Genomic DNA, 45,392 nt, shown 5'->3' on the forward strand with positions numbered 1-45,392 from the left:
GTTCCTCGACGAACTGGGCGTGCAGGAAAGCGGCCTGGACCAGCTCGTGAAGGTCGGGTACGAGACGCTGGGCCTGATGACCTTCATCACCAGCGGCGAGAAGGAAGTCCGCGCCTGGACCATCCGCCGCGGCGAGACGGCCCCCGAAGCGGCCGGCGAGATCCACAGCGACCTGCAACGCGGCTTCATCCGCGCCGAGGTCATCGAATGGGAAAAGATGGTCGAGGCTGGAGGCTGGACCGCCGCCAAGAGCAAGGGCTGGGTCCGCACCGAAGGCAAGGACTACGTCATGAAAGACGGCGACATCATGAACGTCCTGCACAACATGTAAAACCGACTCCGGTTGAATGGGTTGCAGAACCGTTCAATCAGAGCAGAGGAAGGTGGGGCACTCCGGTTCAGTCCGGGTGCCCCACCTTCCTCTGCTGGTTGTTCCTGCTCCCTGCTTCCCGCTTACTTGCCGACGCAGAAGTTGCGGAACACGGCGTCCACGATGTCTTCCTGCACGTCGCGGCCGGTCAGTTCGGCCAGGGCGCGCAGGGCCTCCTCGAGTTCGTAGCTGGCGAGGTCGTCGGGGGCGTGCGCGGCGGCCTGGATGTGGTTCAGGGCGCGGCGGGCGGCGTCGGCCTGCCGTTCGGTGGTCAGCCACGCCTCGCCGCGTGCGGCGTCGCCGAGCAGGGCGGCGCGGATGGATTCACGCAGGGCACCCAGGCCGTCGCCGGTGACGGCGCTGACGTTCAGGGCGCCGGGGTCGGTCCAGGCGGGGGGGAGGTCGGCCTTGGTGCGCACCCGGATGACGCGCGGGCCGCTGCCGAGGTCGAGGGTGGTGGGCAGGGGTTCGCGGGGGGCGCTGCCGTCCTCCAGGGCGAGGATCAGATCGGCGGCCCCGGCGAGGTTCAGGGCCTGCCGGACGCCGGCCGCCTCGATGGCGTCGGCGGTGTCGCGGATGCCGGCGGTATCGACGAGCGTGACGGGCACCCCGGCGAGTTCCAGGCCCGCCTCAAGGTAGTCGCGGGTGGTGCCGGCGACGGGCGTGACGATGCTGCGCTCGAAGCCCACCAGGGCGTTCAGGAGGCTGCTCTTGCCGGCGTTGGGGCGACCGATCAGGGCGAGTCGGGCGCCGCGCGTGGCGACCTGTCCGGCGCGGGCAGTGAGCAGCAGGTCGTTCAGGTCGTGCTCAGCGGCCGCCAGCGGCTGGGCGCGGTCCTCGTCGGGCACGCCTTCCTCGGGGTAGTCCAGCATGGCCTGGAGGGCCGCGAGGGTGCGGGTGACGTTCGCCGCGACCCGCTTGACCCGATCCGCCAGGGCGCCGGTCAGGCCCAGGGTGGCCTGCCGGCGGGCGGCATCGGTCTGCGCCTCGATCAGGTTCAGGACCGCCTCGGCCTGCGTGAGGTCCAGGCGGCCGCTGAGGTAGGCGCGCAGCGTGAACTCGCCGGGGCGGGCGGCGCGCGCGCCGAGTTCCAGGGTGCGGGCCAGCACGCGGGCCAGCACGGCGGGGCTGCCGTGCGTCTGGAATTCCGCGACGTCCTCGCCGGTGTAGCTGCGCGGCCCCTTGAAGATCAGGCACAGGCCCTCGTCGAGAATCTCGCCGGCCTCGCCGGTCAGGTGCCCGAACAGGAAACGGCCGCCGGGCGTGCGGGACGGGGCGCGCCGGCCCCGGAACAGGTCGTCCGCGACGCGCAGGGCGTCCGGGCCGCTGACGCGCACGATGCCCACGCCGGCGCTGCCGGGGGCGGTGGCGATGGCGGCGATGGTGTCCTGAAGTCCGGAGCGCGTCACGAGCGCAGGCTAGCACCCGGCCGGGCGCACGGGCGGGTGCGGGCCCGGTCTCATAGTCGCCCCTCATGCTGCGGCCCTAGGATGCGTGTCATGCGTTCAACCTCTGCTGCTGCCGCCCGCTCCGGGCGTCTCCCCCGCGCTGCGGGCACCCTGACCCTGCTGGGGGCGCTGCTGGCGCCGGTCGCCTCCGCGCAGACCGCCCCCCCCCAGACCGCTCCGGCCCAGACTGCTCCGGCCCAGACAAACCCCGCGCAAACCACGCCCGCCCAGGCCGCCCCCGCCAAGGGGAGCGTGTCGGCCGCGACCGACCGCGCCGTGAGCGCCCTGGCCATCGAGGTCAGCGGCGTCGCCAAGGGACGGATCGTGGGCTGCCCGGCCGCGCTGAAACTCAGCGCGAACGCCGTGTGCGTGTACTCGCAGTCGGCCGCCGGGACGCTGCGGCCGCTGGTCAAGGGGCGGCTGGGTGCGCGGGCGTCCGGCGACTGGAAGTCCAGCGGGAAGTCCAGCGTGCTGCTGGCCGCCCCGGCCGGCGGGAAAGCCAGCGCGTTCGTGCTGCTGAACCCCATGAGCGACACGGAAACACTGGTGGTCGTGGACACCCTGAAGGCCGCCCCGGCCCCGGCGGCCAGCGCCGCCCCGAAGGCCACCCCGCCGGCCGGCGTCGTGCGCGGCCAGCCGTACGTGCTGGGCAGCGATCTGGTGGGCGTCGTGAAGGTCACGTCGCTGGGCGGCGGCAAGTACCGCCTGAGCACCGACGACGACGGCCTGCTGACCGTCACGGTCGGCGCGAAGTCCGCGCAGGCGGCGGGCGGCGCGGTGGAACTGCCGCTGGCGCCCGCCACGGACGGCCGGAACCTGATCTTCCCGCTGGCGGGGCTGCGCGCGCTGGGCTGCACCGTCACCCCGGCCGGCAGCAACCTGACGGTCGCGTGCGGGCCGGACAGCGTGGGCCTGAAACCCATCGTGTTCTGATACGGACTCCTTCTGGGCACACTGCGCCCAGCGTGCAGCTGAACAGCGCGGGGCGTGGAGCGCCAGAAGGACGTTGAAGGGATCGGTCCGGCAGGAGCGGGGCAGGCGGGGCACACCCGGGCGGCCCCGCTCCTGCCTGCGTTCACGGCCGCTTCATGTCCGGCCTTTGCGGGCGCGGAGCGCAACCCGCCGGGGCGCAAAAGCGTAATGATGTGCGGCAGGCTCCGGATTCGCGTTCATCACCGGACTGTAGACCGGCCCGCTGACCGAACGGTTCGGCGCGGGCGGTTCCCGACTTTCCCAGGAGGAATTCATGAGCATCCTTGACCGACTGTCCCGACTGCTGCGCGCCAACGTGAACGACCTGATCAGCCGCGCCGAGAATCCCAGCCTGATCATCGAGCAGGCGCTGCGTGACATGCGCGCCGCGTACGCCGAGGCCCGCAGCGAGGTCGCGGACGCCATGAGCCAGAACGCCAAGCTGGACCGCGAGGCCACCAGCAACCGCCGCATGGCCGCCGAGTACGAGAAGAAGGCCGAGGAGGCGCTGCGCGGCGGCAGCGAGGACCTCGCGCGTGAGGCGCTGCGGCGCGCTCAGAACGCCAAGGATCTCGCGGCGGGCTTCGAGGAGCAGCTGGCGGTGCAGAGCAGCACGGTCGAGCAGCTCAAGACGCAGCTGCGCGCCCTGGAAGCCAGAATCGACGAGATGGAAGGCAAGAAGAGCCTGCTGGCGGCCCGTCAGAAGACCGCGCAGGCCAACGAAACCCTGGACCGCGTGTCGGGGTTCGGCAAGGCCGGCGGCGCCATGGACGCCTTCGAGGAGATGGAGGAACGCGTCTCGGGCATGGAGGACCGCAACCGCGCCATGGGGGAGCTGCGCAAGGAGAACGACTTCGACGCGCAGCTCAAGGACCTGGGCCGCACCCAGGCCATCGACGACGCCATGGCCGCCCTGAAGGCCAAGGTGTCCGGCGACAAGAGCTGAACTTTGCCCGTGATACGGGTTCCGTCTGTTTCGCCGACAATCCGGAACGTCACCGGACTGCCGGCTCCACGTCCGGAACCCGTGTTGCTCCCACTCTGCGGGGCAGCTCTACGAGTTGCATCCGCTCGGACCAAGCGGGCTTTGCAGCCCATTCAATCGGAGTCCGTATGAGGGGGGCCGGTCCAGGGCGCTGACCCTGTGCCGGCCCCTCCCTGGCATAGGCTGTTCCTGCGCGGGGAACGCCGGGTGGGGTGGGGGTCGGCCCCCGTCCGGAGGGAGATGTCATGTTTCCTGACAGAATGAACCGGATGAAGCGCTTTACCCTGAAGGCCATGCGCGGCCCCCTCCTTCCTGCCCTGTCTCCGGCGTTCCGGCGGCCCCGGTCGGCGTGGCCGGCGGCGCTGCTGGTCCCGGCGCTGCTGGGGGCCTGCGCGCCGGCCGCCACGCAGCCGGTCACGGTGCAGGCCAGCACGCCCGTGAGCGGCGTGTCGTTCTACCCGCAGCAGAGCGGTCTGGCGTGGTCGTACCAGCTCGAGGGCGAGGACGCCGCCGCGCCCGTGTACACCCTGCGGTCGCTGGGGCCGACGGTGTTCGCGGGGCAGCCGGTCGTGTCGTTCCAGCTGACGGGTCGCGGCGCCGACCAGACGTGGTTCCGGACGGTCGGCGCGGACGGCGTGCGCCTGCTGGGGCTGCGCAAGCCGGGCGTGAACGTGCGCCTGGACCCGCCCTGGCAGGAGTACCCGGCCGAGGCTGCGTGGCGCGTGGGGCTGGCGTGGCAGGGTCAGAGCGAGATCACCCTCAGCGGGGACGATGGGCGCGTGCAGAAACGCGGGCAACTGAACTACAGTTACGTGGTTCAGGAGCGGCGCACCGTGCAGACGCCGGGCGGCCGCTTCGACGTGTGGGTGGTGACCCGGCAGATCAGCGACACCGTGGGGGGGCTGTTCCCCGCCACGCAGCAGCTGTGGTTCTCGCCGTTCGTCGGCGAGGTCCGTTCGCCCGAGGCCCTGCTGCTCACGGGCCGTAACTTCACCACCCGTTCAGGAGGTCAGTAAATGAGTGCCGATTCCATCCTTCCGTCCGGCACGCCGCTGCTGGATCAGGTCAGCAGTCCCGACGACCTCAAGCGCCTGTCGCGTGACCAGCTGCCCGCGCTGGCGCAGGAACTGCGGGACGAGATCACGCGGGTGTGCTCGGTCGGCGGGCTGCACCTCGCGTCGTCGCTGGGCGCGACCGACCTGATCGTGGCGCTGCACTACGTCCTGAACTCGCCGCGCGACCGGATCCTGTTCGACGTGGGGCATCAGGCGTACGCGCACAAGATGCTCACCGGCCGCCGCGATCAGATGGCGACCGTGAAGAAGGAGGGGGGCCTGTCGGGCTTCACGAAGGTCAGCGAGTCCCCCCACGACGCGATCACCGTCGGGCACGCCAGCACCAGCCTCGCCAACGCGCTGGGCATGGCGATGGCCCGCGACGCGCTGGGCCAGGACTACAAGGTCGCCGCCGTGATCGGGGATGGCAGCCTGACGGGCGGGATGGCGCTGGCCGCGCTGAACACCATCGGGGACATGAACCGCCGGATGCTGATCGTCCTGAACGACAACGAGATGAGCATCAGCGAGAACGTCGGCGCGATGAACAAGTTCATGCGGGGCCTGCAGGTGCAGAAGTGGTTCCAGGAGGGCGAGGGCGCGGGCAAGAAGGCCATGGAGGCCGTCAGCAAGCCCCTGGCGAGCTTCATGAGCCGCGCCAAGAGTTCCACGCGGCACTTCTTCGACCCGGCCAGCGTGAACCCCTTCGCGGCGATGGGCGTGCGCTACGTGGGCCCGGTGGACGGGCACAACGTGCAGGAACTCGTGTGGCTGATGGAACGACTGGCCGATCTGGACGGGCCGACCATCCTGCACGTCGTCACGAAGAAGGGCAAGGGCCTCAGCTACGCGGAAGCCGACCCGATCTACTGGCACGGGCCGGGCAAGTTCGACCCCAGCACCGGCGAGTTCAGCGCCAGCAAGGCGTACTCGTGGAGCAACGCCTTCGGGGACGCCATGACCGAACTGGCCGCGCAGGACCCGCGCACGTTCGTGATCACGCCCGCCATGCGCGAGGGCAGCGGACTCGTCGGGTACTCGAAGGCGCACCCGAACCGCTACCTGGACGTGGGCATCGCCGAGGAGGTCGCGGTGACCGCCGCCGCCGGGATGGCCCTGCAGGGCCTGCGCCCGGTCGTGGCGATCTACTCGTCGTTCCTGCAGCGCGCGTACGATCAGGTGCTGCATGACGTGGCCATAGAGAATCTGAACGTCACGTTCGCCATCGACCGCGCCGGGATCGTGGGCGCGGACGGCGCTACCCACAACGGCGTGTTCGACCTGAGCTTCCTGCGCTCCATTCCCGGCGTGCACATCGGCCTGCCGAAGGACGCAGCGGAACTGCGAGGGATGCTGAAGTACGCGCAGACACACGACGGCCCCTTCGCGATCCGCTACCCGCGCGGCAACACCACGCCCGTCCCCGAAGGCACCTGGCCTGAACTGGAGTGGGGCACCTGGGAGCGCGTGCAGGACGGCACGGACGTGGTGATCCTGGCGGGCGGCAAGGGCCTGGAGTACGCGCAGAAGGCCGCCACCGGCCTGCCCGGCGTGGGCGTCGTGAACGCCCGCTTCGTCAAACCCCTGGATGAAGCGATGCTGCGTGACGTGGCCCGCAACGCCCGCGCGATCATCACCGTCGAGGACAACACCGTCGTGGGCGGCTTCGGCAGCGCCGTCCTCGAATTCCTGAACGCCGAGGGGATCAAGACCCCCGTGCGCGTCCTGGGCATCCCCGACGAATTCCAGGAGCACGCGACCGTCGAGAGCGTCCACGCCCGCAGCGGCATCGACGCGCAGGCCATCCGCACCGTGCTGGCCGAACTCGGCGTGGACGTCCCGCTCGGGGTATAGCAGGTTGATAGCCAAAAGTTGATGGTTGATAGAAGGGACAACCCTCTATCAACCATCAACTTTCAACCATCTACTCCCTGACCTCGCCGTTGCCTTCCACGACCCATTTGGTGGTGGTCAGTTCGCGGAGGCCCATGGGGCCGCGGGCGTGGAGTTTCTGGGTGCTGATGGCGACCTCGGCGCCCAGGCCGAGTTGGCCGCCGTCGTTGAAGCGGGGGCTGGCGTTCACGATGACGGCGGCGCTGTCCACGTCCTCGATGAACCGCCCCGCCTGCGCGTCGTCGCGGGTGAGGATCACGTCGGTGTGGTTCCCGCGCGCGGCGATGAAGTCCAGCGCGTCGTCGAAGGAGGCGACGGTCCTGACGCTGGCGGTCAGGGCCAGGAATTCCGTGCCGTAGTCGGCGTCCGTGGCGGGGTCGGTGGTGATGCCGGCGGCGCTCAGGGCCGCGTGGGCGGCCGGGTCGGTGCGCAGGGTCACGCCGTGCGCCTGGAGGTCGCGGGCGATGTCCGGCAGGGCGTCCAGGGCCTCCTCGTGAATCAGGAGGGTGTCGAGGGCGTTGCAGGCACTGGGTTTCTGCACCTTCGCGTTCCGCACGATCTCCAGGGCACGCGCCCGGTCGCCGGGGTCGCGGGTGAAGCTGGGGTCGAGGTACACGTGCACCACGCCGATGCCGCCCACGATGACAGGCACGGTGGCGTTCTCCACACAGTAGCGGTGCAGTCCGGCCCCGCCGCGCGGGATGATCGCGTCCACCAGATCATCCAGTTTCAGCAGTTCCAGCATCCGCTCGCGGGCCGGGTCGCGGATGACCTGCACCCCGTGCGCCGGGAGGTTCTGTTCGCGCAGCGCGGCGTGAATGACCTCTTCCAGCGCGGCGTTGCTGCGCACCGTCTCCTTGCCGCCGCGCAGGATCACGGCGTTCCCGCTCATCAGGGCGAGCGCGGCGACGTCCACGGTCACGTTCGGGCGGCTCTCGTAGATGACGCCCAGCACGCCCAGCGGCACGCGCCGGGTGCTCACGCGGATGCCGCTCGGCTGCTCCTGTGCGGGGGTGGTCTCCCCCACCGGGTCGGGCAGGCGCGACACGGCCTCCACGTCCGCCGCGATGCCGTCCAGCATCCGGGCGTCCAGGCGCAGGCGGGCCACCATCGGCTCGGGCAGCCCGGCGTCCAGGGCGGCCTGCACGTCCTGCGCGTTCGCGGCCAGGATGCCGGCAGCGTTGGCGCGCAGTCCGGCGGCGATCGCGTGCAGCGCCGCGACCTTGCGCGCGGTGGGCAGCGACCGCAGCACGCGGGCGGCGGCGCGCGCCTGCACGCCCATCTCGCGGATGGTCAGGCCGTGGGGGCCGGCAGGCGGCACTGCGCCGGTCTGGGGCTCGTGCGGGGGGGTGGACTGCGGCGCGGCGCTCATGCCCCTGAGCGTAGCAGCGCCGCCCGGCCGGCAGGCCACGCTGCCTACGCCGGCCCCGGTTCAGCCGACCGTGCGCCGGGGCGTGAGCTGCAGCAGGGCCTGCGCCAGCGCGTGCGGGTCGTGCCGCGCCTGACCGGGGTGCAGCAGCGGGTGCAGGACGCAGCGGCCCCGCAGGTCGCGGCTGGCGCCGTGCAGGGTCAGCAGGTGCGCGCCCTCGCCGGCGTAGCGGTCGATCACGTCGCGGGGCGGCATGGCGTTGTTCACGAGCACGCAGTCCGGCGTGCGGCCCAGGTGGCGGGTGATGGCCTGCACGTGCCCTTCCAGGGTCAGGTCGTCGGTCTCGCCGGGTTCGGTCATCAGGCTCGCGACGTACACGAGCGGCGCGGCGCTCTCGCGGATGGCGCGGGCGATGCCCGGCACCAGCAGCGCCGGAATGATGCTGGTGTACAGGCTGCCGGGACCCAGGACGATCTGCTCGGCGCGGTGGATGGCGGCCGTCACCTCGGGCAGGGTGGGCAGGTCCGGGGGGTCCAGGGTGACCTGCCGGATGCGGGCCGCGCCGACCTGCGGCGCGAACTGGCTCTCGCCGCGCACGACGCGCCCGTCGCTCAGGTGCGCGACCAGCGTGGCGGGGTGCGTGGTGGCCGGGTAGACCTTCCCGCGGATCCGCAGCACCTCGTGGATGTCCTTCATGGCGGCGCTCAGGCCGCCCTGCTCCTCGCTGAGGGTGGCGAGCATCAGGTTCCCGAAGGTGTGTCCCTCCAGGCCCTCGCCGCGCTGGAAGCGGTGCAGCAGCAGCCGGGCCATGACGGGACTGTCGCTCAGGGCGGCGTAGCAGTCGGTCAGGTCGCCCGGCGCGACCATGTCCAGGGCCTCGCGCAGGCGCCCGGAGCTGCCCCCGTCGTCCGAGACGGTCACGACGGCGGTGGTGTTGCCGGTGTGGGCGCGCAGGCCCGAGAGCAGGTTCGACATGCCGGTCCCGCCGCCCAGCGTCACGACGTGCGGGCCGCGCGCGAGGTTACGGCGTTCGTACAGGACATCCACGGCGGTTTCCGGGGCGGTGCCGGTGCCCTGCAGGACCGAGCGGTTGAGCATCATGATGCTCCAGAGCGCGCCGATCAACGCCAGGATCATGAGGGTGCCCCCGCCGACGTACAGCGGCATGTACTCCGGGCTGACCAGGGCGTTCACCCACAGGATCCAGCGGGTCGCCACGAAGTGCAGCGGGCCGGTCCAGGTGAAGTGCAGCACGCCCACCGCGCCCAGCAGGGTGCAGATCACGAACAGGCTGATCCAGCGTTTCACGCCGATGCCGGGGGCCATCCACATGCGGGCGCGGTGGCCGCTGCGTTTCAGGCCGGGTTTCAGGCGCTGGCGGCGCGACGGCCGGGGGGCCGGTTCGCGCGGCCGGACGTCCAGTTGCGAGAGGGGCGGGTCGCTCATCCGTGCTCGCCGACTTTCATGTCACGGTGGTCCATGAGGTCCACGTTCAGGTCCTTCAGGTCGCCGGCGAGGCGGGCGGTGACGGCCACGCTGCGGTGCTGGCCGCCGGTGCAGCCGATCCCGACGGTGTACCCGTGGCGGCCGCTGGCGCGGGCGCGTTCGGCCGCGACGCGCACGAAGTCGCGCAGTTCGGCGTAGAACGCCTCGGAGTCCGCGCCGCTGAAGGCGTAGGCGGCCACGTCGGCGTCCAGGCCGGTCTTCGGGCGCAGGGCGGGATCGTAGTACGGGTTCGGCAGCGAGCGCACGTCGAGGATCATGTCCACGTCGCGCGGCGGGGCGTGCTTGAACCCGAAGGACATCAGGCGCAGGTGGAAGTCGTGTTCCAGCCGGAACAGTTGCAGCACGCGGCTGCCCAGGTCCTTGGCGCTCAGGTCGGTGGTGTCGATGACGGTGTCGGCGATGGCGCGCAGCGGGGCGAGCAGGTCGCGTTCCCGCGCGAAGTCCAGCATCAGGTTCTCGCCGAGCGGGTGTTCGCGGCGCGTGAAGTTGTAGCGCTTGAGCAGCACGTCCGCGTTCGCCTCCAGGAACAGGACACGCAGGTCCTCGCGGCGGCGGGACAGGCGCACGTAACTGGTTTCCAGGGCGTCCAGGAAGTGGCGGGTGCGGGCGTCGGTGCTGATCGCCACGCGGTCCAGGCCGCGCGCCTCCACGAGGTCGTGCATGGCGCCCCACAGTTCCGGGGGCAGGTTGTCGGTGATGAAGAACCCGGCGTCCTCCAGGGTGCGCAGGACGGTACTTTTTCCACTTCCGGACAGGCCAGAGACCACGACGAACGGCATGCGGTCAGTCTAGCCCGCCCCGCGCCGGCGCAAGTGACGGACCGGTCAGCAGGGCGGTCGGCCGCCGACCGGGGGAACAGTCAACCCCGCCGGGCGTGGGGCCGGGCGGGGCAGATGGGGGCGGTGGCTCAGCGGACGCGGGTGCCGCTGGGCAGGTCCAGGCCGGTGCCGATCAGGTCCAGGTTGCCCTGGTCGTCCTCGGCGGCGAGGATCATGCCCTGCGACTCGATGCCGCGCAGCTTGGCGGGTTTCAGGTTGGCGACCAGGATGACCTTGCGGCCCACGAGCGCCTCGGGTTCGAACCAGCGGCGGATACCGCTGACGACGGTGCGGGTCTCGTCGCCGAGCTTCACCGTGAGTTTCAGGAGCTTGTCGGCCTTGGCGACGGCCTCGGCGGCGACGACCTCCGCGATCCGCAGGTCCACGCGGGCGAAGTCGTCGATGCTGATCAGGGCCTCGGCGGGCGCGGCCTCGGGGGCGGGAGAAGCGGGGGCGGCGGGGGCAACGTCGGCCGGGGTGGGCGCGGGAGCGGGGGCAGTCTGGGTCATGGGTTTCTCTTTCCTGCCGGGCTTCGGCGCGCTCGCGGCGGGCGCGGGCGGTTCTTTCGGTTCGGGTTTCGGGAACAGGATCGGGCCGCCCGCCACGCGCGTCCCGGCGGGCGTCAGGCCCCAGGCGGGCGCCAGGGCGTAGGTCTGGGAGGCCAGGCCCAGCTGGGCGCGCAGTTCGCGGGCCTTGACCGGAATCACGGCCTCCAGGGCGACACTGGCGACGCGCAGGCCCTCGGCGGCGGTGTACAGCACGGTGTCCAGGCGGCGCTGGGTGTCGTCGCTCTTGGCGAGGTTCCACGGCGCGCTCTCGGCGATATAGCGGTTTAGGTCCCGCACGAAGTTCATGGCCGCCTCGATGGCCATGTTGATCTTCAGGTCGTCCACGAGCGCCAGGATCTGGCCGGGCAGGGCCAGCGCGGCCGCCTCGACGCTGCGGTCGCGTTCCGCGAGGTCCTGCGCGGCCGGGATGACCCCGCCCCGGTACTTCTGGATCATGGAGACGGTGCGCGACAGCAGGTTGCCCAGGTCGTTGGCGAGGTCGCTGTTCAGGCGCGAGATCAGGATGCCCTCGCCGTAGGGGCTGTCGGCGCTGAGGGTCGCCTCGCGCAGCAGGGTGTAGCGGATGGCGTCGGTGGGGTACGCCGCGACGAGCGCCTCGGGGTCGATGGCGTTCCCGAGGCTCTTGCCCATCTTGCGGCCGTCCTCGGCGAGGATGTGGCTGTGCACGACCAGCCGGCGGTACATGGGCAGCCCGGCGGCGCGCAGCATGGTCGGCCAGAACACGGCGTGCGGCTTGAGGATGTCCTTGCCGATCACATGCCAGGCGGTGCCGCTGACGCTGGCGTCCTGACCGCTGCTGACGAGCGGCGTGAGGTAGCTGAGCAGCGCGTCGAACCACACGTAGGTGACGTGGTCGGCGTCCCAGGGCAGTTCGATGCCCCAGGGCACGCGGTTTTTCGGGCGGCTGATGCTGAGCGGCCCGACCGGTTCCTTCAGCATTTCCAGCACCTCGTTGCGGTACCCGGCGGGCTGGATCAGGTCGGGATTGGTCTGCAGGTACTCCAGCAGCCAGGGCTGGTACTTCTCCATGTTGAAGAAGTAGTTCGCCTCGCGCCGCAGTTCCGGGGGGTCCTTGTCGCCGGGGAAGCGGCGCACGCCGTCGGGTCCCTCCACGAGTTCCTTCTCGGTGACGTAGCGTTCGGCGCCGACCGAGTACAGGCCCTCGTACTCGGCGAAGTAGATGTCGCCGGCGTCGTACACGCGCTGGAGGATCTCCTGCACGAAGCGTTTGTGGCGCGCGGAGGTGGTGCGCACGAAGTGGTCGTAGCTGATGCCCAGCGTCTTCCACAGGCCCTGGAAGGCCCGGTCGGACAGGTCGTCCACGAGTTCCTGCGGGGTCACGCCAGCCTTGGCGGCGGCCTTGCTGATCTTCTCGCCGTGCTCGTCGGTGCCCATGACGAACGTCACGGGGCGGCCCGCGAGGCGCTGGTAGCGGGCGATGGCGTCGGTCAGGATCTTCTCGTACACGTGCCCGATGTGGGGCGCGCCGTTGGCGTAATCGATGGCGGCCGTGATGAAAAACGGGGTGGGTGCTGCTTGGCTCATGGTCTCCCTTCCTTCCCGGCCGGCTCCCTGATGAGAGGAGGGCCGGGCAACCCTGTCAGAATACGGAATTTTCGTGCCCCGGCGTGCCCCCCGGTCCAGGGTGGCGCGGGCGGGGCGGCGACAGACCCCGGCTGGCCGGGGCGTGGGGGCCGGGCGGCGCTCAGGCCGCGCGGCGCAGCTTCAGGCGGCCCGGCATTCGCGCGCCGGGGGCCGGGCGGCAGGTGCGGACAGTGGGCGCGGCGCAGCGGGGTCGGTGCGACATGCGTTCACTGTAGCGGGTGCGGGCAGGCGGGCGAGTCCGTCATCTGGCCTGCCGCCAGCCCGCGCCGCCCGTACCCACCGGGCGCTGTATCCAGGCGCCGCTGGACCCACGGGGCGCCGCGCTCACAGGGAGCTGTGCTCACACGGCGCCCCTGCCGGACAACCGCTGTAATCACCTTTGCACTTCACAAAATAAAGCTACGTTGGCGGCATGTCCGCGCCCCGCTCCGTACCGCTCACGTCCCCGCCGCCCTCCCCCACCGCCGGGCAGTCCCCGGACCGCCTGACCCAGCTGACGCTGCTGCTGCTCTCCACCCTGACCATCATGAGCGGCGCGACCATCGCCCCGGCCCTGCCCGCCATGCAGGCGCACTTCGCGGACACCCCCAACGCCGCCTTTCTGGTCAAGCTGTCCCTGACCGTCGTGGGACTGGCCATCGCCCTGACCGCCCCCCTGAGCGGCGTGCTGGCCGACCGCTACGGCCGCCGCCCAGTGCTGCTGGTGTCGCTGGTGCTGTACGCGCTGGGCGGCGGGGTGGGGCTGATCGCGGATTCCATCGGGTCGCTGCTGGCCGGGCGGATCGTGCTGGGGCTGGCCGTGGCGGGCACCATGACGGCCGCCGGGGCGCTCGTGAACGACCTGTTCAGCGGCCCGGCCCGCGGGCGGTTCCTGAGTCAGCAGGCGGCGTTCGGCAATTTCGGCGGCGCGGTCCTGATGCCGCTGGGCGGACTGCTGGCCGCCGCGTCGTGGCGCGCGCCGTTCGCGCTGTACCTGATCTCGCTGCTGCTGATTCCCCTGACCCTGCGCCTGCGCGGCGGCCTGCCCGCCCCGGTCACTGGCGGCGCGGACCCGGCCGTCCGCCCCCACTGGGGCCGCATCGGCGTGATCTACGCCCTGTCGGTCGGGTACATGATCGTGTTCTACCTGATGCCCACCCAGGGGCCGTTCCTGCTGGGCACGCTGGGCGCCGCGCCCGCCGTGACCGGCCTGCTGCTGGGCGCGTTCACGCTGGTCGCGGCACTCACCTCGCTGGCCTACTCGCGGTTCACCGGGCGTTTCCAGCCGCAGCGGGTCGCGGCGCTCGGCCTGGGCCTGCTGGGCGCCGGGTGGCTGACCGTCTCCGGCGCGGCCAGCCCGGCCGGGGCGCTGCTGGGCCTGATTCTGGGCGGGCTGGGCGGCGGGCTGGTCTTCCCGAACCTGTACACCTGGCTGGCGGACCTGACGCCCCCCGCGTGGCGCGGCCGGGTGACGGCCGGCATGAGCAGCGCCATCTTCCTGGGGCAGTTCCTGAGCCCGGTGCTGCTGACCAGCCAGCCGGGTCACGAGGGCCTGATCTTCCGGGTGGGCGCGCTGCTGGCCGGGCTGCTGGGCGCGGCCCTGCTGGCGTTCAGTCTGCGGCGCGCACCGCCCGCCAGGACCGGCTGACCCTCAGTTCAGCCGTAACCCGAACGTGACGGCGCCCGGCGTGCGGCCCAGTTCCGTGAAGCCCAGGTGCCGGTAGAAGCCCTGGGCGTTCACGTTGCGCGCCCCGACGCCCAGGTGGACGCCGACCGCGCCGGCCTCTCGCAGCGCGCCCAGCAGCGTGTCCATCAGGGCGCGGCCCCGCCCGCCTCCCTGCACGCGTGGCAGCAGGTCGATGTGCAGGTGCGCCGGGTACGCGGCGAGCAGGTCCGGCGGGGTGCGGCGCGGGTGGTGGATCAGGTGCGCGATCCGTTCGTCCGGCGTGCGGTCGGCGGCGGGAACGGCCTGCGGGTCCGGGTACTGGCGGCGCAGCGGCGGCCACCACGCGCGTTCCAGGGTGGCCTCGAAGGCGGCGGTGTCCGGGGTGCCCAGCACGTACCCGCCCACGCCGTGGGCGTCTTCCAGCACGAACGCGAAGTCCGGCGCGAAGGTCAGGTACGGCGCGGCGTACACCTGCCCCAGGATCAGGGGGTCGCGGTACAGGGCGGTGGCGTCCTGGCCGCTGTCGCCGGTTTCCAGGCAGATGCTCAGCAGCGCGGCGCGGTCGGTTTCACGGGCGGAACGCAGGGTCGGCACGCTGCACAGTGCAGCACACCGGCGCGCCGGGTGGGGGCGGGGGTGGTGCGAACCTGCCGCCCGCCGCTGTGTTCTGTTCAGAGCGGAATGTACACTGGAGCGGATGATTGCCTACCTGTCCGGCGTGGTCCGGGAAATACGTGAACACAGCGCCGTGATCGTCGCGGGCGGCGTGGGGTACGAGGTGCAGTGCCCGTCCAGCACCCTGGGGAAACTCACGGCGGGCGAGACGGCCGAACTGAACACCCGCTTCGTGGTCCGCGAGGACGCGCAGCTGCTGTTCGGCTTCCATGACGCCGACAGCGTCCGGATCTTCGACCTGCTCACCAGCGTCAGCGGGGTCGGGCCGAAACTGGCGCTGGCGCTGCTGTCCGCCATGCCGGTCAGCGCCCTGGCGGCCGGGGTGCTGGGCGGCGACGTGAAACTCCTGAGCAGCGTCAGCGGCGTCGGCAAGAAGACCGCCGAGCGGCTGGTGCTGGAATTGCAGGGCAAGGTGCCCGAGCATCTGGCAGCCCCGGCGGCCGGCGCGGGCGGCGTGAAGGCGGCGCGGGTCACGACGACCGCCGGACGCGACGCCGTGGACGCCCTGCTGGCCCTGGGCTTCCGCGAGGCGCAGGTGCGGGCGACCGTGGCCGAACTGCTGGCCGCCGAACCGGACCTGAACGCCGACCAGCTTATCCGCCGTTCGCTGGGACGCCTGCGCTGAGGCCCGCCCCGGCGCGCAGGTCGTCCAGGCCCGCGTACCCCCCGACGAACAGCGCGACCCGCAACTCGTGAATGAACTGCCGCAACCAGTCCTCGGCGGCGTCCGCGCTGTCCAGGGCGGGTTCCAGCAGCGGGCGGGCCACAGCGACCACCTGCGCGCCCAGGCTCAGGGCGCGGGCGGCGTCCAGTCCCGTCCGGATGCCGCCCGAGGCGATCAGCGGCGTGCCCGGCGCAGCCAGCCGGGCGTCCCGCAGGGCCTGCGCGGTCGGAATGCCCAGGTCGCACAGGTCCGGCGTGCGCACCTGCCCGTGATGCACGAGCTGCTCGACCCGCGCCCAGCTGGTGCCGCCCGCCCCGGCCACGTCCATCGCGGCGAAGCCCGCGCTCGCCACGGCCTGCACGGTGCGGCGGTCCAGGCCGTGCCCGACCTCCTTCAGGATCACCGGGAACGGCAGCGTGGGGACCAGGGCCGCCAGCCGGTCGGTCAGTCCGGCCCAGTTGGTATCGCCGCCCGCCTGCAACGCCTCCTGAAGCGGGTTGACGTGAATGGCCAGCGCGTCCGCCCCGACCTCCTGCACGGCGCGGGTGGCGTGCGTGGCGTCGTACCCGAGCAGGAACTGCGCGCCGCCCAGGTTCCCGACGAGCAGGATGTCCGGCGCCCACTCGCGCACCAGGAAGCTGGCGCGGGCCTGCGGGCGTTCCAGCATCACGCGCTGTGAGCCGAGCATCATCCCGATCTCCAGGCGCTGCGCGGCCGTGGCGAGGTTGCGGTTGATGCGCCCGGCCGCGTCGGCGCCGCCGGTCATCGCGCCGATCAGGACGGGAGCGCTCAGGGCGCGGCCCAGGAAGTCGGCGCGCAGGTCCACGCCCTTCAGGTCGCGTTCCGGCAGCGCGCGGTACGGCCAGGGCACCTCGCGCAGGCCGGTGTCGCGCGCGGCGTACTGGCTGTCCGGGCGCAGGCAGGCCTCGATGTGCCGCAGTTTGCGCTGCTCGATCCCGCCGGCACCGGCCTGCGGGGGGATGGCCTGCGGGGGGATGGAAGGGGCGTCGGTCACGCGGTCCAGGGTAACGGGCGCGGCGGGCGTGGGCGGTGGGATTCCCCCCGAACCGCCGCGCCCGGCCGGGACGCGACCGGCCCCGCGTACCGCACGGTCCCAACGTGCCACGTGACACAATGTTGACAGTTCCGGAAACCCGAGGTACTATTCCTGAGCGCTGAGAGCGGGAACGAAAGAAACCGCGACGCAGACGCACAAAGTTCAACCAGAGTAACGCAGGGTAGAGCAGTCTGGTAGCTCGTCGGGCTCATAACCCGGAGGTCGCAGGTTCAAATCCTGTCCCTGCAACCAAACGCCCCCACTTCGGTGGGGGTCTTTCTTTATATTCCCCCTTCATGTTCCCCTGCCCAACCGGAACGACCGGGCGGCGCGCGGCGTACTGTACGGCGTGAGTCTCGCCTTCCTGATCTTTCTCGTCGCCTGGGTGATCGGCATGATCGGCACCTTCGTGCCCGCCGTACCCGCCACCGTCATCATCTTCCTGGGCTCCGTCGCCGCCACCCTGGTCGACGGGTTCCAGCCGTGGCCGGACCTGCCGTTCCTGCTGACCTTCCTGCTCATCACGGTCGCCATCAGCATGGTCGACAACGTCGCCTCGGCCTGGGGGGCGCGCCGGTACGGCGGCAGCCGTCAGGCCATGTGGGGCGCGCTGATCGGCGGTCTGGTCGGCATCTTCATTCCCTTCGGCCTGCTCGTCGGCCCGCTGGCCGGCGCGCTGCTCGCGGAACTGCTGGTCGTGCGCAAAGCCCCGCTGGACGCCGCGCGGGCCGCGTGGGGCACCCTGATCGGCCTGCTGGCCGGACTGGCCGCCAAACTCGTGCTGCACCTGCTGATCGGCCTGTACGAACTGTGGCGCCTGTGGGACCCCGCCCGCTCCGTCTTCGGCTGAACCGCACCCACCACGCGCAGGGGGGCCGCCCGGCAACTGGGCGGCCCCCCTCGCGCATCGGCTCAACGCTGGAACAGCAGCGGTGCCAGCGCGATGAACCCCACCGCCAGCGCCGGCACGAGCGGCAGCAGCGCCCCCAGCAGCGCCCGGCCGGGCCGCCCGGTCAGCTCACGGAACGCCGGGAAACTCAGGGCACACTGCGCGGCCGTGCCCAGCATCGTCACGGCCAGCAGCAGGAACGCGGCGGGCGTGCGGGCCAGCCCGGCCAGCGCCAGCCGCTGCACCGCCTGATTGTCGCTGCCCGCCAGCGCCCCGGCCGCCGGCATCCAGGCGTCACGCGGCGTCAGGAACGCCACGGCCGTCACCAGCAGGTACAGCGGCGGCAGCAACGCGAAACTCGCGCCGTACACCTCGGCCGCCCGACCCGCCCGCCCGGCACCCAGCCAGCCCAGCAGCCACATCAGCAGGAACGTGAACATCGCCAGGAACGCCCCACCGACCGCGTTCGTCACGTGGACCAGCAGCGGCGACGCGCCGCCCGCCACGCTGGCCGCCAGATTCACCGCCGGACTCACCAGCGCCGCGTACGCCACCCCGGACAGCGCCGCACTCAGGACCGTCACACCCAGGTACCGCCACGCGACCGGATCGGTCGGCGCGAGCCGCCGCGCGAACACGCGCGGACCGGTCAGGAACTCGGTCGGCAGCGGCGCCGGCGGATCAGACGCCGCCGGCGGCCGGGAGGACGAAGAGGAAGCGGATCGGGAACGCGCCATTCCCAGCATGGTAACGGCGCGGGGCGGTCACGGAAACGCTCAGCGGCCCCGCAACCCGGCCACCCACGCCGACACGCCCGGCACGGTCAGCAGCAGCGCACTCAGGCCGAACAGCAGCGCAGCCACGTACGCCCCGCTGAGCCACGGCCCCGGCGCGGACCGCTCCTGCGGGTCTGCTTTCGGGGTCAGCCACAGGTGCAGCACGACCATCACCACCGTCCCGAACAGCGCCGCACCGACCGCCAGCGGCACCTTCAGGGCCGGGTTCGAGAGCAGCTCGGTCGCCTGCTCCGGATCGGTCGGCAGCCGCCCCGCCAGGAACGCACCCAGCCCCAGCGCGATGGTGTTGTTCAGCGCGTGAATGATCACGGCGTTCCACACGCTGCCCGTGTGCTGCGTCACGCGCGCCAGCACGTACGCCAGCGGCAGGATGCCGACCACGCTGACCGGCGCGCCGTGCGCCACCGCGAACACCACCGACGACGTGACCGCCGCCACCCCGAACCCCGCCGCGCGCTCGTGCCCGCGCATCATCAGGCCCCGGAACGCGACCTCCTCGGCCAGCGGAATCAGCAGGCCCGCCGCGACCAGCAGCACCCACAGGTCCACGCCGCTGCTCAGGAACTGCGGGGTGCTGCCCGCCGTGTCCGGAAACAGCGTCACGAACGCCAGCACGAACGCCCGCGACGCCAGGAACGCCAGCACGAAGGCCGCTGCCGCCACCCCCCACGCGGGCGGCGTGCGCCAGCGCACATCCCGGAACAGCGCGTCCATCGGCCCCCGGAACACGGTCAGGCCCACCAGCACCACCACCACGAACGCCCCCAGCAGCGACACGCCCAGCGGCAACCCCAGCGCCATCAGCCCCGCCGACGCCGCGTTCTGCACCAGCAGCAGCGCCAGCGCCGCCCGGTTCCCATCGACCGCCCGCACGCCACGCGGCGCAGGCAAGTCAGGCGGATCGGTGGTCACAGGCAGGGCATCCGGAACGGTCATACCCCCGAGCCTACCGCGCCCACCCCACACGGCGCGTCAACGGAAAGTTGAGGCGCGGGGGGCAGGAACCGCGTGTCCGCGCCCCCCGTCAGGCCGTCAGCACGCGGATCGCCCCGGCCAGCGCCTCGTCGTCGATCTGGTGGTGCAGCACGAAGCGCACGCTGTCCGGCCCCAGCGCGTTGCACAGCACGCCCTGTTCGCTCCAGCGGGCGGCGTGCGCGGCGGCGTCCGGCACGGCGGCGTAGATGATGTTCGTCTGCACGGCCGCCATGTTCACGTCGAAACCCGCGTTCACCAGCGCCTCGGCCAGTTCACGGGTGCGGCGGTGATCCTCGGCCAGCCGGGCCGGCCCCTCGCGCAGGGCCACGAGCGCGGCCGCCGCCAGCACGCCCGCCTGCCGCATCCCGCCGCCCATCATCTTGCGGTAACGGTGCGCCTGCCGCATCTGGGCCGCGCTGCCCACCAGCACGCTGCCCACCGGGGCACCCAGGCCCTTGGACAGGCACACGCTGACCGTGTCGAACAGCCCCGTCACGTCCCGCAGCGACACACCCAACGCCACCGCCGCATTCAGCACCCGCGCGCCGTCCAGGTGCAGCGGCAGGCCCTCCTCGGTCGCCACCGCGCGAATCCCGGCCAGCACGTCCAGCGGAATCACCGTCCCGCCCGCCTTGTTGTGCGTGTTCTCCAGACTGATCAACCCGCTCGGGGACTGGTGAACGCTGCGCCGCACCGCCGCACGCACGTCCTCCGGAGCCGGCACGCCCAGCAGCGCCGGCACGAAGCGCGGCACCACCCCACTGAACGCCGCCATCATGCCCAGCTCCCACTCGTAGATGTGCGAGCCCTCCGCGCAGATGACCTCCTCGCCCCGCCGGGTGTGCAGAGCGATCGCCACCTGATTCGTCATCGTCCCCGACGGCATGAACAACCCCGCCTCGTGCCCGGTCAGGCGCGCCACCTCCGCCTGCAACTCGTTCACGGTCGGGTCCTCGCCGTACACGTCGTCCCCCACCGGCGCCTGCGCCATCGCCTCGCGCATGGCAGACGTGGGGGTCGTGACGGTATCGGAACGCAGATCGGCAATCAGGCGGGAGGCAGTCATGCCCCGGATGCTACGCCGCGCCGCAACGCACCGTGTCCTACAGGTCCGGCCAGAGGTCACGCCGTACTGCGTTCGCGACGGCCTGTACGGGGTCCTCCAGCAGTCGGCGCGCGATGAACTCCGGCAGATTCGTGCGGGAGACGGCGGATTGCCGCAACTCCCAGTTCATGGCCTGGACTGAGATCAACTGGTCCCACAGGTCCGGGGTCATAAACGGGGAGTCCAGCATGACGTGCAGCAACTCCGTGATCCGCTGGTGTTCCTCGCCGTGACCCCTGTTCAAGAATCGGAACCAGTGGATTCCCTGCATGACCAGGGCGCGCAGGTGATCCGCCGTGAAGTTCGGGTGCCGCACGAGTAGGAGGTCGTGCACGGTGCCCACCAGCCGCGCCAGCAGCGTGGGGGGCGTGGTCGGGTCGCTCAGCAGGGTCGGGACCGCGTCCGGCCCTAACGCCCGCAGCTGCTCGATGATCGGCAGGGATGGCGTGGCCGGATTGGCAGCGAGGTTCACCAGCACGTCCCCGGTGGCGACCTCGGCGTACACGCCCAGCAGTTCGGGCGGTAGTGACTCCCCGGTGTGGATGTATGGGTTGAGCGCACCCGGTCCCAGGCGAGCCAGCAGTTCGGGCGGTAGTGACTCCCCGGTGTGGATGTATGGGTTGAGCGCACCCGGTCCCAGGCGAGCCAGCACCTCGCGCGCCACCGAAGGTGGCAGCGTCGGGTTTTCCAATAACGCCCAGGTCACCCAGTCTTCCGGGTCGCTGGCGAGACGCCGGGCCAGAGGCTCGTCCAGCGGCGCTTTCTGGGCCATGTTCCGCCGGGCTTGCCCGTTGTGCGAATTCAGGAGCGTGTCCCGCACATCGGGCGGCAGGTCCGGGCGTTCGGCGAGTTCGCCCTGATCGTACTCATCCAGTCCGGGCAGTAGCTTCCGGAAGAACTCTGCCGCGAGTGGCCGGTCTGGCAGCGCCCACACGGGCAAGGGGCCGTACCCGGCCATCACGAAGAGTTCTGGCGTCGGTCAGGTCCTGTCGTTGCAATAGACCGTAAGAGGCTGCCGGGTGACCCAGCAGCGCGGCGCGGATCTCGGGAAGCAGGTTAGGCGTTCGCGTCAGATCAGACAGGCCGCTCCCACCTCTGCCTTCCCGGAGCTGACCGACCACCCGCCACTGCTCCTCGGGCGGCCAGGACGGATCGAAGGGTTCTTTGTCAGTTCCGTCTTCCCGGTACGCGTGGGCTTCCTGCACCAGCGGGTGCGGATCAGCCCTCAGGTGCTCCAGCAGCTCTGCGGGCAGGTCGGCGCGGCCCATGACGGCGGCGCGGACGGTGGGGTCCGGGTCGGTGGCGTATGCGCCCAGCAGGTTCGGGGGGATGGGTTCGTTCCTGGCGACCGTGCGGCGCAGGTTCACGTCCGCTCCGCTGAAGAACGCCAGCAGCGCCGAGCGCACGTCGTCCCCCACCGACGGGTTCTTGAGGACAGCGAGCCGGATGCGCCACTCGGGGTCGCCCGCGAGATCGGCCAGGGTGCGCCCCGGCGTGCTGGGGTTCGCGGCGACCGCACGGCGGACCTGCGCCCACTCGCTGCGGGCCAGGGTGTCCAGCGTTCGGGGCAGGGTCATGGGGTTGCCAGCCTCAGTTAGATGGGCGGACAGTGGGAGGGTGATGCGCGGACGGTCCTCCATGATCTGGACGACTGAGGGGTCCAGGTCCCCGTACAACGGCGTGACCCAGGCGTCCGGCACGGACAGGTTCCCGGCGACCGCCACACGCAGCTTCGCGTCGGGCGAGGCCACCCAGGCGTTCACCTGTTCCCGCGTCGGGTCGAGGGTGCTGCGGGCGGCAAGGACTTCCTCCGGGTCGCCACTGAAGGTCACCTGATAGGTGCCGCCCAGACTGTCACCCGTCAGGTACGACAGCTGCCCGAACGGCATCACTTCACCGCTGGCGAGGTCCCACAGGTACGTGCCATACCCACCGAGATCTGCACTGTCGATCGCTTCCCGGATCTCCCCTTCCAGTTCCGGCGGCAGGGTCAGTGCCTGCCCGTCCTCGTCAAGCACTTCCAGTTCGAGCTGCGTTTCGTCGCTGTGCCAGTGATAGGCGAACTGCACGCGGCTCACCCCAGCGCGGTGCAGGCGGCGGGTGAATCCTGCCGGGAAGACACTCACGGGCCTTCCTCCTGTTCGCTCAGGCGGGCGGCGCCGCGCGCCATCCAGGGGCGCAGGGGCAGGTCGCCCAGCCAGTCCTGCACGGTGGGGATCTCGCCGCCCATGTCCTCACGGACGTGCTGCTCGCCGATCAGGCGTACGGGGACTTTCTTTCCGGTACTGAGGGTCAGCGTGGGGCCGAACACCTGTTCACACAGGAAGATGCCCAGGCTGGAGTGCAGGACGGCGCGGTGGCGGACGTCCGGCAGGTGGGCCTTGGTCTGGTCGAACCAGTTGTGGATGGGCAGGTACTCGTCGGGCGTCCCGCCGAACTGACGGCTGGAGCTGATCGCGTGGTGGTACGGGTGCGCCATGCCCCAGGGTACGCGGGTAGAGCGGGGGCCGCGTGCTGACCAACCCGCCTACGCCTGCGTCAGTTCTTCCTGCCGGGCGTCGATGATCTTTCTGGTCAGGTGGTCCGGGACGGGCTGGTAGGGGCCGGCGGTCACGCTGAAGGCGGCGCGGTCGCCGGTCAGGGAGCGCAGGGCGGCGCTGTAGTCGTGCAGTTCGGCCTGTGGGACGAGGGCGGTGATGGTGGTGACGGTGCCGGTGGTGTCGATGCCCTGCACGCGGGCGCGGCGGGTCTGGAGGTCGCCGAGGAGGTCGCCGGTGAAGCGGGCGGGCGCGCGGACTTTCAGGTGGCGGGTGGGTTCGAGCAGGCCGGGGCGGGCGTGTTCCAGCGCATTTTTCAGGGCGAGGGCTCCGGCGGCGCGGAAGGCGAGGTCGCTGCTGTCCACGTCGTGGTAACTGCCGTCGAGGACGGTGACGTGCAGGTCCTGGAGGGGGTACCCGGCGAGTGGCCCGCGTTGCAGGGCGTCCTGCACGCCTTTTTCGATGCTGGGGATGTACTTGCCGGGGATGGCGCCGCCCACCACGGCGGAGCGGAAGCTGAAGCCGGGCCCGGGTTCGATGCGGAGGTGGCAGTCGCCGTACTGGCCGTGCCCGCCGCTCTGTTTCTTGTGTTTACCCTGTGCCTGGGCGGGTGCGTGGATGGTTTCGCGGTACGGGACGCGGGGGGTGGTGGCGGTGACGTTCACGCCCAGCGCGGCGAGGCGTTCGGTGGCGATGCCCAGGTGCAGGTCGCCCATGCCGGACAGCAGGCCCTCGCCGGTCTGGGGGTCGCGGGCGTAGCGCAGGGTGGGGTCCTCGTCGGTCAGGCGGGTCAGGGCGGCGCCCAGGCGGTCCTCGTCGGCGCGGCTGACGGGGTGGATGGCGACGGTGTGGGCGGGTTCCGGGAGCCACAGCGGGTCGTACAGGATGGGGTCGGTGGGGTCGGCGAGGGTGTCTCCGGCGTGCAGGTCCGGGAGTTTGGTCAGGACGCCGATGCTCCCGGCGGGCAGTTCGGTCACCTCGGTCAGGTCGCGGCCGTTGGGGAGGTACAGGTGCGCGGCGCGCAGGTCGCCGCCCTGGGTGGTGTTGCGGATGGTGTCGCCGGGGCGCAGCGTGCCGCTCCAGACGCGGATGAACGCCTGTTTGCCCACGAAGGGGTCGAGGCTGACGCGCCACACGCGGGCGCTGAAGGGGGCGTCCGGGGTGGGGTCGCGGGTCTGGCCGTCCACGCCGCTGACCGGGCCGCGTTCGCGGGCGCTGCGCAGGCCCGTGACCATCAGGTCCAGCAGAGCGTCCACGCCCACGCCGCTGTGCGCGCTGACCGGCAGGACGGGGTACAGCGTGCCGGCGTGGACGGCGCGCGTGAAGGCGGCGTGCAGTTCGTCGGTGCTGATGACGCTGCCGTCCAGGAAGCGGTTCATGAGGTCGTCGTCGGTCTCGACGATGGCGTCGGTCAGGGCGGCCTGCGCGTCTTGCAGGGCGGCGCGGTCGCTGGGCGGCAGGTCCTGGGGGGGGCTGACCTCGCCGGTCAGGACGTCGATCACGCCCCGGAAGTCGGCGCCCTCGCCCAGTGGCAGGTAGGCCGGGGCGACCGGGCCGCTGAGGCTGGCGCGCAGGTCGGCGAGGACGGCGTGGTAGTCGGCGCGGTCGCGGTCCATCTGGTTCACGGCGATCAGGCGCGGCATGGCGAAGCGGTCGGCGGTCGCCCAGACGCGTTCGGTACCGACCTCGACGCCGCTGACGGCACTGACGACGATCACGGCGGTGTCGGCGGCGCGGATGCCGCCCCGGATCTCGCGCACGAAGTCCGCGTAGCCGGGCGTGTCGAGCAGCGTGATGTCCGTCCCGTGGTGGGTCAGGCGCAGCACGCCGGTCGTGACGCTGAAGCCGTGGGCTTTCTCGATGTCGGTGTGGTCGCTGCGGGCGGTGCCGTCCTCGACCCGTCCGGCGCGTGAGATGGCCCCGCTGCGCAGCAACAGGGCCTCGGAGAGCGTGGTTTTACCGGCGCCGCTGTGGGCGGCGAGACTGACGATCCGAACGGGCACACGAACCACCGATCCTTTGTGGGGGACTGGGAGGCGGGCGAACGCACACCGGCAACCGTGAACGTGAAAGCTGGGTACTGCCGAGTGTACACCCCGCGCCCCCAGCCGCATGGACCGGCCGCCTGTCCCTGTGCCGCCGCGCTGCCCCTCCCGTATCGTGGGGGGTGATGCCGGACGACGCCTCTCCCCTGCCCCCCCTGCCTGACGCCGCGCCTGGCGGGATTCTGATCACGCCGGACGGGTCGCGCACGGCGCACAGCGTCCGTTTCGGCGAGGCGTACGGGTCGCGGCATGGCGCGGCGGCACAGGCGCGGCACGTCTTTCTGGAGGGCACGGGCACGCACGTTCACCCGGCCCCGCGCGTGCTGGAGGTGGGGTTCGGGCTGGGCGTGAACTTCCGCGCGACGGTGGCGGACGCGGCGGCGCGCGGCGCGGCGCTGGCCTACCACGCCTTCGAGTTCGACCCGGCTCCCCGCGCCCTGCTGCGCGAGGTGGCGCGCGGCGGCCAGGGGGCAGAGCACCCGGTCTGGGAGGCGCTGCTCGCGGCGTGGCCGGAATCGGGCCTGGAGCCGCAGGAGCTGCCGCAGGAACTCCAGGTGCAGGCGGGCTGCGTGAGCGTGACCGTCACCTTCGCGGACGTGCTGACCGCCCCGCTGCCGGACGCCTGGGCGAGCGCACTGTACCTGGACGGATTCTCGCCGTCCCGCAATCCGGAGGTCTGGACGCCGGAGTTCGTGGCGCGGGTGGCGGGCACGCTCGCGCCGGGCGGGGTGCTGGGCACGTACAGCGCCGCCGGGCACGTGCGCCGCGCGCTGGAGGCGGCCGGGCTGCGCGTGGAACGCCGCCCCGGCGCGCCCGGCAAACGCGAGTGCCTGCGCGCCGTGCGGGAGGGCTGATGCACGTCGTCGTGATCGGGGCGGGGATCGCGGGGGCGTCGAGCGCGTACTTCCTGGCCCGCGCAGGCGCACGGGTGACGGTCGTGGACGCCGGGCTGCACCGCGCCAGTGGCGTGCCGAGCGCCCTGATCAACCCGGTGCGCGGGCAGTCGGGCGGCGTGGACGCCCGCGCGCTGGAGGGCATGGCCTTCACCTGGGCGCTGCTGCGCGAGCTGGGCGCGGCAGGCTGGGCCGTGCCGCACGGGCAGACGGGCGTACTGCGACCCATCCCGGACGACCGCGCGCGGGCGCGTTTCGAGCGGAACCTGCCGGCCGCGCTGCGCCACGGGTGGCTGCCGCCCGCCGACGCGCCGGAAGCCCTGGCACCCGGCTGGGCCCATGTCCTGCACCTGCCAGAGGGCGGGTGGGTGGACGGCCCGGCCTTCGCCGGCGCCCTCGTGCGGGCATCCGGGGCGCGGGTCGTGCGGGGGCGGGCGCAGGAGTGGACGGCGCGCACCGTCACGCTGGCGGGCACCGACACCCTGCCCACCGGAACCCTGCACGCCGAGACCCTGCCCGCCGACGCCGTGGTCTTCTGCGGCGGTTCGGTGGGTAGCGCGTGGCGGGGCGAGGCGGGCACGCACCGCATGGGCACCCTGCTGACCCTGGACCGCGCCGTGACCGGCGTGCCCGTCAGTTTCGGCGCGTACCTCGCCCCGGCGGCGGCGGGCGGGGTGCTGGGCGCGACCTTCGAGACGCCCGCGCCGACCTGGGCGCCGGAGGTGTTGCCGCTGGGGTCGCTGGGCTGGCTGCTGGGCAAGGGCGAGGCCCTGACCGGGCTGCGGGGCGCGCGGGTCACGGGCCGCTGGACCGGGTCGCGGCTGTCCGGTCTGCGCGCCGGGGCGCAGGCCGACGGATCGTGGCGACTGAGCGGCCTGAGCAGCAAGGGCTTCCTGCTGGGGCCGCTGCTGGCCCATGAACTGGCCGGTCAGGTGCGGGCCTCGCTGGACGCCCCGGACCCGCGCCCAGCCGGATGAAACGCTTCCAGCGGGGGGCGCGTCACGCGGCGGGTGACGTGCCGCGCCCCCCGCAAGGGTGAACACGAATACAAAGGTGCATTAGACTGTGCAGGTTATGGCGACTTACCGCATCTGTTTGATTGAAGGCGACGGCATCGGCCACGAAGTCATCCCCGCCACCCGCCGCGTGCTGGACGCCGCCGGCTTCAGCGCCGAGTACGTGCACGCCGAGGCCGGGTACGAGTACTTCCTCGATCACGGCACCAGCACCCCGCAGGCCACCTACGACGCCGTGGAGAACACCCACGCCACCCTGTTCGGCGCGGCCACCAGCCCCACCGGCCAGAAACCCGCCGGCTTCTCCGGCGCGATCCGCCACCTGCGCCAGAAGTACGGCCTGTACGCCAACGTGCGACCCACCAAGACCCGCCCGGTGCCCGGCGCGTACGAGAACGTCGACCTCGTGATCGTCCGTGAGAACACCCAGGGTCTGTACGTGGAGCAGGAACGCCGCTACGGCGACACCGCCATCGCCGACACGGTCATCACCCGCGAGGCCAGCGACCGCATCGGCAAGTTTGCCGCCGACCTCGCCATGAAACGCTCCGGGCGCCTGACCGTCGTGCACAAGGCGAACGTGCTGCCCGTCACGCAGGGCCTGTTCCTGAACACCATCCTCGACCACGCCGCGACCGTCGAGGGCCTGAACACGGGCACCATGATCGTGGACAACGCCGCCATGCAGCTCGTCCGTAACCCCCAGCAGTTCGACGTGATGGTCATGACCAACATGTTCGGCGACATCCTGTCCGACCTCGCCGCCGGACTGGTCGGCGGTCTGGGCATCGCCGCCAGCGGCAACGTGGGCGACAAGTTCGGCATCTTCGAGTCCGTGCACGGCAGCGCGCCGGACATCGCCGGGCAGGGCATCAGCAACCCCACCGCGACCATCCTCGCGGCCGTCCTGATGCTCGACCACATCGGCGACCACGAAACGGCCCGCCGCATCGACGCGGCCGTGAACAAGGTCCTCGTCGAGGGGCCCCGCACCCGCGACCTCGGCGGCACCGCCGGCACCGAGGAATTCACGAACGCCGTCATCGCCGCCCTGGCGTAACCGCAGCGCAACGAGAAGGGGGGCCGGACACGCTGAGCGTCCGGCCCCCCTCCTGTGGACGGGTTCCGTCTGTTTCGTGGACAGATCGGAAAGGCACCGATCTGCCCACTCCACGCCCGGAGGGGCGTTTCGGCTCCTACTCGCTCCGCTCGGATTGAATGGCTTACAAAGCCATTCAATCGGAGTCTGTATTACAGCTTGACGATCATCTTGCCGGTGTTCTGGCCCTTCAGGAGGCCCATGAACGCCTCGGGCGTCCGGTCGATGCCTTCCACGACGGTCTCGTCGAATTTCATCTGCCCGCTGGCGATCCACCCGCCGACTTCCTGCGCGAAGGTGTCGAACAGGTCGTAGTGGGGCGTGACCAGGAAGCCGCGCACCGTGAGTTGCTTGCCGATGATCTGCACCATGTTGCGCGGGCCGGGGGTGGGTTCGGTGGAGTTGTACTGGCTGATCATGCCGCAGATGGCAATGCGGCCCATGGAGTGCATGGCGCTGATCGCGGCCTCGAGGTGCTCGCCGCCGACGTTGTCGAAGTACACGTCGATGCCGTCCGGCGCGGCGGCCCTGAGCTGCTCGCCGACCGGGCCGTCCTTGTAGTTGAAGGCGGCGTCGAAGCCGAGGTTGCCGGTCAGGTGCGCGACCTTCTCGGCGCTGCCGGCGCTGCCGATCACGCGCGAGGCACCCTTCAGGCGGGCGATCTGGCCGACGGCGCTGCCGACCGCTCCGGCCGCGCCGGACACGAACACCACGTCGCCGGGCTTGAATTCGGCGGTGCGCAGCAGGCCCGCGTAGGCGGTCAGGCCGGGCATGCCCAGCACGCCCAGGTACGCGCTCAGGGGCACGCCGTCGAGTTCCGGCAGCACCTTCACGCGCCCGGCGTCGATGTTGGCGTGGGTGCGCCAGCCCTGGTCGTGCAGGACGTGCGCGCCGACGGGCACGCGGGCGTCCTCGCTGTGCGTGACGACGCCGACGGCCCCGCCGGTCATGGTTTCACCCAGCGCGAAGGGCGGCACGTAGCTCTTGACGTCGTTCATGCGGCCGCGCATGTACGGGTCGACGGTCAGGAACAGGTTGCGCACCTGGATCTGGCCCTGGCCGGGGGCGGCCAGTTCAATGTTCACAACGTTGAAATCGCTGTGCTGGGGTTCGCCCTGGGGCCGGGCCGCGAGTTGCACTTCACGTGAAGTCGTCATGCGGCCCACTGTGCACCTTCATGAGAACCCAGCACGGTGAGGCAGGTGACGTTAGGGGTGTTCCATGCCAGAGGACACCCCCCCGAAGCAGAATTGTTCTACGCGTCCAGCGCGGCCTCGAAGTCGCCCAGCAGGTCGCCGATGTCCTCGATGCCGATGCTCAGGCGCAGCAGGTTCGGGGTAATGCCCAGGCGGCGGCGTTCGGGTTCCGGCAGCGGGCGGTGCGAGGTGCCCCACGGCCACGACAGCGTGGTGATCACGTCCGCCAGCGACGGCGCGAGCGGAATGCGGCCGGCCAGGGCCTTCACGAAGCGCGGCGCGTCCTCGATATCCGCACTCAGCATGCCGCCGAAGCCCTGCGGGAACAGGTCCATGGCGAGGTGGAACTGCGGGTGGTCACTGAGGCCGGGGTGGTACACGGCCTTCACGCGCGGGTGGTTGACCAGCACGTCCGCGACCGCCTGCGCGTTGCCGCTGTGGGCGCGCATCCGCAGGCCCAGCGTCTTGAGGCCCTGCATGGTCATCCAGGCGTCGAAAGCGCTGATGGTGCCGCCCAGGCGCAGCAGGCGCGTGCGGGCCAGCGCGACCAGTTCCGGCGAGGCGCACAGCACGCCCCCGAACGCCGAGGAGTGCCCGCTGAGGTACTTGCTGACCGAGTGCGTCACGAGGTCCGCGCCGTGCTCGGCGGGGCGGAACACGGCGGGACTGGCGAAGGTGTTGTCCACGCTCAGCAGCGCGCCGCGTTCGTGCGCCAGCCGGGCCAGGGCGGGCACGTCCGGCACGGTCAGCAGCGGGTTGGTGAGGCTCTCCACGTGCACCACGCGGGTGTTCGGCCGGAAGGCGTCCTCGACCTCGTTCAGGTCGCAGGCGTCCACGAACGACACCTCGATGCCCAGACGCGGGAATTCCTCGGCCAGCAGTGCGTACGTCACGCCGTACACGCGGGCGTCCGTGATGACGTGATCCCCGGCCTTCAGCACGCCCAGCAGCGCCGCGCTGATGGCCGCCATGCCGCTCCCGGCCACCAGCGCCGCCCCGGTGTCCTCCAGGGTCGCCAGGGCGCGTTCCAGGGTCGCGGCGTTCGGGGTGCCGTTGCGGTAGTAGAAGCTGGCGGGGTCCTCGCCGCTCATGGCGCGGTCCAGGTCGTCCAGGTCCGCAAAGGCGTACACGGTGCTCTGGTAGATGGGTTCCACCAGCGCGGCCGCGCGGTTGGGGCGGGCCTCCTCACCGGCGCGGGCGGCCAGGGTGGTCAGGTCGTACTTCACGGGCGCCGCAGCGGACTGACCGCCGGGGGCATCAGGGGTGGGTTGGCTCACGTTGCGCATTGTACGGAGCGCGGCGCATCCACGCGCCGCCCGGAGGCAGGCAGGCCGGTGGACGCCCGGTCAGCGAACCTGCCCGGCAGCCCTGCCGGCCCTGCCCGGCCGCAAAGCGAAGACCCCGCGCCGGACAGCGGGCGCGGGGTGACGGTGCTCCTCGGGGGGTGGCTTTACTCGGCGCCGGCCCAGAGGCCCTGGCGTTTCAGGGCGGCGACCAGACCGGGTTCACGGGCTTCCATGCCGCCGCCCTGCCCGAAGTACATGGTCAGCAGGCGCGCCCAGTCGCCGGGCTGATCGCCGCGCGCCGCGATGGGGTTCATGACCTGCACGGCCTCGCGGATCTCGTCGTCGCTGCCATCATGGTACGTGTCGGTGTGAATGACCAGCGGGCGCGGCACACGGGGGCGGTACGGGGCGTTCTCGGCGGGCGTGCCGATGGTCAGCGCCGCGAAGGGCAGCACGCCCTGCGGGAGGCTCAGTTCGGTGATGATGTCGTCCAGGCCGTTCAGGACCCCGCCGATCCAGCAGCCCTGGTAGCCGAGCATCTCGGCGGCGGTCAGCAGGTTCGTGCCGGCCATGACGGCGTCCCCGATCCCGAAGTGAATGGCGATGGCCGGCCACTGACCGGCCTGCCTGCCGCTGACCTGCAGCACGCGCTCCACGCGGCGCACGTCGGCGCACACGACGAAGGCCTCGCTGGCCGTGGCGATGTGCGCGTTGGTGGTCAGTTCCGCGAGGCGGGCGCGCCCCTCCGGGCGGGTGATGCGGATCAGGGAGTACAGCTGCGCGGTCGCGTCGGTCGGGGCGCGCTGCGTGGCGTGCAGGATGGCTTCGAGGTGATCGGCCGGGAGGGGCAGCGGCGAGCCGTCCGCATGGGTACGGTACTGGCGGACGGTGCGGTGCGCGTCGTAGAACGCGGTGACTTCGGCGGGGGTGTAGGTCTTCGTGGCGACGGTCATGCGGGCAACCATACGCGCCGCGCCCGGCCGGAACGGGAAGCTGGATCACGGCGCCCGGAGGGACCGGCCCGCTCAGCGCAGGGCGGGAATCAACCGGCCCGGCCCGGTCTGGCCACGCAGGGACCGCCAGCCGGCGCTGCTCAGGCGCTGCCCGCCGGCCGTCACGATCAGGGCCTCGCAGCCGGGCAGGTCGTTGACCAGGGCCAGCGCCGCCGCCGGCGCCATGACGCTCAGGGCGGTCGCCAGGGCGTCGGCGGACGCGCATTCCGGCGCGGTGACGGTCACGCCCGGCATGTCCTGCACGGGCGTCCCGGTGCGCGGGTCAATCACGTGCGAGTACCGGCGGTCCCCCACCTGAAACCCCGGATGCGCGCAGCCGCTGCTGGCCAGCGCCGCGCCCCGCACCCGCAGCCGGGCCAGCGGGGGCGCGTCGTCCCGCACGGTGAAAGGATCGGCCACGCGGACCTGCACGCCCGGCCCGCCAATCACGCGCAGGTCCCCGCCCGCGTTCACGAGGACGCTGCGCACGCCGGGGCAGCGCGAGGCGACGGTGGCGGCGCAGTCCACGATGTACCCCTTGGCGATGGCGTTCAGGCCGATGGGGTACCGGGCGTGCAGGGTGGCGCTGCCGTCCGGGTACAGCGTCCACGGTTCGGCGCGCAGGGCGCTGGCCTGCCGCGCCAGCGTTCCCGGCGTGGGTTCCCGCCCGGTCGCGCCGGCCTGCCGCCACAGCATGCCGAAGGCGTCCGCGCCGGGATGGAACGCCCCGCCACTGAGGGTCCGCCAGTGGTCTGCGAGGCGCAGGACGCGCAGCAGGTCCAGGCTCAGCGGGACGTGCGCGCCCCCCTGCGCCTGCCAGCGGCACAGTTCGCTGGTGGGGTCGAAACGGTTGAACACGCGGCTCAGGCGGTCGATCTCGGTCAGGGCGGCGCCCGAGGCGTGCTCGGCGTGGGCGCGGGTGCGGGCCACGACCTGCACCTCGACGTGGGTGCCGAGTCGTTCGTGGATGCTGTGCAGCCGGTGCGTGGGTCGCACGGCGTTCAGCAGGGTTGTCAGGATCACGCCGGCTATTCTGCCCGAAAATTCTTGAACCGGGTTAAAAACGGCACCCCCCCCTACCGCGCGCCGCTGGGGGGGGACGACCCGACCCACGCACAGGGACGCGGGTGGAGCAGCCTGCCCGGGCCATTCAATCCGAGATCAGCCCGAGATCAGGCGGGCGGCTGGTTGCTGGCCGAGTAGAAGATCAGCGCGATCAGCAGGATGTCCAGCGCCCAGCTCGCCGGCCGGCGCAGCCGCTCGTCCCGCCGGGCACGCAGGAACTGGATCCCCAGCCGCACGACCAGCAGGCCAGCAATCAGGAAGGCGCTGGGCGCCGGGCCGCCACTGATCAGCGGCCACAGCAGCAACCCCGCCAGGACCGCCAGCAGCAGGAAACTCGCGGCGGTCAGCGCGTCGGGCGCGGGCCGCTGCGGTCCCGGCCCACCGGAAGAAGGGGAAGGAGAATCCGTCACGGCCGCATTAAAGCAGACCCACCACGGGCGCAGGGAACCTGGGTATCACCCGGCGCGGCCCGGAGCCGTCGCGCCAGCGTCCGCACTGGCCGGGTCCTGATCGGCGGCCTGCGCCGCGTCGCCGGTGGGTGCGGGGGCCAGCACCAACACGCTGTTCGGCGGCAGGTTCAGGCGCAGGTGGTGCGGCTGTCCGTTCCAGCCTTCCCCTTTCGCGGTCAGGTCCGGCTGCTGCGTGCCGAACCCGCCGTACCCGCCGTCGTCGGTGGACAGCAGCACCCGGTACTCTCCGCCCACCGGCACGCCCACCGGGTAGATGTCACGGTACACGGGCGTCAGGTTCGCCACGACCAGACTCCACGCGCCGCCCACCGGGTCGCGCCGCAGGAAGGCGTACACGCTGTTCTCGACGTCGTCCGCGCTGATCCACTGCAGGCCCTCGTCGCGGGTGTCGGCCACGTGCCAGTCCGGGCGGCCCCGGTACAGGCCGTTCAGGTCCCGCACGAGGTTCAGCACGCCCCGGTGGTCCGGCTGGTCCGCCAGGTGCAGCGGCAGCGCCTGATCGTGGTTCCACTCGGTGGGCTGCGCGAACTCCTGCCCCATGAACAGCAGTTTCTTGCCGGGCGTGGCCCACATCAGTGCCAGGAACGCGCGGTACCCGGCGCGCTGCGCGTACCAGTCGCCGGGCATCTTCATGACCATGCTCTTCTTCAGGTGCACGACCTCGTCGTGACTGATCGCCAGGACGTAGTTCTCGCTGGTACGGTACGCGTTGAAGAACGTCAGCGCGTGGTGGTGGTACCGGCGCCACAGCGGGTCCTCCTCGAAGTACCGCAGGGTGTCGTTCATCCAGCCCATCGCCCACTTGTAATCGAAGCCCAGGCCGTGCGGGCTGGGGGTGGTCACGCCGGGGAACGACGTGCTCTCCTCGGCCACGATCATGCAGCCCGGCGCCATGTGATGCACGACCTCGTTCAGGCGTTTCAGGAACGCGATGGCTTCCAGGTTCTCGCGGCCCCCGTGCACGTTCGGGATCCACTCGGTCCGGGAGAAGTCCAGGTACAGCATGCTCGCCACGGCGTCCACGCGCAGGCCGTCCACGTGGAAGTCCTGCAACCACTTGAGGGCGGAGCCGATCAGGAACATCACGACCTCGTTGCGGCCGTAATCGAAGATGTACGTGTTCCAGTCCTGATGGTAGCCCTTGCGGGGGTCGGCGTACTCGAACAGCGGCGTGCCGTCGAACCGGCCCAGGCCCGCCGGGTCGGTCGGGAAGTGCCCCGGAACCCAGTCCAGAATCACGCCGACGCCCAGCGCGTGCAGGTGATTGACGAGGTACTTGAAGTCCTCCGGGCTGCCCATGCGGCTGGTCGGCGCGTAGTACCCGGTCACCTGATACCCCCACGACCCGTCGAACGGGTGCTCCATGACGCCCAGCAGCTCGACGTGCGTGTACCCCATGAACGTCACGTACTCGCCCAGCCGGTGCGCCAGATCACGGTAGTTCAGGAACCAGCCGTCCTCGCGCCGCGCCCAGGACGGCAGGTGCACCTCGTACACGCTGACCGGGCGGTCCAGGCCCGCGCTGCGCTCCGCCATCCACCCGCCGTCCGTCCAGTCGAACGGCTGCTCCCACACGATGCTGGCCGTCGCCGGGCGCACCTCGAAGAACGACCCGTACGGGTCCATCTTGTCCTCGGTGCGGCCGTCCGGGCCGGTGATGCGGAACTTGTACCGCTGCCCGTTGCGCGCCGACGGCACGAACGCCCCCCAGAACCCGAAGTCCAGGCGCTGCATGGGGTTATCGAAGCCGTTGAAGCCGTTGAAGTCGCCCACCACGCTCACGTGATGCGCGTTCGGAGCCCACACGCCGAAGCGCACGCCCTGCACCCCGTTCTCCGTGACCGGATGCGCGCCCAGCAGATGATCGGGCCGCACCAGATCCGCCGTGACGAGCTTCTGAAGGTGACCATGATCCAGCGGAAGCGCTTCACTCATGCCCCGAGTGTAGCCGCGCCCCACGCCCCACCCGCCGCCCACACGGCGAACATGAAGGAACGGTCAGAACGACACGGGTCGAGGGGCGGCCCGCGCACTGCGAATCCGCCCCCCGCCTCCGGGGCCGTTGTCCGGATTCCGTCTGCTCCGTTGACAACCCGGAACTGCACCGCCCCTGCTTACTCCACACCCGGAACCCGTTTTGCTCCCACTCTGCAGAGCAGCTCTACGAGTCGCTTCGCTCGGATTGAAGGGTCTTTGCAGCCCCTTCAATCGGAGTCCGTATCACACCTTGACGATCCAGCCCTCGGGCGCCTCGCGGTCGCCGTACTGGATGCCGACGAGTTCGTCGTACAGGCGGCGGGTGACGGGGCCGACCTCGGTCTCGCTGTGGAACACGTGGAAGGTGTCGCCGTGCTGGATGCCGCCGATGGGCGTGATGACGGCGGCGGTGCCGCACGCGCCGGCCTCGGCGTACCCGTCGAGGCGATCGATGAACACGTCGCCCTCGACGACGTTCAGGCCCAGGCGGTGCTCGGCGATGTGCAGCAGGCTGTACTTGGTGATGCTGGGCAGGATGCTGGGGGATTTGGGCGTGATGAAGGTCTGGCCGTCTTTCGTGATGGCGAAGAAGTTCGCGGCGCCGACCTCCTCGATCTTGGTGTGCGTGGCGGGGTCAAGGTAGATGGCGTCCGCGAAGTGGCGGTCCTTGGCCTGCGCGCCGGGCAGGAGGCTGGCGGCGTAGTTGCCGCCGACCTTGGCGGCGCCGGTGCCGTGCGGCGCGGCGCGGTCCATGCCGGACGTGATGAAGTTGTGGGGGGTCAGGCCGCCCTTGAAGTACGCGCCGACGGGAATGGCGAACACCCCGAAGATGAATTCCGGGGCGGTGCGCACGCCGATGTTGTCGCCCACGCCGATCACGTAGGGGCGCAGGTACAGGGCGCCGCCGGTGCCGTAGGGGGGAATCCAGTGTTCGTTGGCTTTCACGACCTGACGGCAGGCGTCGATGAACTGTTCGGTGCTGACCTCGGGCATCAGGACGCGGCGGCAGCTGGCCTGCATGCGCGCGGCGTTCTGGTCCGGGCGGAACAGGTTGATGCTGCCGTCGGCGGCGCGGTACGCCTTGAGGCCCTCGAAGCACTGCTGGCCATAGTGCAGGGCGGTGCTGCCCTCGCTGATGTGCAGGACGTTGTCGAGGGTCAGGGTGCCCTGGTCCCACGCGCCGTCACGCCAGTGCGAGAGGTAGCGTTCGTCGGTGCGGATGTAACTGAAGCCCAGCGTGTTCCAGTCGAGGTCCACAGGGGGGCGGGGGGTCCGGGTCGTCATGCCGTCCATTGTGGCCCAGGCGCGCCCCGCCGGTCTATTGCCCGTTGCGGATGGCGGGACGGCCCCCACGGGGTCTACCGGCCGTCAACCCTCCAGCACGTTGCGGCGGAAGCGGTCGAGGATGGCGAGGCCCACCTCGCCGCTCTTTTCCGGGTGGAACTGCGTGGCGTGCAGGTTGCCGTGGCTGAGCGCCGCCCAGAACGGTACGCCGTACTCGGTGAGTGCCCCGGCGTCCACCTCGACGGTCAGGGGCACGTAGTACGAGTGCACGAAGTACGCGTAGGCGGGGCAGGCGAGGTCGGCCAGCAGGGGGCTGTCGCCGACCTTGTCGAGGCTGTTCCAGCCCATCTGCGGGACCTTGCGCTGCGTGTCCTGGGGGAAGCGCAGGACGGTGCCGGGGATCAGGCCGAGGCCCGCCACGCCCGGCGCTTCCTCGCTGCCTTCGAGGAGCATCTGCATGCCCACGCAGATGCCCAGGATGGGTGTGCCGGCGGCGGCGGCGTCCAGGACCGGCTGGCGGAAGCCGCTGCGGTCGAAGGCGTCCATGACCTGCCGGAAGTGCCCCTGGCCGGGCACGACCAGGGCGCGGGCGCCGGGCACGTCGGCGGGGTCGCTGCTGACGCGCACGGTCATGCCGGCGCGTTCCAGGGCCTTGGCGGCGCTGCGGACGTTCCCGGCGCCGTAGTCGAGCAGCAGGACTTCCGGGCGTTCGGTGGTGGGGGCGGTCACAGGCTCCCCTTGGTGCTGGGCATGGTCTGCGTGGTGACCTGCACGGCGTCGCGCAGGGCGCGGGCGACGGCTTTCACGATGGCCTCGATGACGTGGTGAGCCTCGCGGCCCGCGAGGAGCCGGACGTGCATGGTGATGCCGGCGTGGTTGCACAGGCCGCGCAGGAATTCGCGCAGGTGGTAGTGGGTCATGCCGCCCGCGTCGCCCCAGACGTTCAGGGTCTCGGGTTCGAAGGCGAGGTGCGCGCGGCCCGACAGGTCCAGTACGACGTGCGCCAGTGTCTCGTCCATGGGCACGAAGGCGCTGCCGTAGCGTTCGATGCCCCGGCGGTCCCCGAGGGCCTGGGTGAGCGCCTGCCCGAGGGTGATGCCGGTGTCCTCGATCAGGTGGTGCGGTTCGATGTGCAGGTCGCCGGTCGCGCAGACGCTCAGGCCGATGCGGGCGTGGCGGGCCAGTGCGTCGAGCATGTGGTCCAGGAAGCCGTGCCCGGTGTGCGGGTGCTCGTAGGCGGCGGTGTTCAGGTCCAGCTGGACGGTGATGTCGGTTTCGGAGGTGGTTCGGGTGACGGTGGCCGCGCGACTCATGCCACGCATGGTAGAGGGCGCGGCGGGCCAGGAGTGTGGGGTTGTCGATGGAAGGAGGCGCGGTGCGGGGGATGCGGGGGGTGGCAGGCGGGGGGCGGTGGTGGGTGAATCCTCGCTTCCGGACGCCCGGTCATTCTGTCTTGACCGTAACGCCGTTCTGTTATAGACTAAATCCATGAAACTGAGCGATGTTCAGAAACGACTCCAGTCCCCGTTTCCCGCTCACATGGTGGCGTGGAAAGCCGTCGCCATCAGCAAGGACCGCAGCCGCGCCCTGCTCCTGGCCCACATCGACGCGCGCGCCGTCCAGGACCGCCTGGACGCCATCTGCCCCGACCACTGGGAATTCAGCGTGGAAGTCGTGCCCGGCACGCCCGTCCCCACCGTCAAGGGCCGCCTGACCGTCCTGGGCGTCAGCCGCGAGGACATCGGACAGGCCCCGGACGGCGACCTGAGCACCCTGAAAGCCGCCGCCAGCGACGCCCTGAAACGCTGCGCCGTGCACTTCGGCATCGGGCGCTACCTGTACGACCTGCCGCGCACCTGGAGCGACTGGGACGACACGAAACGCCAGCCCACCCACACCCCGGAACTGCCCGACTGGGCCCGCCCCGACCACGAACGCACCCCCGGCGGCGCGCACCTGATGCAGGCCATGGACCAATTGCGCTACGAACTGCCCGAGGACCTCGACCTGCAACGCGAGGTGTACCGCCACCTGAAAGCCGCGCTGGGCAGCCTGCACCCCGACCCGCAGCAGCCTCCGCTGGGGCAGCCGAAGGGCGGCCACACCGGACGGGCCGCGTGACCGGCAGCGACGCGACCGGTGACGACCGCCGCGCCCCGAACGCCCGGCAACTCCTGAACGCCACCCTGACCCTGCTGCTGCTGATGCTGCTGGGCGGCACCCTCGCCCGCCTGCTGTAGACACCCTCTATGCGCCCCGGCCCGCCTCTCCCGGCGGGCTTTCTTCTGCACGGCTCTCTGCTGCACGGCTCTCCCCTGCCGGGCGCAGGTCGAACAGCGTGTGCCCGGTGCGGATACCCAGCGGGCGGGTCGTCCAGTGCTCCTGCGTCTGCACCTGCAAGCCGGCGGCGCGGAACAGGGCGTGCCAGTCGCCCTGCGAGCGGTGCGCGTGCGGGTGCCCGGCCTCCAGGTTCAGCAGGGCGTCCAGCCACTGTCCGGCGCGGCCGGGCCGGCGTCCACCCGCCTCCAGGTCCTCGATGACGATCACGCGGCCCGACACGCGCGCCGCCTCGCGCAGCACCGCCAGCGGGTCGGGGCAGTGATGCAGTACGAACGCCAGCAGCACCGTGCCGAACTGCGCGTCCGGGAACGGCAGGCGACCCTGGACCAGCACGCGGGTCAGACCGCCGCGCCGCGCCAGCGTGCGGGCGCACGGATGCGCGATCAGGCGCTGCCCCCACGCACCGGGATGCGGCGGCACGTCTGCCAGCGTCACCGCCCAGCCCTGCCGGGCCAGCAGCGCCCCGGTGTGCCCGGTCCCCGCCCCCAGGTCCAGCAGGGTGCGGCCAGCGGGGACGTACGGCCGCAGTCTGCGCGCGACCCACCGGGCGCGGGGCCAGCCGACCGGGCCGTACAGCGCGGCGATCAGGGCGTCCAGACGGGACTGCACGGCCTACACGCCCCGTTTCTTGGTGCCCTTCATGGGGGCGTGCGTCCAGGGGTCGTCCGGCCAGGGGTGCCTGGGGTAGCGGCCGCGCAGGTCCTTGCGCACCTCAAAGTACGAGGAATTCCAGAAGGACCGCAGGTCCTGCGTGACCTGCACGGGCCGCCCGGCGGGCGACAGCAGGTGCAGCAGCACGGGCGTGCGGCCCCCGTTCACGCTGGGCGTGTCGGCCAGCCCGAACAGTTCCTGCAACTTCACCGCCAGGATCGGGGCCTCGCCGGGGCGGTACGTCAGCCGGATGCGGCTGCCGGTGGGCACCGTCAGGTGCGTGGGGGCCAGTTCGTCCAGCCGGGCCGGGAGCGGCCAGGGCAGCCGCGCCTGCACGGCCGGCAGGAGGTTCAGGCGGCCCAGGTCCTCCCGCGAGCGGGCCGAGCCGAGGTGCGGTCCCAGCCAGTCCTCCAGGGTGTCCAGCAGCGCGGCGTCGCTCAGGTCGGGCCAGTCGGTCTCGTCGGGCCGCCACGCCCGGACGGACCCCACCCGGTCGCGCAGCGCCTGCGCCTCGGGGCTGAAGGTCAGCAGGCGCAGGCCCTCGGCGCGGATCGCCCCGGCCAGGGCGTCCACACGGGCCTGCGCGGGCAGGTCACGCAGGGGCCGCGCTTCGAGCATCAGCGCCCCGAAGCGCCGCTCGCGCTGCGCGACCAGCGTGCCGGTGCGGGCGTCCCAGCGCACCGCGTCCACCCACGCGGCCCCGGCGTCCAGCGCGGCCGGGTCCAGCGGCGCCGCCAGGAAGATGCGGCCCTCGGCCTGCGCGGCACTCAGGGGAGCGGCATCCAGGTGCGCCACCGCCAGCGCCCGCACGCCCGCCAGACCGTCACCCTCGGGCAGCGCGGCCCCCTGACCGCCCGCCAGCAGGAAGCGGCCCCGGCGCAGGCCGCTGGTTTCCTCGCGGGCCAGCGCGGCGCGTTCCGGGTACGCCCGCACGATCAACGCGCCCACCGCGAACCCGTCCGGCACCGAGTCGTCCGGCCGGACCTTCAGGAGGGTGCGCCACTGCCGGGACAGCCGCTCGATCCGCTCCAGCACCGCCACGTCGCCGGGCGTGCGCTCCCCGCGCCGCCACGCACGCAGGGCCGCCACCCGCTCGGTCAGATCTGCCCCCGACCCCGGCGGGAGCGGGTCGCGTTCCTCCAGCAGCGCCGCCACGTCCGCCGCGAGCGCCGCGTCGCCCGGCGCGGTCAGCAGGTGCGCCAGTCGCGGGTGCGTCGGGAAGTCCAGCAGCCGCGCGCCCTCCGGCGTCACGCGGCCCGCCGCGTCCAGCGCACCCAGGTCCCGCAGCACGCCCCGCGCCGTCTCCACGCGCCGCGCCGGGGGCACGTCCAGCCAGTGCAGGTCCGCCGGGTCCGGCACGCCCCACTGCGCGAGTTCCAGCGTCAGCGGCGCGAGGTCCGCCTCCATGACCTCCGGCGGGCGCGCGGCGGGCAGCAGCGGCTGCGTCCGCTCGCTCCACAGGCGGTACGCGACGCCCGGCGCGGTACGACCCGCGCGGCCCGCCCGCTGCGTGGCCGCGTCCCGCGTGACCCGGCCCGTCACCATCCGCGACAGCCCGCTCGCCGGATCGAACTGCTGCGTGCGGCTCAGGCCGCCGTCCACCACCACCCGCACTCCGTCGATGGTCAGCGACGTCTCCGCGATGCTGGTCGCCAGCACCACCTTGCGCCGCCCACCCGGATCGGGCCGCAACGCCCGCGCCTGCTCCCGCACCGGCAGGTCCCCGTACAGTGGCAGCACGGCCGCCTCCACGTCCGACAGCGCCGCCGCCGCCGCGCGGATCTCCCGCACGCCCGGCAGGAACGCCAGCACGTCCCCCGACTCCGCCTCCAGCGCCGCCCGCACCTGCCGCGCCACGAGGTCCTCCACACGCCCCACCGGGTCCGTGGGCAGGTAGCGCACCTCGACCGGGAACGCCCGCCCGGCACTCTCCACCAGCGGCGCCCCCAGCCGCCCCGGCAACTCCGGGTCCAGCGTGGCACTCATCACCAGCACCCGCAGGTCGTCCCGCAGCGCCCCCTGCACCTCCCGCAGCAGCGCCAGCGCCAGGTCCGCGTTCAGGCTGCGCTCGTGAAACTCGTCCAGAATCACCAGCCCCACGCCCGCCAGTTCCGGGTCGCGTTGCAGGCGCCGCGTCAGGATGCCCTCGGTCACGACCTCCAGCCGCGTCGCCGCCGACACCCGCGAATCGAAGCGCACCCGGTACCCGACCGTCCCGCCGACCTCCTCCCCCAGCCCTTCCGCCAGCCGCGCCGCCACCGCCCGCGCCGCCACCCGCCGCGGCTGAAGCATCACGATCCCACGCCCCGCCAACCACGGCTCCCCCAGCAACTCGAGCGGCAACCCCGTACTCTTCCCCGCCCCCGGAGGCGCCTGCACCACAACCAACGAATGCGCCGCCAGCGCCCCACGCACCGCAGGCACCACCTCCGCAATCGGCAACACGAAAGAACTCACACCCCCGATGGTACGCGCCGCAGGGGTACGGAGCGTGGGAAGGGCGGCTGCCGCGCAGCGGAACACAGCTGCTTCGCAGGGGACCCCTCAGTCAGCTTCGCTGACAGCTCCCCTCCCTGCGGGCTCTACGAGTCAAGGGGAGCCTTGAAAGGCGAGAGTCGTTGCCACGAGGCCCATCGTGCGCGCAGCGCGCGGGGCGAACGCGACGGGGACGGACTCGCAGAGCTGCGCAGCAGAGGATGGCGTGTGAGGCGTGGCCGTCCCCGCCCAATCCCCACTACGAACGCCCGCGAAATACCTGCCCAGTGCCAACGAAAGCTCCCCCGTCCCCCCTGGGGATGGGGGCTGGGGGGTGGGGCAGCCCGCCGCAGGCGCCCACCTACAACCCCAGCACATCCCGCAGATCACCGAGAACCGCATCCGGAACCTCGCCCTGAAGCGGGTGAGTGGTGGGAAGCCACGCGGCGCGCAGCCCCACCGCCTGCGGCCCGGCGATGTCGTTGCGGGGCGAGTCGCCCACGAACCAGGTGTGCTGGGCGCTGACGCCGAGGCGGTTCAGCGCGAGCCGGTAGATGGCGGGGTCGGGTTTGCTGAGGCCGACGGCTCGGCTGATGACGAGGTCGTCGGTGAGGTCGGTCAGGCCGCAGCGGTCGACGCAGGTGCGCTGGAGGTCTTCCCAGCCGTTGGTGACGATGCCGGTGCGCACGCCCCGCGCGCGGAGTTCGCGCAGGACGGTGTGCGCGTGGGGCATGGGGACGGCGTGCCGGACGTGGTGGGCGTAGGTGTCGAGGAGGGTCTGGGGGTCGTGTGGGAGGCCGAGTTCCTGCACGAGCTGGGGAATGACCTGGGCTTTGGGGCGGTAGCCGTGGTCTTCGAGTTCGAGGAAGCGGGGGGCGTAGGTGTCGGGGAGGTCGAACTGCCGGGTGTGTTCGGCGAGCCACGCGCGGAGGGTGGCGGCGCGGTCGTGGAGGGTGCCGTCGAGGTCGAAGAGGATGGCATGGATACTCACACGAGTATGCTACTCATCGTCGGGCTCAGGGGGGCGGGTTACTTCTGCGCCGTCCTCGGGTGCGCCGTCGTCGGGGGTCTTGTGGAACGCGGCGCCCAGGGACTGCACGGCCGCGTGGATGAGGCGGGTGTTGATGACCTGCGCGGCGTGCATTCCGGCGGCGGCGGCCTGCACCACGTACTGCGGCGCGCCGGTCATGTCGCCCACGGCGAACACGCCAGGGACACTGGTTTCCTGCTGGTCGTCGACCTGCACGCGGCCCCGGTCGTTCAGCTGGCAGCCGAGCGAGGCGGGCAGGTGGCTACCCTGCTGCTGTTCGGGCGCGAGGAACACGGCGTCCACGAGGAGGGGCGGCGCACCCCGGAACGTGACGCACACCGACTGGTCTTCGAGGGGGCCGCCGCGCAGGTGCCGGACGGGTTCCGTGCGGATGCGGACGCCGACGCGGCGCAGGTCGCGGGTCTGTTCGGGCGTGAGGGCCGGGTCGCCGTCGCAGATCAGGGTCACGCGGTCCGACCACGCCCGCACCGTCAGGGCGAGGTGGTGGGCGCTCTGGCCGCAGCCGTACACGGCGAGCGCGCGGCCCTCGTGTTCCCAGCCGTCGCAGTACGGGCAGTGGTACACGCCCTGCCCCCAGCGTTCCCGCAGGCCCGGCACGGCCGGCAGGATGTCCCGCACGCCGGTGGCGAACAGCAGCACGCGCGTGCGGTGCCAGTCCTGCCCGACCCGCACGGCGAACGCCCCGTCCGGCTCGCGGCGCACCTCGCGCGCACCGTCGGGGCAGACGGTCACGTCGTACGGCGCGAGGTCCGCCAGCGCCTGCGCTTTCAGGTCCGCCGGGTGCATCCCGTCGCGCGTGAGCAGTCCGTGCCCGGCCGACACGCTCGCGTTGCGGGGCGGCCCGCCGTCCAGCAGCAGCACCCGCCGCCGCGACCGGCCCAGCGTCAGCGCGGCACTCAGGCCGGCCGGGCCTGCCCCGACGATCACCACGTCCAGCAGGTCCGCCTGCACCCGACCGGCCCGTGGGGGCGGCAACTCTGCTACAGGCAGGGCCATCAACGCGGGCCGGGGCGCACGCTCACGTCCGGCAGCGTCGCGTCACGCGGGGCGTTCAGCACGAACTCGATGGTGGCCGCCACCGAATCCGGATCGATGAACGCCTCCGGCGTGTACGCCGCGCCCTCCTGAGCGCGCACCTTCTCCTGCATGGGCGTCGCCGTGCGGCCCGGATACACGCTCGACACGCGCACCCCGGCGCCCGCCTCCTCCTCCCGCAGGGCGTCCGCCAGCGCCTTCAGGCCGAACTTGCTGGCCGCGTAACTGCCCCACCCCGCATTCGCCCGCAGGCCCGCGCCGCTGTTCACGAACACCACCGACCCCCGCTCAGCACGCACGCGCGGCAGCAGCAACCGCGTCAACTCCGCCGGGGCGACCACGTTCACCGCCAGCGTGTGCGACCACACCGCGTGCCCCTGCTCCGCCACCGCACCCAGTTCCACCACACCCGCGTTATGCACCACGTTCGACACGCGCCCCACACCCGCCAGCGCCTCCGCAAACGACTCCGGGCGCGTCAGATCCAGCACCAACGCCGAACCCCCCACCTCCGCACACAGGGCCTCCAACGCCCCCACATTCCGCCCCGACAGGATCAGATCATGCGAAGACGCCAACCGCCGCGCCAACGCCGCCCCAATCCCACCCGCAGCTCCCGTCACCAACGTCACCGGCCGAACGACACTCATGCCCAGATGGTAAGCGGGAAGGAAGCAGTGGGATGTGGGAAGGGCAACCCAGCTGCTAAGCAGGACACAGCTGCTTCGCAGAACCCCTCAGTCAGCTGCGCTGACAGCTCCCCTCAAGGGGAGCCTTGAAAGGCGAGCGTCGTTGCCACAAGGCCCGTCGTGCGCGCAGCGCGCGGGGCGAACGCACCGGACGCGAAGGATGGCGTGTGAGGCGTGGCCGTCCCCGCCCAATCCCCACCAAGCAAGCCCGCGAAATACCTGCCCAGTGCCAACGCAGGCTCCCCCGTCCCCCCTGGGGATGGGGGCTGGGGGGTGGGGCAGCCCGCCGCAGGCGCCCACCTACCGCCCAAGCCCCTGGTAATACGCGAGAACCCCCGCCGCAATGGCCTGAGCGAGCCGTTCCTGACCGGCCGGGCTGTTCAGCAGGCGCAGGTTGCCGGGGTCGGTCAGGTACCCGGTTTCGATCAGGACGCTGGGTTGGCTGGTGGGTCGGGTGAGGGCGAGGTCCGCGCCAGGTTTCAGGCCGGCGCCGGCGCCGGGGCCGAGGTCGGGGAGGCCGGCGCGGAGGGCGGCGAGGAGGGCGGCGGCGAGGGGTTGGGCCTGGGGGTGGGTGTAGTACAGCTCGGGGCCTCGGATGCCGCGTGGGTCGCGGCCGTCGGGGAGGGCGTTGGCGTGGACGCTGATGAGGAGGTCGCTGCCGGTGTCGTGGGCGAGCTGGCCGCGGTCGTACAGGCCGACGGTGGTGTCGGTGGTGCGGGTGAGGTGGATGGTGGCGCCCTGGGCGCGCAGGAGTTCGGCGGCGCGGAGGGTGATGGGCAGCACGAGGTCTTTTTCGGGGGTGCCGAGGCTGCCGGCGCCGCCGCCCTGGGTGCCGCCGTGGCCGGGGTCGAGGGTGAGGGTGCGGCCCTGGAGGGGGCGGGTGGGGTCGGGGGT

At 71.8% G+C, this 45,392-nt stretch carries 42 protein-coding genes and 1 tRNA gene (1 of these 43 only partly in view); 14 read left to right on the forward strand and 29 right to left on the reverse strand.

What is annotated here, in order from left to right; translation table 11 throughout:
• Nucleotides 1–331, forward strand: partial view of a redox-regulated ATPase YchF gene (ychF, locus tag CBQ26_RS18235; protein WP_088250028.1) — the 3' end only. It extends 767 nt beyond the left edge of the window; only the last 331 of its 1,098 coding nucleotides appear in the window; the start codon falls outside the window, past its left edge; it ends in the stop codon at nt 329–331.
• Between the two features lie 122 nt (nt 332–453).
• On the opposite strand, the gene mnmE is transcribed toward ychF, so the two are convergent.
• Nucleotides 454–1,779 carry a tRNA uridine-5-carboxymethylaminomethyl(34) synthesis GTPase MnmE gene (mnmE, locus tag CBQ26_RS18240; RefSeq protein ID WP_088250029.1) on the reverse strand — a complete coding sequence of 442 codons (1,326 nt, stop codon included), beginning with the start codon at nt 1,777–1,779 and terminating at the stop codon, nt 454–456.
• 90 nt (nt 1,780–1,869) lie between these two features.
• On the opposite strand from mnmE, the gene CBQ26_RS18245 reads away from it, so the two are divergent.
• The 4 genes from CBQ26_RS18245 (at nt 1,870) to dxs (ending at nt 6,684) form a co-directional block, all read left to right on the forward strand.
• Nucleotides 1,870–2,751 carry a hypothetical protein gene (locus CBQ26_RS18245; protein WP_244898085.1) on the forward strand — a complete coding sequence of 294 codons (882 nt, stop codon included), beginning with the start codon at nt 1,870–1,872 and terminating at the stop codon, nt 2,749–2,751.
• 313 nt (nt 2,752–3,064) lie between these two features.
• Nucleotides 3,065–3,736 (forward strand): PspA/IM30 family protein, encoded by a 672-nt coding sequence (locus CBQ26_RS18250; RefSeq protein ID WP_088250030.1) that lies wholly within the window; start codon nt 3,065–3,067, stop codon nt 3,734–3,736.
• A gap of 299 nt (nt 3,737–4,035) precedes the next feature.
• Entirely contained in the window at nt 4,036–4,791 is a 756-nt protein-coding gene (locus CBQ26_RS18255) for a hypothetical protein (protein WP_342351787.1), read from the forward strand.
• Nucleotides 4,792–6,684: a 1-deoxy-D-xylulose-5-phosphate synthase gene (gene dxs, locus CBQ26_RS18260; protein WP_088250031.1), complete on the forward strand. Its 1,893-nt coding sequence runs from the start codon at nt 4,792–4,794 to the stop codon at nt 6,682–6,684.
• A gap of 70 nt (nt 6,685–6,754) precedes the next feature.
• Here dxs and CBQ26_RS18265 read toward each other — a convergent pair whose 3' ends face one another.
• The 4 genes from CBQ26_RS18265 to metG form a co-directional block, all read right to left on the reverse strand.
• Nucleotides 6,755–8,005: a glutamate-5-semialdehyde dehydrogenase gene (locus tag CBQ26_RS18265; RefSeq protein ID WP_088250089.1), complete on the reverse strand. Its 1,251-nt coding sequence runs from the start codon at nt 8,003–8,005 to the stop codon at nt 6,755–6,757.
• 150 nt (nt 8,006–8,155) lie between these two features.
• Complete coding sequence (locus CBQ26_RS18270; protein WP_308430580.1) at nt 8,156–9,538, reverse strand: gluconeogenesis factor YvcK family protein; 1,383 nt, start codon at nt 9,536–9,538, stop codon at nt 8,156–8,158.
• A complete protein-coding gene (rapZ, locus tag CBQ26_RS18275) occupies nt 9,535–10,377 on the reverse strand; it encodes an RNase adapter RapZ (RefSeq protein WP_088250032.1) in 843 nt (280 codons plus the stop codon). The genes CBQ26_RS18270 and rapZ overlap by 4 nt, the downstream gene beginning before the upstream one ends.
• 128 nt (nt 10,378–10,505) lie before the next feature.
• Nucleotides 10,506–12,530, reverse strand: coding sequence for a methionine--tRNA ligase (gene metG, locus CBQ26_RS18280; protein WP_088250033.1), 2,025 nt, complete (start codon nt 12,528–12,530; stop codon nt 10,506–10,508).
• Nucleotides 12,531–13,002: 472 nt separating this feature from the next.
• Between metG and CBQ26_RS18285 the strand changes: the two genes are divergently transcribed.
• A complete protein-coding gene (locus CBQ26_RS18285; RefSeq protein ID WP_088250034.1) occupies nt 13,003–14,217 on the forward strand; it encodes an MFS transporter in 1,215 nt (404 codons plus the stop codon).
• A gap of 3 nt (nt 14,218–14,220) precedes the next feature.
• On the opposite strand, the gene CBQ26_RS18290 is transcribed toward CBQ26_RS18285, so the two are convergent.
• Nucleotides 14,221–14,829 carry a GNAT family N-acetyltransferase gene (locus CBQ26_RS18290; protein WP_229843952.1) on the reverse strand — a complete coding sequence of 203 codons (609 nt, stop codon included), beginning with the start codon at nt 14,827–14,829 and terminating at the stop codon, nt 14,221–14,223.
• Nucleotides 14,830–14,932: 103 nt separating this feature from the next.
• On the opposite strand from CBQ26_RS18290, the gene ruvA reads away from it, so the two are divergent.
• Entirely contained in the window at nt 14,933–15,535 is a 603-nt protein-coding gene (ruvA, locus tag CBQ26_RS18295) for a Holliday junction branch migration protein RuvA (protein WP_078302324.1), read from the forward strand.
• Here the strand turns inward: ruvA and fni are convergent.
• A complete protein-coding gene (gene fni / locus CBQ26_RS18300; protein ID WP_244898086.1) occupies nt 15,504–16,589 on the reverse strand; it encodes a type 2 isopentenyl-diphosphate Delta-isomerase in 1,086 nt (361 codons plus the stop codon). The two genes, ruvA and fni, sit on opposite strands and share 32 nt — an antisense overlap.
• Before the next feature lie 217 nt (nt 16,590–16,806).
• Here fni and CBQ26_RS18305 point away from each other — a divergent pair.
• Together CBQ26_RS18305 and CBQ26_RS18310 are read left to right on the forward strand one after the other, a co-directional pair.
• Nucleotides 16,807–16,883: transfer RNA gene (locus CBQ26_RS18305), tRNA-Met, on the forward strand.
• A 97-nt stretch (nt 16,884–16,980) separates the two neighbouring features.
• A complete protein-coding gene (locus CBQ26_RS18310; RefSeq protein ID WP_088250035.1) occupies nt 16,981–17,481 on the forward strand; it encodes a DUF456 domain-containing protein in 501 nt (166 codons plus the stop codon).
• Between the two features lie 62 nt (nt 17,482–17,543).
• Here the strand turns inward: CBQ26_RS18310 and CBQ26_RS18315 are convergent, their stop codons facing one another.
• The 7 genes from CBQ26_RS18315 to CBQ26_RS18345 form a co-directional block, all read right to left on the reverse strand.
• Complete coding sequence (locus CBQ26_RS18315) at nt 17,544–18,257, reverse strand: hypothetical protein (RefSeq protein ID WP_088250036.1); 714 nt, start codon at nt 18,255–18,257, stop codon at nt 17,544–17,546.
• Nucleotides 18,258–18,296: 39 nt separating this feature from the next.
• A complete protein-coding gene (locus CBQ26_RS18320; RefSeq protein WP_088250037.1) occupies nt 18,297–19,253 on the reverse strand; it encodes a CPBP family intramembrane glutamic endopeptidase in 957 nt (318 codons plus the stop codon).
• Between the two features lie 88 nt (nt 19,254–19,341).
• Nucleotides 19,342–20,358 carry a threonine aldolase family protein gene (locus CBQ26_RS18325; protein WP_088250038.1) on the reverse strand — a complete coding sequence of 339 codons (1,017 nt, stop codon included), beginning with the start codon at nt 20,356–20,358 and terminating at the stop codon, nt 19,342–19,344.
• Nucleotides 20,359–20,395: 37 nt separating this feature from the next.
• Nucleotides 20,396–21,331, reverse strand: coding sequence for a hypothetical protein (locus CBQ26_RS18330; protein WP_143342202.1), 936 nt, complete (start codon nt 21,329–21,331; stop codon nt 20,396–20,398).
• Nucleotides 21,264–22,523, reverse strand: coding sequence for a hypothetical protein (locus CBQ26_RS18335; RefSeq protein WP_143342203.1), 1,260 nt, complete (start codon nt 22,521–22,523; stop codon nt 21,264–21,266). The genes CBQ26_RS18330 and CBQ26_RS18335 overlap by 68 nt, the downstream gene beginning before the upstream one ends.
• The gene (locus tag CBQ26_RS18340) at nt 22,520–22,876 is read right to left on the reverse strand and encodes a DUF6915 family protein (protein ID WP_088250041.1); all 357 of its coding nucleotides are present in this window, start codon (nt 22,874–22,876) and stop codon (nt 22,520–22,522) included. Before CBQ26_RS18340 ends, CBQ26_RS18335 begins: the two co-directional genes overlap by 4 nt.
• A 48-nt stretch (nt 22,877–22,924) precedes the next feature.
• Nucleotides 22,925–24,937, reverse strand: a complete 2,013-nt coding sequence (locus CBQ26_RS18345; protein WP_172418158.1) for an elongation factor G — start codon at nt 24,935–24,937, stop codon at nt 22,925–22,927.
• A 167-nt stretch (nt 24,938–25,104) separates the two neighbouring features.
• On the opposite strand from CBQ26_RS18345, the gene mnmC2 reads away from it, so the two are divergent.
• The 3 genes from mnmC2 (at nt 25,105) to CBQ26_RS18360 (ending at nt 27,948) form a co-directional block, all read left to right on the forward strand.
• Nucleotides 25,105–25,833 (forward strand): tRNA (5-methylaminomethyl-2-thiouridine)(34)-methyltransferase MnmC2, encoded by a 729-nt coding sequence (gene mnmC2, locus CBQ26_RS18350; RefSeq protein ID WP_088250043.1) that lies wholly within the window; start codon nt 25,105–25,107, stop codon nt 25,831–25,833.
• The gene (locus tag CBQ26_RS18355) at nt 25,833–26,849 is read left to right on the forward strand and encodes an NAD(P)/FAD-dependent oxidoreductase (protein WP_088250044.1); all 1,017 of its coding nucleotides are present in this window, start codon (nt 25,833–25,835) and stop codon (nt 26,847–26,849) included. Before mnmC2 ends, CBQ26_RS18355 begins: the two co-directional genes overlap by 1 nt.
• 97 nt (nt 26,850–26,946) lie before the next feature.
• A complete protein-coding gene (locus tag CBQ26_RS18360; protein ID WP_088250045.1) occupies nt 26,947–27,948 on the forward strand; it encodes an isocitrate/isopropylmalate dehydrogenase family protein in 1,002 nt (333 codons plus the stop codon).
• A 191-nt stretch (nt 27,949–28,139) separates the two neighbouring features.
• Here CBQ26_RS18360 and CBQ26_RS18365 read toward each other — a convergent pair whose 3' ends face one another.
• The 9 genes from CBQ26_RS18365 to hisB all read right to left on the reverse strand — a co-directional run bounded on the left by CBQ26_RS18365 (nt 28,140) and on the right by hisB (nt 37,570).
• Nucleotides 28,140–29,144, reverse strand: a complete 1,005-nt coding sequence (locus tag CBQ26_RS18365) for an NADP-dependent oxidoreductase (RefSeq protein ID WP_088250046.1) — start codon at nt 29,142–29,144, stop codon at nt 28,140–28,142.
• A 98-nt stretch (nt 29,145–29,242) separates the two neighbouring features.
• On the reverse strand, nt 29,243–30,460 hold the full coding sequence (locus CBQ26_RS18370) for a trans-sulfuration enzyme family protein (protein WP_244898087.1): 1,218 nt from the start codon (nt 30,458–30,460) through the stop codon (nt 29,243–29,245).
• Nucleotides 30,461–30,633: 173 nt separating this feature from the next.
• Nucleotides 30,634–31,422 carry a nitroreductase family protein gene (locus CBQ26_RS18375; RefSeq protein WP_088250048.1) on the reverse strand — a complete coding sequence of 263 codons (789 nt, stop codon included), beginning with the start codon at nt 31,420–31,422 and terminating at the stop codon, nt 30,634–30,636.
• A gap of 72 nt (nt 31,423–31,494) precedes the next feature.
• Complete coding sequence (locus tag CBQ26_RS18380) at nt 31,495–32,484, reverse strand: FAD:protein FMN transferase (protein ID WP_229843948.1); 990 nt, start codon at nt 32,482–32,484, stop codon at nt 31,495–31,497.
• 149 nt (nt 32,485–32,633) lie between these two features.
• Nucleotides 32,634–32,936 (reverse strand): hypothetical protein, encoded by a 303-nt coding sequence (locus CBQ26_RS18385; protein ID WP_229843947.1) that lies wholly within the window; start codon nt 32,934–32,936, stop codon nt 32,634–32,636.
• 45 nt (nt 32,937–32,981) lie between these two features.
• On the reverse strand, nt 32,982–34,931 hold the full coding sequence (locus CBQ26_RS18390; RefSeq protein ID WP_088250049.1) for a 1,4-alpha-glucan branching enzyme: 1,950 nt from the start codon (nt 34,929–34,931) through the stop codon (nt 32,982–32,984).
• A gap of 285 nt (nt 34,932–35,216) precedes the next feature.
• Nucleotides 35,217–36,257, reverse strand: coding sequence for a branched-chain amino acid aminotransferase (locus CBQ26_RS18395; RefSeq protein WP_172418159.1), 1,041 nt, complete (start codon nt 36,255–36,257; stop codon nt 35,217–35,219).
• Between the two features lie 84 nt (nt 36,258–36,341).
• On the reverse strand, nt 36,342–36,986 hold the full coding sequence (gene hisH / locus CBQ26_RS18400; protein ID WP_088250051.1) for an imidazole glycerol phosphate synthase subunit HisH: 645 nt from the start codon (nt 36,984–36,986) through the stop codon (nt 36,342–36,344).
• Nucleotides 36,983–37,570, reverse strand: coding sequence for an imidazoleglycerol-phosphate dehydratase HisB (gene hisB, locus CBQ26_RS18405; RefSeq protein WP_088250052.1), 588 nt, complete (start codon nt 37,568–37,570; stop codon nt 36,983–36,985). The genes hisH and hisB overlap by 4 nt, the downstream gene beginning before the upstream one ends.
• Before the next feature lie 175 nt (nt 37,571–37,745).
• Between hisB and CBQ26_RS18410 the strand changes: the two genes are divergently transcribed.
• Nucleotides 37,746–38,378, forward strand: coding sequence for a Rad52/Rad22 family DNA repair protein (locus CBQ26_RS18410; protein ID WP_088250053.1), 633 nt, complete (start codon nt 37,746–37,748; stop codon nt 38,376–38,378).
• Nucleotides 38,375–38,497 (forward strand): hypothetical protein, encoded by a 123-nt coding sequence (locus CBQ26_RS22910; protein WP_268248281.1) that lies wholly within the window; start codon nt 38,375–38,377, stop codon nt 38,495–38,497. The genes CBQ26_RS18410 and CBQ26_RS22910 overlap by 4 nt, the downstream gene beginning before the upstream one ends.
• Nucleotides 38,498–38,504: 7 nt before the next feature.
• Here CBQ26_RS22910 and CBQ26_RS18415 read toward each other — a convergent pair whose 3' ends face one another.
• The 6 genes from CBQ26_RS18415 to CBQ26_RS18440 form a co-directional block, all read right to left on the reverse strand.
• Nucleotides 38,505–39,206, reverse strand: coding sequence for a class I SAM-dependent methyltransferase (locus tag CBQ26_RS18415; protein ID WP_088250054.1), 702 nt, complete (start codon nt 39,204–39,206; stop codon nt 38,505–38,507).
• Between the two features lie 3 nt (nt 39,207–39,209).
• Nucleotides 39,210–41,705: an ATP-dependent helicase HrpB gene (gene hrpB, locus CBQ26_RS18420; RefSeq protein WP_172418160.1), complete on the reverse strand. Its 2,496-nt coding sequence runs from the start codon at nt 41,703–41,705 to the stop codon at nt 39,210–39,212.
• 379 nt (nt 41,706–42,084) lie between these two features.
• Complete coding sequence (locus tag CBQ26_RS18425; RefSeq protein WP_229843946.1) at nt 42,085–42,714, reverse strand: HAD family hydrolase; 630 nt, start codon at nt 42,712–42,714, stop codon at nt 42,085–42,087.
• 9 nt (nt 42,715–42,723) lie between these two features.
• Entirely contained in the window at nt 42,724–43,749 is a 1,026-nt protein-coding gene (locus tag CBQ26_RS18430) for an NAD(P)/FAD-dependent oxidoreductase (RefSeq protein WP_229843945.1), read from the reverse strand.
• A 20-nt stretch (nt 43,750–43,769) separates the two neighbouring features.
• On the reverse strand, nt 43,770–44,459 hold the full coding sequence (locus CBQ26_RS18435; RefSeq protein WP_088250056.1) for an SDR family oxidoreductase: 690 nt from the start codon (nt 44,457–44,459) through the stop codon (nt 43,770–43,772).
• 339 nt (nt 44,460–44,798) lie between these two features.
• Nucleotides 44,799–45,392 (reverse strand): N-acetylmuramoyl-L-alanine amidase family protein (locus CBQ26_RS18440; protein WP_143342204.1); only part of this gene is annotated, 594 nt, incomplete at its 5' end.

Source organism: Deinococcus indicus (genome assembly GCF_002198095.1).
Taxonomy (GTDB): domain Bacteria; phylum Deinococcota; class Deinococci; order Deinococcales; family Deinococcaceae; genus Deinococcus; species Deinococcus caeni.

What these genes read in the sequence shown, in the direction of transcription:
- CBQ26_RS18325 (WP_088250038.1), bottom strand. Translation starts at nt 20,358, where the DNA reads ATGACTGCCTCCCGCCTGATTGCCGATCTGCGTTCCGATACCGTCACG.
- CBQ26_RS18410 (WP_088250053.1), top strand. Translation starts at nt 37,746, where the DNA reads ATGAAACTGAGCGATGTTCAGAAACGACTCCAGTCCCCGTTTCCCGCT.
- CBQ26_RS18320 (WP_088250037.1), bottom strand. Translation starts at nt 19,253, where the DNA reads ATGACCGTTCCGGATGCCCTGCCTGTGACCACCGATCCGCCTGACTTG.
- mnmC2 (WP_088250043.1), top strand. Translation starts at nt 25,105, where the DNA reads ATGCCGGACGACGCCTCTCCCCTGCCCCCCCTGCCTGACGCCGCGCCT.
- CBQ26_RS18390 (WP_088250049.1), bottom strand. Translation starts at nt 34,931, where the DNA reads ATGAGTGAAGCGCTTCCGCTGGATCATGGTCACCTTCAGAAGCTCGTC.
- CBQ26_RS18375 (WP_088250048.1), bottom strand. Translation starts at nt 31,422, where the DNA reads ATGACCGTCGCCACGAAGACCTACACCCCCGCCGAAGTCACCGCGTTC.
- CBQ26_RS18355 (WP_088250044.1), top strand. Translation starts at nt 25,833, where the DNA reads ATGCACGTCGTCGTGATCGGGGCGGGGATCGCGGGGGCGTCGAGCGCG.
- CBQ26_RS18365 (WP_088250046.1), bottom strand. Translation starts at nt 29,144, where the DNA reads ATGACGACTTCACGTGAAGTGCAACTCGCGGCCCGGCCCCAGGGCGAA.
- CBQ26_RS18285 (WP_088250034.1), top strand. Translation starts at nt 13,003, where the DNA reads ATGTCCGCGCCCCGCTCCGTACCGCTCACGTCCCCGCCGCCCTCCCCC.
- CBQ26_RS18435 (WP_088250056.1), bottom strand. Translation starts at nt 44,459, where the DNA reads ATGAGTGTCGTTCGGCCGGTGACGTTGGTGACGGGAGCTGCGGGTGGG.
- CBQ26_RS18315 (WP_088250036.1), bottom strand. Translation starts at nt 18,257, where the DNA reads ATGGCGCGTTCCCGATCCGCTTCCTCTTCGTCCTCCCGGCCGCCGGCG.
- CBQ26_RS18270 (WP_308430580.1), bottom strand. Translation starts at nt 9,538, where the DNA reads ATGAGCGACCCGCCCCTCTCGCAACTGGACGTCCGGCCGCGCGAACCG.
- CBQ26_RS18395 (WP_172418159.1), bottom strand. Translation starts at nt 36,257, where the DNA reads ATGACGACCCGGACCCCCCGCCCCCCTGTGGACCTCGACTGGAACACG.
- ruvA (WP_078302324.1), top strand. Translation starts at nt 14,933, where the DNA reads ATGATTGCCTACCTGTCCGGCGTGGTCCGGGAAATACGTGAACACAGC.
- rapZ (WP_088250032.1), bottom strand. Translation starts at nt 10,377, where the DNA reads ATGCCGTTCGTCGTGGTCTCTGGCCTGTCCGGAAGTGGAAAAAGTACC.
- CBQ26_RS18340 (WP_088250041.1), bottom strand. Translation starts at nt 22,876, where the DNA reads ATGGCGCACCCGTACCACCACGCGATCAGCTCCAGCCGTCAGTTCGGC.
- CBQ26_RS18245 (WP_244898085.1), top strand. Translation starts at nt 1,870, where the DNA reads ATGCGTTCAACCTCTGCTGCTGCCGCCCGCTCCGGGCGTCTCCCCCGC.
- CBQ26_RS18250 (WP_088250030.1), top strand. Translation starts at nt 3,065, where the DNA reads ATGAGCATCCTTGACCGACTGTCCCGACTGCTGCGCGCCAACGTGAAC.
- dxs (WP_088250031.1), top strand. Translation starts at nt 4,792, where the DNA reads ATGAGTGCCGATTCCATCCTTCCGTCCGGCACGCCGCTGCTGGATCAG.
- hisB (WP_088250052.1), bottom strand. Translation starts at nt 37,570, where the DNA reads ATGAGTCGCGCGGCCACCGTCACCCGAACCACCTCCGAAACCGACATC.
- metG (WP_088250033.1), bottom strand. Translation starts at nt 12,530, where the DNA reads ATGAGCCAAGCAGCACCCACCCCGTTTTTCATCACGGCCGCCATCGAT.
- CBQ26_RS18360 (WP_088250045.1), top strand. Translation starts at nt 26,947, where the DNA reads ATGGCGACTTACCGCATCTGTTTGATTGAAGGCGACGGCATCGGCCAC.
- CBQ26_RS18265 (WP_088250089.1), bottom strand. Translation starts at nt 8,005, where the DNA reads ATGGGCGTGCAGGCGCGCGCCGCCGCCCGCGTGCTGCGGTCGCTGCCC.
- CBQ26_RS18255 (WP_342351787.1), top strand. Translation starts at nt 4,036, where the DNA reads ATGAACCGGATGAAGCGCTTTACCCTGAAGGCCATGCGCGGCCCCCTC.